General features: G+C 69.8%; 45 protein-coding genes and 1 tRNA gene. 25 read left to right on the top strand and 21 right to left on the bottom strand.

What is annotated here, in order from left to right; genetic code table 11:
* Positions 1 to 839 precede the first annotated feature (839 nt).
* Positions 840 to 2171, bottom strand: a complete 1332-nt coding sequence (bioA, locus tag FL344_RS24560; protein ID WP_141620227.1) for an adenosylmethionine--8-amino-7-oxononanoate transaminase — start codon at positions 2169 to 2171, stop codon at positions 840 to 842.
* A 224-nt stretch (positions 2172 to 2395) separates the two neighbouring features.
* On the opposite strand from bioA, the gene FL344_RS24555 reads away from it, so the two are divergent.
* From FL344_RS24555 to FL344_RS24545, 3 genes are all read left to right on the top strand, one after another.
* Complete coding sequence (locus FL344_RS24555) at positions 2396 to 3190, top strand: acyl-CoA desaturase (protein WP_090495913.1); 795 nt, start codon at positions 2396 to 2398, stop codon at positions 3188 to 3190.
* Positions 3191 to 3245: 55 nt separating this feature from the next.
* On the top strand, positions 3246 to 4445 hold the full coding sequence (locus tag FL344_RS24550; protein WP_141620226.1) for a GNAT family N-acetyltransferase: 1200 nt from the start codon (positions 3246 to 3248) through the stop codon (positions 4443 to 4445).
* Between the two features lie 84 nt (positions 4446 to 4529).
* Complete coding sequence (locus FL344_RS24545) at positions 4530 to 5216, top strand: suppressor of fused domain protein (RefSeq protein ID WP_011550459.1); 687 nt, start codon at positions 4530 to 4532, stop codon at positions 5214 to 5216.
* Positions 5217 to 5252: 36 nt separating this feature from the next.
* Here the strand turns inward: FL344_RS24545 and FL344_RS24540 are convergent, their stop codons facing one another.
* The gene (locus tag FL344_RS24540) at positions 5253 to 7217 is read right to left on the bottom strand and encodes an ATP-binding protein (protein WP_228565338.1); all 1965 of its coding nucleotides are present in this window, start codon (positions 7215 to 7217) and stop codon (positions 5253 to 5255) included.
* 189 nt (positions 7218 to 7406) lie between these two features.
* Here FL344_RS24540 and FL344_RS24535 point away from each other — a divergent pair, with 189 nt between their 5' ends.
* On the top strand, positions 7407 to 8483 hold the full coding sequence (locus FL344_RS24535) for a dipeptide epimerase (RefSeq protein ID WP_141620224.1): 1077 nt from the start codon (positions 7407 to 7409) through the stop codon (positions 8481 to 8483).
* A gap of 147 nt (positions 8484 to 8630) precedes the next feature.
* Positions 8631 to 11459: a sigma 54-interacting transcriptional regulator gene (locus tag FL344_RS24530; RefSeq protein WP_141620223.1), complete on the top strand. Its 2829-nt coding sequence runs from the start codon at positions 8631 to 8633 to the stop codon at positions 11457 to 11459.
* A 12-nt stretch (positions 11460 to 11471) separates the two neighbouring features.
* Here the strand turns inward: FL344_RS24530 and FL344_RS24525 are convergent, their stop codons facing one another.
* On the bottom strand, positions 11472 to 12170 hold the full coding sequence (locus FL344_RS24525; protein ID WP_141620222.1) for a hypothetical protein: 699 nt from the start codon (positions 12168 to 12170) through the stop codon (positions 11472 to 11474).
* Positions 12171 to 12204: 34 nt separating this feature from the next.
* On the bottom strand, positions 12205 to 12954 hold the full coding sequence (locus tag FL344_RS24520) for a hypothetical protein (RefSeq protein ID WP_141592835.1): 750 nt from the start codon (positions 12952 to 12954) through the stop codon (positions 12205 to 12207).
* A gap of 237 nt (positions 12955 to 13191) precedes the next feature.
* On the opposite strand from FL344_RS24520, the gene FL344_RS24515 reads away from it, so the two are divergent.
* From FL344_RS24515 to FL344_RS24470, 10 genes are all read left to right on the top strand, one after another.
* Positions 13192 to 14226: an SH3 domain-containing protein gene (locus FL344_RS24515; protein WP_141620221.1), complete on the top strand. Its 1035-nt coding sequence runs from the start codon at positions 13192 to 13194 to the stop codon at positions 14224 to 14226.
* A gap of 72 nt (positions 14227 to 14298) precedes the next feature.
* Positions 14299 to 14667 (top strand): hypothetical protein, encoded by a 369-nt coding sequence (locus FL344_RS24510; protein ID WP_141620220.1) that lies wholly within the window; start codon positions 14299 to 14301, stop codon positions 14665 to 14667.
* 49 nt (positions 14668 to 14716) lie between these two features.
* Positions 14717 to 15346: a response regulator transcription factor gene (locus tag FL344_RS24505; protein ID WP_141592832.1), complete on the top strand. Its 630-nt coding sequence runs from the start codon at positions 14717 to 14719 to the stop codon at positions 15344 to 15346.
* Positions 15347 to 15409: 63 nt separating this feature from the next.
* Positions 15410 to 16945 (top strand): AAA family ATPase, encoded by a 1536-nt coding sequence (locus FL344_RS24500; protein WP_011550453.1) that lies wholly within the window; start codon positions 15410 to 15412, stop codon positions 16943 to 16945.
* Positions 16942 to 17769 (top strand): hypothetical protein, encoded by an 828-nt coding sequence (locus tag FL344_RS24495; protein WP_194863235.1) that lies wholly within the window; start codon positions 16942 to 16944, stop codon positions 17767 to 17769. The genes FL344_RS24500 and FL344_RS24495 overlap by 4 nt, the downstream gene beginning before the upstream one ends.
* Positions 17766 to 19433: a VWA domain-containing protein gene (locus FL344_RS24490; protein WP_141620218.1), complete on the top strand. Its 1668-nt coding sequence runs from the start codon at positions 17766 to 17768 to the stop codon at positions 19431 to 19433. The genes FL344_RS24495 and FL344_RS24490 overlap by 4 nt, the downstream gene beginning before the upstream one ends.
* A 5-nt stretch (positions 19434 to 19438) precedes the next feature.
* Positions 19439 to 20002, top strand: coding sequence for a hypothetical protein (locus FL344_RS24485; RefSeq protein WP_194863234.1), 564 nt, complete (start codon positions 19439 to 19441; stop codon positions 20000 to 20002).
* Complete coding sequence (locus tag FL344_RS24480) at positions 19990 to 21309, top strand: phenylacetate--CoA ligase family protein (protein ID WP_141620216.1); 1320 nt, start codon at positions 19990 to 19992, stop codon at positions 21307 to 21309. The genes FL344_RS24485 and FL344_RS24480 overlap by 13 nt, the downstream gene beginning before the upstream one ends.
* Positions 21310 to 21431: 122 nt before the next feature.
* Positions 21432 to 23519 carry an ATP-binding protein gene (locus tag FL344_RS24475; RefSeq protein ID WP_228565337.1) on the top strand — a complete coding sequence of 696 codons (2088 nt, stop codon included), beginning with the start codon at positions 21432 to 21434 and terminating at the stop codon, positions 23517 to 23519.
* An 82-nt stretch (positions 23520 to 23601) separates the two neighbouring features.
* Positions 23602 to 24612: an aldo/keto reductase gene (locus FL344_RS24470; RefSeq protein ID WP_141620214.1), complete on the top strand. Its 1011-nt coding sequence runs from the start codon at positions 23602 to 23604 to the stop codon at positions 24610 to 24612.
* A gap of 28 nt (positions 24613 to 24640) precedes the next feature.
* Here FL344_RS24470 and FL344_RS24465 read toward each other — a convergent pair whose 3' ends face one another.
* On the bottom strand, positions 24641 to 25429 hold the full coding sequence (locus tag FL344_RS24465; RefSeq protein ID WP_141620213.1) for a radical SAM protein: 789 nt from the start codon (positions 25427 to 25429) through the stop codon (positions 24641 to 24643).
* Between the two features lie 74 nt (positions 25430 to 25503).
* Here FL344_RS24465 and FL344_RS24460 point away from each other — a divergent pair, with 74 nt between their 5' ends.
* The 3 genes from FL344_RS24460 to FL344_RS24450 are packed head-to-tail and all read left to right on the top strand — an operon-like array spanning position 25504 to position 28822.
* Entirely contained in the window at positions 25504 to 26790 is a 1287-nt protein-coding gene (locus tag FL344_RS24460; protein ID WP_228565336.1) for an asparagine synthase C-terminal domain-containing protein, read from the top strand.
* Positions 26775 to 27968, top strand: coding sequence for a glycosyltransferase (locus FL344_RS24455; protein ID WP_141620211.1), 1194 nt, complete (start codon positions 26775 to 26777; stop codon positions 27966 to 27968). The genes FL344_RS24460 and FL344_RS24455 overlap by 16 nt, the downstream gene beginning before the upstream one ends.
* Before the next feature lie 8 nt (positions 27969 to 27976).
* The gene (locus tag FL344_RS24450) at positions 27977 to 28822 is read left to right on the top strand and encodes an ROK family protein (protein ID WP_228565335.1); all 846 of its coding nucleotides are present in this window, start codon (positions 27977 to 27979) and stop codon (positions 28820 to 28822) included.
* Between the two features lie 18 nt (positions 28823 to 28840).
* On the opposite strand, the gene FL344_RS24445 is transcribed toward FL344_RS24450, so the two are convergent.
* On the bottom strand, positions 28841 to 29377 hold the full coding sequence (locus FL344_RS24445; RefSeq protein ID WP_141620209.1) for a pyridoxamine 5'-phosphate oxidase family protein: 537 nt from the start codon (positions 29375 to 29377) through the stop codon (positions 28841 to 28843).
* 324 nt (positions 29378 to 29701) lie between these two features.
* Here FL344_RS24445 and FL344_RS39300 point away from each other — a divergent pair, with 324 nt between their 5' ends.
* From FL344_RS39300 to FL344_RS24430, 4 genes are all read left to right on the top strand, one after another.
* On the top strand, positions 29702 to 29839 hold the full coding sequence (locus FL344_RS39300; RefSeq protein WP_228565334.1) for a hypothetical protein: 138 nt from the start codon (positions 29702 to 29704) through the stop codon (positions 29837 to 29839).
* Complete coding sequence (locus tag FL344_RS24440) at positions 29836 to 30264, top strand: HNH endonuclease (RefSeq protein WP_228565333.1); 429 nt, start codon at positions 29836 to 29838, stop codon at positions 30262 to 30264. The genes FL344_RS39300 and FL344_RS24440 overlap by 4 nt, the downstream gene beginning before the upstream one ends.
* Positions 30265 to 30371: 107 nt before the next feature.
* Entirely contained in the window at positions 30372 to 31265 is an 894-nt protein-coding gene (locus FL344_RS24435) for a S1C family serine protease (protein ID WP_194863233.1), read from the top strand.
* 12 nt (positions 31266 to 31277) lie between these two features.
* Positions 31278 to 32195, top strand: coding sequence for a S1C family serine protease (locus FL344_RS24430; protein ID WP_141620207.1), 918 nt, complete (start codon positions 31278 to 31280; stop codon positions 32193 to 32195).
* 1 nt (position 32196) lies between these two features.
* On the opposite strand, the gene FL344_RS24425 is transcribed toward FL344_RS24430, so the two are convergent.
* Positions 32197 to 32496 (bottom strand): hypothetical protein, encoded by a 300-nt coding sequence (locus FL344_RS24425; protein WP_090490894.1) that lies wholly within the window; start codon positions 32494 to 32496, stop codon positions 32197 to 32199.
* Between the two features lie 71 nt (positions 32497 to 32567).
* Positions 32568 to 32861 (bottom strand): UBP-type zinc finger domain-containing protein, encoded by a 294-nt coding sequence (locus tag FL344_RS24420; RefSeq protein ID WP_141592817.1) that lies wholly within the window; start codon positions 32859 to 32861, stop codon positions 32568 to 32570.
* A 165-nt stretch (positions 32862 to 33026) separates the two neighbouring features.
* On the opposite strand from FL344_RS24420, the gene FL344_RS24415 reads away from it, so the two are divergent.
* Positions 33027 to 34490, top strand: a complete 1464-nt coding sequence (locus FL344_RS24415; protein ID WP_141620206.1) for an MFS transporter — start codon at positions 33027 to 33029, stop codon at positions 34488 to 34490.
* Positions 34491 to 34572: 82 nt separating this feature from the next.
* Here FL344_RS24415 and FL344_RS24410 read toward each other — a convergent pair whose 3' ends face one another.
* The 6 genes from FL344_RS24410 to FL344_RS38640 form a co-directional block, all read right to left on the bottom strand.
* On the bottom strand, positions 34573 to 34809 hold the full coding sequence (locus FL344_RS24410; RefSeq protein WP_090490897.1) for a hypothetical protein: 237 nt from the start codon (positions 34807 to 34809) through the stop codon (positions 34573 to 34575).
* 148 nt (positions 34810 to 34957) lie between these two features.
* Positions 34958 to 35539 carry a thioredoxin family protein gene (locus FL344_RS24405; RefSeq protein WP_141592815.1) on the bottom strand — a complete coding sequence of 194 codons (582 nt, stop codon included), beginning with the start codon at positions 35537 to 35539 and terminating at the stop codon, positions 34958 to 34960.
* 46 nt (positions 35540 to 35585) lie between these two features.
* Positions 35586 to 37910: a protein-disulfide reductase DsbD gene (locus tag FL344_RS24400; protein WP_141620205.1), complete on the bottom strand. Its 2325-nt coding sequence runs from the start codon at positions 37908 to 37910 to the stop codon at positions 35586 to 35588.
* Between the two features lie 199 nt (positions 37911 to 38109).
* On the bottom strand, positions 38110 to 39357 hold the full coding sequence (locus FL344_RS24395; RefSeq protein ID WP_026114289.1) for a VWA domain-containing protein: 1248 nt from the start codon (positions 39355 to 39357) through the stop codon (positions 38110 to 38112).
* Between the two features lie 205 nt (positions 39358 to 39562).
* Positions 39563 to 39883 carry a hypothetical protein gene (locus FL344_RS24390; RefSeq protein WP_141620204.1) on the bottom strand — a complete coding sequence of 107 codons (321 nt, stop codon included), beginning with the start codon at positions 39881 to 39883 and terminating at the stop codon, positions 39563 to 39565.
* 218 nt (positions 39884 to 40101) lie between these two features.
* Positions 40102 to 40263, bottom strand: a complete 162-nt coding sequence (locus FL344_RS38640) for a hypothetical protein (RefSeq protein WP_167371115.1) — start codon at positions 40261 to 40263, stop codon at positions 40102 to 40104.
* Between the two features lie 544 nt (positions 40264 to 40807).
* On the opposite strand from FL344_RS38640, the gene FL344_RS24385 reads away from it, so the two are divergent.
* The gene (locus tag FL344_RS24385; protein ID WP_141620203.1) at positions 40808 to 43015 is read left to right on the top strand and encodes a (Fe-S)-binding protein; all 2208 of its coding nucleotides are present in this window, start codon (positions 40808 to 40810) and stop codon (positions 43013 to 43015) included.
* 98 nt (positions 43016 to 43113) lie between these two features.
* Here the strand turns inward: FL344_RS24385 and FL344_RS24380 are convergent, their stop codons facing one another.
* From FL344_RS24380 to FL344_RS24350, 7 genes are all read right to left on the bottom strand, one after another.
* Complete coding sequence (locus tag FL344_RS24380; RefSeq protein ID WP_186817950.1) at positions 43114 to 43584, bottom strand: ankyrin repeat domain-containing protein; 471 nt, start codon at positions 43582 to 43584, stop codon at positions 43114 to 43116.
* A 182-nt stretch (positions 43585 to 43766) separates the two neighbouring features.
* Positions 43767 to 44291 carry a DUF6484 domain-containing protein gene (locus tag FL344_RS24375; RefSeq protein ID WP_141620202.1) on the bottom strand — a complete coding sequence of 175 codons (525 nt, stop codon included), beginning with the start codon at positions 44289 to 44291 and terminating at the stop codon, positions 43767 to 43769.
* A gap of 130 nt (positions 44292 to 44421) precedes the next feature.
* A complete protein-coding gene (locus FL344_RS24370; RefSeq protein WP_141620201.1) occupies positions 44422 to 45384 on the bottom strand; it encodes a PD40 domain-containing protein in 963 nt (320 codons plus the stop codon).
* Positions 45385 to 45474: 90 nt separating this feature from the next.
* Entirely contained in the window at positions 45475 to 46002 is a 528-nt protein-coding gene (locus tag FL344_RS24365) for a non-proteolytic archaemetzincin-like protein (RefSeq protein ID WP_090490906.1), read from the bottom strand.
* A gap of 61 nt (positions 46003 to 46063) precedes the next feature.
* Positions 46064 to 46137, bottom strand: a tRNA-Gln gene (locus tag FL344_RS24360).
* 212 nt (positions 46138 to 46349) lie between these two features.
* Positions 46350 to 47507 carry an RtcB family protein gene (locus FL344_RS24355; RefSeq protein WP_141620200.1) on the bottom strand — a complete coding sequence of 386 codons (1158 nt, stop codon included), beginning with the start codon at positions 47505 to 47507 and terminating at the stop codon, positions 46350 to 46352.
* On the bottom strand, positions 47504 to 47866 hold the full coding sequence (locus tag FL344_RS24350; protein WP_141620199.1) for a ribosome-binding factor A: 363 nt from the start codon (positions 47864 to 47866) through the stop codon (positions 47504 to 47506). Before FL344_RS24350 ends, FL344_RS24355 begins: the two co-directional genes overlap by 4 nt.
* A gap of 501 nt (positions 47867 to 48367) precedes the next feature.
* On the opposite strand from FL344_RS24350, the gene FL344_RS24345 reads away from it, so the two are divergent.
* On the top strand, positions 48368 to 49759 hold the full coding sequence (locus tag FL344_RS24345; RefSeq protein ID WP_141620198.1) for an NAD(P)/FAD-dependent oxidoreductase: 1392 nt from the start codon (positions 48368 to 48370) through the stop codon (positions 49757 to 49759).
* Positions 49760 to 49829: the final 70 nt, after the last annotated feature.

Below are 49829 nucleotides of genomic sequence, written 5' to 3'. Positions count from 1 at the left end.
TAAGGAACCTGAAACTCGCTGATTCGTTACAGTGCTGCCGGCTGCGCTTCGCAGCGCGACCTGGCTGGCACCGTCTTAAGAAATTGACTGCGGTTTCCGCAATCTAGCTTCTTCTTGGGCTTGCTATTTGGTTTTCAAAGACCGAGCCGCTTGTCTTGCCAGCGACTTCCTGCTACCGTTTTCTTCGTTGCCGCCTCGCCGTCTTTTTCTGCCCGGCGGGGTGTCAGCTTCTATTTCAGTTCGGCGTCTTCTGTCAAGCTGCTGTTTTCGCCGTCCTGCTGGCTTCCGGAGTCTTCAGCGCCGCCCAGTGGCTTCCGCTGATTTCCTCCAGAGGGGCGCGGCTTCTACCGCTTCGCCGCCTTCCCTGTCAACCACTGCTTCGTTGACTCCCTCGACTTGCCCGCCCTTGCATCCGGGCTTCTTCGTCGGGGCGCGGCTTCTACCACCACCGCGTCTCCTGTCAACTCGCTGCGTTGACTGCCGTATTCCGTATTTTCTTACCGACCCACTCAAAGCGGATCCGCGCCAGTGCGCGGGCTTCTTCGTGAGATTCAGGGCTTCTACCACCACCGCCCCTGGGATCAACTTTCCGAGTTGAGCCCTCTATTTCCTGCTGCTGCTCCGTCGAGGCGCTTGGATCAGCCACCCGTCCGGAGGGGCGCAGCTTGTACCACCGCCGCGTCCAGGGTCAACAATCCTCATCGACCCTTTTATTCTGCTGTCAGCTCCCCGCCCGGATCTGCGTCGGGCGGGGCGCGGCTTCTATCCCCGTGACGCGCGACCTGTCAACCACCCTTCCGTTCGCTCCCACACATTCGTAGGCAGCGGATCCATCAGGCTCAGCCGCCAGCGACTTCTTGGAGGGACGCCTCCACTCCGGACAGCAGCTCCTCGAGCGCCTCGTCAGAGATAGTCAGCGCTGGCGCGATGTACACGGTGTCTCCTATGGGCCGCAGGTAGAGCCCTCGGCGACGCGCGGCCTCGTACACTCGCCACCCTCCTCGAGCGAGGTAGCCACCACCGCCCAGGTCCACCGCGCCTACCATTCCCACGGCGCGGGGGCGCACCAAGCCTGGAATCGAGGCGGCCATCCGCTCGAAGGCGGCTTTCACGCGGGGGGCCTTTCGCGCCACCTGCCCCATCACATCTTCGTCCCGATAGACGGCCAGCACTTCCCGAGCGATGGCGGCGCCCAGCGGGTTCCCACAGTACGAGTGCCCGTAATACAGCGCCCGGTTCGACGCCCCGAGGAAGCCGGAGAAGACGCGCTCCGAGGCCAGCGTCGCACCGAACGGCAGGACTCCTCCCGAGAGGGCCTTCGCCAGACACAACATGTCCGGCACCACGCCCGCCAGGTCCACCGCGAAGCGTGCGCCCGTGCGCCCCAGCCCCGTGAAGACTTCATCGGCGATGAGGAAGGTGTCCACCTCACGCGTGGCCTCGCGCACCGCCCGGACGAAGTCCGGCGAGTACATCACCATGCCCGCCGCGCCCTGCAGCACCGGCTCCAGGATGACGCCCGCAATCTCCTCCGGGCGCGTACGCAAGGTGGACTGGACCTGTTCGAAGGCGCGCGCCCAGCCCCCCTCCTCCGCCGGAGAGGGGACGTGCACCACGTCGAAGAGCAGCGGGCCAAAGACTTCCCGGAACAGAGGAACGCCCCCCACGCTGGTGGCGCCCATCGTCTCGCCGTGGAACGCCCCCGACAGCGTGATGAAGCGGGTGCGGCGCGGTTGGCCATTCTGCGCCCAATACTGGGCCGCCATCTTGATGGCCACCTCCACCGCCGTGCTGCCGTTGTCGGAATAGAAGACGCGGGACAGCCGCTCGGATGAGGGGAGGCCGGGGCGGTCCGAACCGGGAGCGATGGCCGCCAGCTCCGACGCCAGCAAGGCCGCCGGCTCGTGGGTGATGCCCGCCAGGGAGACGTGTGGGAGCGCGGCGGCCTGCTCGGCGAGTGCGCGCATCAGCCGCGGGTGACGGTGGCCCAGCGTGGACACCCACCAGGAGCCATTGGCATCCAGATAGCGCGTGCCGTCCGCGTCATAGAGGTATGCGCCTTCCGAGCGCACCACCACCAGCGGATCCGTCTCCGCGATGTAGGCCTCCATCGCCGTGTAGGGATGCCAGACGTGCGCCTTGTCCAATCCGACGATGTCGGCCCGCTTCACGCGTGTACTCCTCTCCTGGAGCTTCGTGCCCCCTCCGTACCGGAAGAGTGGGCCGCGCCGCCGCGCGTCATGTCATGCCACGGCGCGTTCTACTGATGGCCCCCTGAAGCGGAGCGAGCGGGCGTGTCGCCCCGTGGGGCAGGGCCGCCGCTCTTCCGCCCCGCGTGACGCTGCCATGACATGCCCGGTGTTACGCCGGTTCAGTCACTGACCCGGGAACTCGAATGGCCGTCCTCATCTTCTTCGTCTCGCACTGGCTGCTCTGCGTGTTCTTCCAGAGCTTCTTCCAGCACCGGTACGCGGCCCACCGCATGTACACCATGGGGCCGAAGACGGAGCGGGTGATGCACCTGCTCACCTACTTGGTGCAGGGCTCGTCCTACCTGTCCCCCAAGGCGTACGCCATCCTCCACCGGGAGCACCATGCCTTCTCCGACACCGAGAAGGACCCGCACTCGCCCCACTTCTTCAAGGATGTGGCGCGGATGATGTGGCACACCAAGGCGCGCTACGACGACTACGCGGCCGGCCGCGGCCAGCCCGAGGCCCGCTTCCTGGGCGGCTATCCGGAGTGGCCGCTCGTGGACACCACGCTGCGCACCTCCTGGTTCGCCACGCTGGGCTGGGTGGCCTTCTACTCCGCCTTCTATGTGATGTTCGCCACCTCGCCCTGGCAGTTCCTGCTGCTGCCCCTGCACTTCCTCATGGGCCCGGTGCATGGCGCCATCGTCAACTGGTGCGGCCACAAGTACGGCTACCGGAACTTCGACAGCACCGACAAGTCGCGCAACTCCCTGCCCATGGACTTCCTCTGCATGGGGGAGCTCTTCCAGAACAACCACCACAAGTACGGCAGCAGCCCCAACTTCGCGGCGCGGAAGTTCGAGCTGGACCCCACGTGGCAGGTGATGCGCGTGCTGGCCCTGCTGCGCATCATCCGCATCGCCACCCCGCAGCGTGCCGTCTGGCCGGAGACCCGCGAGGCCGCACGCACCGGGAGCGCTGCTCCGGCCGCCTGACGGGCAGGCCAGCAACACACGGCGGGCACGTGCGGGGCGCGTTAAGAGTGCCCCCGTGCCCGCCGATACCCCGCTCCGTCTCCGCATCCTCGAAGCAGTGACTGATGCCCCGGCCGAAGGCTGGGACGCGCTCCTGGGCCCTGACGCCCCGCCCTTCGTCCGACATGCCTGGCTGGCGGCCATGGAGGAGAGCGGGAGCGCCACCGAGGAGACGGGCTGGGCGCCGCATCACCTCACGCTGTGGCGTGGTCCCAAGCTGGTGGCCGCCGCGCCCGCGTACCTCAAGTTCCACAGCATGGGCGAGTACATCTACGACTTCGGCTGGGCGGACGCCGCCGCCCGCCTCGGAGTCGAGTACTACCCGAAGCTCGTCGTGGGCGGGCCGCTGTCCCCCGCCACCGTCCCCCGCTTCCTCATCGCCCCGGGCGAGGACGTCCCCGCGCTGCGCCGGGCCCTGCTTGCCGCCGCCGCCGGGAGCGCCCAGGAGGCGGGCTGCTCCTCCGTTCACGTCCTGTATCCCACGGGGGACGAGACGGACTTCCTGGAGGCCGAGGGGCTCGCCCGGCGCATCACCCTTCAGTTCCACTGGAAGAACCCGGGCTACGGCAGCTACGACGACTACCTAGCGCGCTTTGACTCCAAGCGCCGCAACCAGCTCAAGCGCGAGCGCGGGGCCGCGGCCACCCAGGGCATCTCCCTGCGTACGGTGCGCGGCGCCGAGCTCTCCCAGGCGCACGCCCGGCGTGCCTACGGCTTCTACACCTCCACCTGCGAGCGCCACGCCTGGGGGCAGATTCAGCTCACCCCCGACTTCTTCGCGCGGGTCTTCCGCACGATGCCGGGCTCGGTGGAGTTGGTGGAGGCGGTGCGCGGCCAGCAGGTCATCGCCGGCGCCTTCAACCTGGCCACCCCGGAGCGCCTCTATGGCCGCTACTGGGGCGCCTTCGAGGAGCACCCCTTCCTCCACTTCCACGTCTGCCTGTATCACTCCGTGGAGGACTGCATCCGGACCGGCCGCAAGGTGTTCGAGCCCGGCGCTGGGGGTGAACACAAGGTGTCTCGGGGCTTCGAGCCCACCGCCGTGCACAGCGCCCACCTCATCTTCGACAAGACACTGGACGGAGCGGTACGGGGCTTCCTCCGCCGGGAGCACGCCCGGCTGGCACCCGCCGTGGCGGAGGCCGAGCGCATCTGCGGGCTGAAACCCTGGCCCCTGGCCGCCTCCCCGGGCACCCAAGGGGCCACCGGCACCTGAACGCCCCCCGGACTGTCAGCCTGAAGAGGCCTCTCCGCGACTTGAAGTTGTGAAACCGGGGTGAGCCTCTAGAGTGTCATCGCCATGAAAGCCCCGGAGACGGACGAAGACTTCATCCAGTGGTACGAGGACTGCTGGGCGGACCGCGACGAAGTCGAGTATCCGAAGATGTTCGGCGCCATTGACGAAGGCGTCTTCACGCTCGACCAGACAGATGCCATCCAAGCGTGGATGGAGAGTGAGCTGGCCCAGGTCCAGGAAGCAGACCCCAACTGGGGTCCCATGGGCGTGCGCGTCTCCCCGCCCAGCGAGAGCTACCCCTACTGGACCTATGTCACCAGCGGACTGTCCAACCCCTTCACCGTGGCGCCCGGCGAGGACATCCCCGACGGCGCGCCCAGCGGGCTGGGCTACGAGATGGTCATCCACTCGCCCGAAGAGGCGAAGTGGCCGGTGTTCCGGCTGCTGGACATGATGGCCTACAACCTCGTGTCCCTGCGCGCCTTCGCCATGGGCCACCGCTACCCGGTGGAAGGCTCCCTGGACGGTGGCGAGTCCAAGCTGAGCGGCTTCGTGTTCGTCCGGGACCCGTCCCGGCCCGACCACTTCGTGCTCCCCAGCGGCAAGGTGCAACTGCTCACCCTGGTGGGCGCCACCCGCAACGAGATGGCCTTCGCCCGCTCCAACGGCATGGACAAGCTGATGGCCAAGCTGGTGGCCGCGGGCTCCGGCTACATCACCCAGCCCGACCGGGAAGAAGTGAAGTTGTAATCACACCGCTTCCGAGTCGCGCGCCGGCCGCCCTTCTCAGGGACCGGCGCGCGGCGGGGCGTCCTCCACCAGCGCGTGCAGGACGCCCAGCTCGAACGGCTTTTCGATGCGCGGCACCGGCACCGACTGGAGGAAGGTCCGTGCTCGCTCGGAGAAGCCTCCGCCCGTCATGAAGACGAAGCGCGCGAGCAACTCCGGCTGACGCGAGGACAGCGCGTCGTACACGTCCATCCCCGTCAGGTCCCCCATCATCAAGTCACAGAAGATGCGGTCGAAGTCCGCGTCGCGCGCCAGCGTATCCAACGCCTCGCGCCCGCTGTGGACCACCACCACCTCGTGACGCACGCCGAGGATGCGGCCCAGCACCGAGGCGAGCAGCGGCTCGTCATCCACCACCAGCACCCGCTTCCGCCCGGGAAGGTCCTTGTCCTCCGCCACCCGCACGGCTGGCGCGTCCGCGTCGGTGGTGGGCAGCCGCACCTGGAAGACACTGCCCAGCCCCGGCGCGCTCGAGGCCGACAGCTCGCCTCCCATGCCTCGCACCAGGCCCAGGCTGGTGGACAGGCCGAGTCCAGCGCCCTCCCCCAAGGGACGGGTGGTGAAGAAGGGCTCGAAGGCGCGCTCCAGGACCTCGGGCGCCATGCCGTGGCCGTTGTCCGCCACCTCCACCACCACCGTCGCGCCGTCCCTCCAGGTGGAGAGCGTCACCTGGTAGCGCGCCACGTCCCCTTCCGGGATGGCCTGCGCGGCGTTGACGAGCAGTTGGAGGAACACCTGCCCCAGCCGCGTCTCGTGCGCCATCACCGTGGGCACCGGGCCCAGGCGCTTCTCGACGCGGGCCCGGTGGCGCAGGTGCGGCATCGCCATGGAGAGGCCGAACTCCAGCGCCGCGTGCACGTCCACGGGCGACAGTTGCGGCTCCTCCGCTCGAGCGAAGGTCTGCAAGTCACGGACGGTGGTGCGGATGCGCTCGGCGCCTTCCTTCGCCTCGCGCAGGGCCTCCATCGCCTCGCCCAGCGCGCGGGCCAATGTTTCACGCACGGCGCCCTGCGCCGCGAGGGGCTCGAGCTGCTCCAGCGCGAACTGCAGGTTGCCCACGACATAGGAAAGCGGGTTGTTGATTTCGTGCCCCACGCCCGCCGCGAGCTGCCCCGCCATGGCCAGCTTCTCCGACTGCACCAGTCGCTCACGCGCGGCCATGAGCTCGCGGGTGCGCTCGTGGACCAGGGCCTCGGCTTCCAGGCGACCCGAGTGCTCGCGCGACAGGAGCACGTCCCGCTCCGCCTCCGCCTGCTTCCTGGCGGTGACGTCCCGTCCGAAGATGGACACGTTGCCGTTGGCGCCCCAGGCGTGCACCTCATGCCAGCGTCCAGGCGTGGCGCGCCATTCGAAGATGGTGTGGCCCGCGCCGCTCGCGACCCGGCGCAGCTCCCGCTCCATCCGCGTGCCCAGCAACTCCGGGCACGCCTGCCACAGAATCTGCCGGAAGAGCTGCTCCTGCGAACGCCCGCTGAGGGCCGCGGCCTCGTGGTTCACGTAGGTGATTCGCCAGTCCGCATCCAGCGTGAAGAACGCGTCGGGTGTGGCCTCCAGCATGCTCCGCACCCAGTCCAGGGTTTCGCGGACGCCCTCCTCCAACCGCAGGGCGCTGGTGATGTCACGCAGGCGCAGCAGCACACCGTCCCGGAGCGGCACCGCCGTTCCCTGGAGCCACACCTCCCCTTCCTGGAAGCTGTCCGCGGCCGGCCGGCCCGCCTCCACCACGTCCCGGAGCAGGTCCACCCGGGCGGCCAATCCCGAGCCCGGCATCAGCTCGCGCAGCCGCCGGCCTCTCAGTGACTCCGGGGAGGCGTGCCCCAGCGCGCGCGCACCCGCGGGATTCGCCCAGGCCCACTGGAAGTCGACGAGCGCTCCCGCCGCGTCCCTCACGGCGTGCAACACCATGCAGCCCTCAGGCTGGTGCCGCTCCGCTTCCTCGAGCGCCACCAGCAGCACATCCATGTCGGGCGCCGGAGCCGCCTGGAATCGGTCGTTCAGAATGGCTCCATGTCGACATGAATACGTGGCCGTCACAAGTACACGCGGCAGACATGTATCAGTATCAGTTCCCCTGTGTCTGTCGGCCAACCGCCGTTTGACCTGGCTCGCGCGCGCAGGGGAGGCCCGGGCGGCTAGGCTCCTCGGCCGCCCATGACGCCCACCCTCATCACCGCCGTCCGCTTCGAGCCGCTGCACCTCCCCCTCACCGAGCCCTTCGCCATCGCCACCGGCGCGCAGTACGCCGCGGAGAACGTCCTGGTGCGGCTCACCCTGGCGGACGGCTCCGAGGGGCTGGGCGAGGCCGCCCCCTTCCCCGCCGTGAGTGGAGAAACACAGGCCAGTACGCTGGCCGCCCTGGAACAGGTGCGCGCGGGGCTGGTGGGACGAGACGCTCGCGCGTGGCGGCCCGCGTCCGAGACGCTGGGGGATTCACTCGCGCTGGCGCCCTCCGCCCGGTGCGCCGTGGAGACGGCGCTGCTCGATGCGCTGGCTCGGCACTACCGCGTTCCGTTGTACGTGATGCTGGGCGGCGCGCAGTCCGCGCTGGACATCGACATGACGGTCACCGCGGGAGACGTGGCCCATGCGCGAACGTCCGCGCAGGCCATCCTGGCGCGGGGAATCACCACGCTGAAGGTGAAGGTCGGGGCGCTGCCGCCCGTTGAGGACGCGGCACGGCTGGTGGCCATTCATGAAGTGGCCCCTCAGGCCCGGCTCTTCGCGGATGCCAACGGCGGCTATGACGTGGCCGAGGCGCTCGCCTTCCTGAAGGAACTGGCGCGCGCGGACGTCCCCCTGGCCCTCTTCGAACAACCCGTGCCCGCGCATGACGTGGCCGGTATGGCGGAGCTCACGCGCCGCTCGCGCGTGCCGGTGTGCGCGGATGAGTCGGCGCGCTCGGCGAAGGACGTGCTGCGACTCATCCGGGAAGGCGCCGCGCATGCCATCAACATCAAGACGATGAAGTGTGGCGTCGTCGAGGCACTGACGATGTGGAGCCTCGCTCGCGCAGCGGGCCTGGAGCTCATGGTGGGCGGCATGGTGGAGAGCGTGCTGGCCATGTCCGCCTCGGCGCACCTGGCCGCCGGCTTGGGGGGCTTCACCTACGCCGACCTGGATACGCCGCTGTTCATCGCGAGCCACCCCTTCCAAGGCGGCGCCCGGTACGCGGGCGCACGGCTGGAGTTGCCAACGGATGCGCCCGGGCACGGCGTCACGCTGGCCTGAGCCGCGCTCCGCCGCACGGACTGCGAACAGGCAACCGCCTCCCTTGAAACCGCTTTGCTGAAGCATTCCAGCGGCGCTGCGCTCGTGTCCGCTGTCTCGGCGAGGGCCCCTTGATGGCTTGTCGGAGCGGCATCAGGCTTTCCGACTGTGCCTGTCTCTCCTGATGACACCATCGCCTCCCTGCTGCACCCCGCACGTCGCGAGCCCGCGCGCCTGCGCCGCCTCGCCGTGCTGGCCGCATGTGCGGCGCCTCGGCCACTGCCCGTGAATACGCTCGCCGAGGCGCTGGGCACATCGCTCCATGAGGGCGCCCGGCTCGCGTGTGAGGCTGGCCTGTGCACGATGCTTCCGGGCCACCGGCTGGCGCCCGCCAGGGCCGCGACGCTCGACATGGCGGTGAACCTGCTGGAGGTGGCCGAGGTCCGCGAGACCTGCGCCCGTTTGGCTCCGCTGGCCGAGGCCTCCGACGAAGCCCTGCTGTTGATGCTGGCGGCGGACCCGCTGGGTCAGGGACGTGAGCAACTGCAGCAGGCGACGGGACGCGCCGCGGACATGGTGGAGGGCATCCTGTGGGCACTGGAGCCCACGCCCTCGCGCAGCGTGATGCCCGCGCCCTGGAACTTCGCCCATTGGGGTGAGCAGGCTCGGTGGGCCAGTGCCTTGCTCGCCACGGCCGCGCACGTCCTCGTGAGAGGGGGACAGGTGGCGTCCGGCCACGCGCTGGTGGCCTGGGCCCTGGGCACCGAAGGACTCGCGGGCCGCATCGCGGAGGCACATGGCTTCCTGGCGCCCACGCATCTGCAGTTCCTTCTCGACGCCGGGCAGCGGGAGGCGGGCATCGCCTTCGCGCGCGAGGCGCATCCGGCGCTCGCGGGCCCGGAGAACACTTTCTCTCGGCTGATGATGACGGTGCTCGAGGGACGTGTGGCAATGGATGCCGGCGACGACACGCTGGCACGGCGCCTGTTCACCACCGTAGAGGGACAGGCTCGCGCCGCCGGACTGGACGACCTGGTGGGACTGGCCAAGGTCGCCTTCGCCACGCTGGCCCGGCGCGCGGAGCAGAACACCGCCGCCATCCAGTTGGGGCTCGCCGCCCTGTCCCTGCTGTGCGGCGAGGTCCCCTTCGAGGCCGTTGCCCTGCTGGGCCTGGGGCTCGCCTACTCCCGGGAGGGCCGCCACCTGGAGGCCCAGTCCGCGCTCACGCTCGCCCTGCCGGGCCTGGACATCCCCTTTCAGCAGCTCTCCGCCTACCCACAGGCCATCGCCACCGATTGCTTCCTGGGCGATACCGCCGAGGCGGAGCGCAAGCTGGCAGCGCTCGCGGCGCGCGCACCCGATTCGCCCCAGGCCCGGCTGGCCGTGGGTCTGAGCCGCGCCCATCTCCACTGCGCCCGCGGCGAATGGGAGGCGGCCCTCACCACGCTGGACGGATTGAGCGGCGACGAGGAGACGGCGCAGCCCCACCTCTATGCCATCCCCACCGGATGGCTGCGCGTGGAAGCCCTGCTCTCGCTGGAACGGGCGGAGGAGGCTTCTTCCGTTCTGGATGCCCTGGCCCAGCGGCTCTACCTGCGCAACAGCGCCACCCAGCCCGCCCGGCTCCATCTGCTCGATGCCCGCGTTGCCTTCGCCAATGGCGATATGGCGCGTGCGCGCCGGGCCCTGCGCCGCGCGAGCGCACGTCCCGACCGACTGAGCGCCCAGGACTTCACGCTGCGGGTCCGCGTCCTCACGCTGCAACTGGCGGAGGCGGGCGGCACCGAGGCGCAGCGGCTGAGCGCTCGGCAAGCGGCGCTCGCGGAGTGGCGACGGCTCATCGACGCGCTGCCACCCGAGGCCCAGCAGCGCTTCCGCCGCGCCTATGACAGACCTCGGCTGCGGACCCTGCTGGGTGAGTCCCCCACGGAAGACGGCTTCGCGCCGCCGTACCTGCGCGGCAGCTCTGCGGTGTTCCGCTCGGCCGTGGCGCAGCTGCGCAAGGTGGCTTCTTCCGACGCCAGCGTGCTGCTGTTCGGTGAAACCGGCGTGGGCAAGGAGCTGGCCGCGCGCGCCATCCATGACCTGTCCCGGCGCGCCTCCGGTCCCTTCGTCGCCGTCAACTGCGCGGCCATCAACGATGAGTTGCTGCTGTCGGACCTGTTTGGCCACGAGCGCGGCGCGTTCACCGGGGCCATGGCCCGCCAGCGAGGCCGCTTCGAGCAGGCCCACGGCGGCACCCTGTTCCTGGACGAGGTGGCCGACATCAGCCCTCGGGGACAGGCCGCGTTGCTGCGGGCCCTGCAGGAGCGTTCGTTCCAACGCGTGGGCGGCGCGGAGACGGTCCAGGTGGACGTGCGCGTCGTCGCCGCTTCCAATCGGAACCTGGCGAAGGCGGTCCGCGCGGGCGACTTCCGGCAGGACCTCTTCTTCCGGCTCAATGGCATCCAGGTGGAGCTGCCGCCCCTTCGCGAGCGCGATGAAGACGTGCTCCTGCTGGCCACGTACTTCCTGGAGCAGGCGGCACAGGAGCGCGGGGGCGCGCCGAAGTCGTTCACTCCCGAAGCCACGCGGTTGATGCGCGCCCACCCGTGGCCCGGCAATGTTCGCGAGCTTCACAACCTGGTTCGCGCGGCGGACGTTTTGTCGGATGCGCCCGCCATTGGTGGCGCGGTGCTCGCGCCGCTCTTGCAGCGGGCACTGGAGTGCGCCGAGCCCCGGCCCACGCCCGCGGCGATGACGGACCTCCCCATGCTCTTCCGGCAGCATGGGGGCTCCCTCCGCGACTTCCTCGCGGAGGTGCAGCGGCAGTGCATCGCCCAGAGCCTCGTGGAGAATGGCGGCAACGTCGTCGCCACCGCGTCGGCGCTGCGCATCTCCCGCTCCCGGCTGACGCAGGTCGTCCTGGGCAATGCCGAGCTGCGCCGGATGTCCGGGCGGGAGCTGGAGACGCCTCCCGCCCGGCCCACCCGCGCGCCGCGCGCTCGCAGGGCCTGAGCCCCCGACGTGTCAGTGCGTCGGGTCGAGCGCGGGCTTCGCCAGCGACGAGATATCCGTGACGGGCTTGTCGAACACGTCACCCAGCACGCCGGGCAGGCCCGCCTCCATCGCCTGGAGTCCCACCGCGCCCGTCAGCCAGCGCGCGGCGAACTCGGGGTGGTCCAGGTACGACTCACGCACGACGAGCGCCGTGGAGACCTCCGCGAGCACATGGTCGTCCACGCGCAGGAACTCCGCCGGCGCGCGGTCCACCTGCCGCTCCCCCAGCACCACGTCCGCCGTCTTCTCATCCAGCACGTGGATGAAGGTGCGGTAGCGGCTGGGCTTCAACGCGACGCCCGGGCCGATGATGGACTCCTTGGGCTCCAGCCGCTCCAGCGCGAGCGCCGGCCCAGGGCAGCCCTGCTCGATGATGGGCGACTTGCTACCGAAACGCGCGGCCTCCCAGTCGGGATGGCCGGACACGGTCCGCAGGCTGGCGCCGAGCCGCTCGGTGATGCGGGCGGCGCTGCCACGCAGCGACGTGGACTCCTGCACGCACAGGCGCAAGGCGTCGCGGTTGCTCGTCAGCAGGGCGCTGTGCACGTTGAACTGGGAGGCGTCATCGTGCGCGTGGGGGTCCTCGGGATGGCCACAGCGCACCGCCGCCAGGACGACACCGGACATCGCGACCACATGGGCCAACTCACGCAGAGGGAATCGCTTCATGGAAAAGTTCCTCATGTCGAAGGGATGACGGCGTTCAGTTGGCGCGGTTCGCGATGTTGCGCACGGACACGAAGTCGGACGGCGTGGGGTGCCACACCGGGTCGGTGCAGCCCAGGCTGGCGTACAGGTTGTTGTGCATCACGCTGTGCATGCAGTCCCCGTAGTAGCTGGGGTCTCGCAGGCCCACGAGGTGCCCCGTCTCGTGGTTGATGAACTTGCGCGCGCGCTCGCCCATGGCGGCCATCTGCTCCCGCTTCAGGTGCGCGTTCATGTACATGTAGTGCTGGTGCCGCCCGCTGGAGTCCGTCACCGGATTCACGGCCGTGACACAGGCGTACTGCTCGCCGCCGCACAGCGCGGCCCAGGACTCGCGGATGCGGAACTCCAGCTCGATGCGGTTGCGGTCCGCCGTCGCGTACTGGTTGCAGAATTTCTGCGTGCGCCACAGGTCCACGCGCCAGTCCGCCGCGCCATCCCAGACGACGCTGAAGTCCAGCTTCGCCAGCGTCTGCTCGATGAAGGGCGCAATCGTCGTGGCCGGGAGCGCGGTGGTCTCCGACATCACGCAGTACTCTTCATCCTGCGAACCCGGCCCGCTGCCTCCACCCGCCGGGCCGTCGTTGCCATGAATGGTGGCGATGTGAATCTGGTTCCAGCCCGTATGCGAATGTGACGCGTTGGCCGCGGGCACATAGCGGAAACCAACGAAGGCGGCGGTGGCCATCCAACCAGCCAGCATCCAACGCGGAAAGCGCTGGCGGGGGGCGAGCGACTGTTCATCCATGGGGCGTCTCCTGAGGGGTGCGCTGCGGGTGTCCCGGATGGGACGCGGCGAGGCATTGCAGCGGCTGTGCCGCGTGCCTCCGCCCCGGAGCGCCACGCCACCGCGCGGCCGGAACCGGTCACCTGACGCATGAAATGACCACAAAGTGGTCACCGGCCGCGCGCGCCGCCCAGGAGCAAGGCGGGGCACAGGCCGTGCACAAGGCTCCGGCGCTGTTTCCCCCTCCTGGAGAACCCCATGTCCGTCACGACGCGCCGTGCCCCTCGCGCCTTCCTGGCGTCATCCATCCTGCTGTTCAGCCTCGCGTGTGGCGAAGGCCTTCCTCCCGAAGAGGCCGGCCTGGCGCCGGGCGAGGTCGAGGAGACCGGCACCACCGAGTCCTCGCTGCTCTTCGGCATCCTCGCTGGCGCGCGCATCCGCGCCGTGGAGAACGTCTACCTGCGCACCGGCCCCTCCACGTCCAACGCCAGCATCCGGCTGGTCTCCATTGGCGAGCAGGCCACGGTGGTGAGCGAGACGCCCAGCAACGGCTTCTACCGCGTCAACGTCAATGGCCAGGTGGGCTGGTCCCATGGTGACTACTGGGACCAGGTGCCCAGCCTGTCTGTGAATGGCTACGCGCTCAGCAAGGACCAGGAGAAGTGGCTGCGCTGGGTGGCCGCGAAGACGGTACCCCGGCTCTCAGGGACGCGGGCACAGCGGCTGGACCAGGCGGCGCTCGTGTCGTGGTGGGCGATGAAGGAAGGCATCTGGGATTTGGGTCCCAACCGCCCGAACCCCAGCTCCAACCCGCAGTCCTTCTCCATCTGCAACACGTCCACGGGAGACCGGGTCATCTGGCCTCTGGAGTCCTGCAACAACAACGGCGGCCCGTGGCAGGTGGGCCTGTCCGGCGTGCAGGTCCACTACCACTCGCAGGCGACCGTCGAGAACACGGCGCGGCAGCTCTACACGCGCGAGGGCTGGAGCATCGCCCAGATTCTGGACCACACCGCGCGCACCGCGGGCTTCGCGGCGGGGAGCGTGGAGCACTCCACCATCGTCAACACGACGAACCTGGCGCTGCGCAAGTCGTGGCTGCTGCGCAACCACGGCGTGGGCTTCGCCATCCAGTACCCGCAGGTCCATCAGCAGTGCGTCGTCCAGGGGCTGAGCTGGTGCTACGGCAGCGGCCACACCTGGAACCCGGCGTACAAGTTCGCGTCCAGCCGGGCCGCGATGACCACGTCCGTGGCGCACATCCGGCAGCACCTGAGCAACCTGGCCCCCTGACGTGACGCCCGCGAGCGGCCCGCGAGGCATGGCGGGCCGCTCCTCGTGGGGCATTCGCGCTAGGGTAGGCGCATGACCCTGGCTGTCTGCGTGCGGTGTGGCAACTCGAAGGTGGGCGCGTTCACCCCCTGCACGGGTTGCGGACTGGACCCCGCCGCCCACGGCACCGAACGCGAACTCCAGGCGCGCAGCCTGCTGCTCACGGAGCGCTACCTGCCTGGGGGCGAGCTGGAGGCGATAGGCCGGAAGATTCGCAAGGGCGAGCCCGTGTCCTACGACGCAGGGCTGCTCGCGCAGATTACCGAGGACCTCCGGACACAGAAGCTGCCCATCGTCTCGAAGTCATCCCCTGGGTGCTCCGTCGCCTTGTGGGCCGTGGTGGGCGTGCTCCTCGTGCTCGCCGTGGGCTTCCTGCTCATGTCGCGGCTGCGAGGCCCCTGAGCGCACTGGGACAGCGTCGGCCGCAGGGGCCGGTTAGTGAAGCAGTTCCGTGCTGGCCGCATCCACCTCACCGCTCCGGCTGTTCCTCGTCTCGGAGGACCCGCTCGCCCGGGGGGCGCTCTCCCGGGCGCTGAGCGACCAGACAGGCGTGCTCTTCGAGGTGGCGGCCGGGACGCAGGTGGACCTGGAGTCCCAACCCGGCGAGCCACCCGACGCGGTGCTGTGGGACACCGGCCTGCGCCCGTCCCACATGGAGGGCCCCGACCTGGGCGCACCGGTGCTCGCGCTGGTGGTGGATGAAGCCGCGGGCGAGGCCGCCCTGGGCGCTGGCGCGCGGGGCCTGCTGTTCCGGGACGCGGAGCCCTCCGCCCTGGCCGCCGCGCTGCTCTCCGTGGCACGGGGACTGGCCGTGTTCGACCCCGCGCTCGCGGAGCTGCGCGCCACGCCGCGTGCCTCGCTACCGGCCCAGGCCACCGCGCCGGACGCGCTCACGCCGCGGGAGCGCGAGGTGCTCGGGTTGCTCGCGGAGGGGCTGTCCAACAAGGCCATCGCGGACCGGCTGGACATCAGCGAGCACACCGCCAAGTTCCATGTGAATGCCGTGCTCGCCAAGCTGGGCGTCCAGCGGCGCACGGAGGCCGTGGTCCGCGCGGCGAAGCTGGGCCTGGTCACCCTGTAGGCATCGGGCCGCCACGCGACGGTGCTACGTCGCGTTTCCCCTGGGTGATAGGCTCCGGCGCGCATGGCCAACCAGGACTGGGTGACGCGCCTGCTCACCGGGCGCGCGACGGCGGACAAGCAGCTCAATGTCCACCTCTCCGAGCGCGACGGCGGCAGCCTCCACGACAAGATGCGGCAGGCGTATTGGTGGATCACCAACAACGCCGTCATCTGTCCCTACTACGACCTGGAGTTCGGCTCGTCCGCGTCCCTCAAGACGCCCGCGGGTGACGAGCTCCACCTCCCCGAGGACACCAGCTACAGCTCGTTCGTCCTCATCCCCCTGCTCACCCTCTTCACCTGCCGGCGCGCGCTGCTGGTGGGCGGACCGGGACGAGGGAAGACGACGTCCGCCATCCTCATGGCCCTGCTGTCCGGCATGGGCCGCGACGAGGTCCACCGCGGCATCCAGCGCGGCCATCCGCAGCTCTCCATCGCGGACCTGCTGGGCGCGCCGCTGCCCTCCGACATGCTCAAGGCGGAGGACCTGTCCGCGGTGAAGGTGAGCTGGCGCAAGTGGATTGGCCAGCGCGTCAAAATCATCGACGAGTACAACCGCATCCCCACCAAGACGCAGTCCGCGCTCCTGTCCCTCATGGCGGAGGGCTACGCGGAGATGATGGACCAGTACGTCTACGCGGGCCGCTCGTCCTGGTTCCTCACCGCCAACGACGACCAGGGCGGCGGCACCTTCCAGGTCATCGAGGCGCTGAAGGACCGCATCGACGTGGTGGTGCGCGCGGTGCCCTTCAACTCAGGGTTCATGGACCAGCTCCTCCAGCGCCTGGAGGCCGACAAGTCCCCCGAGGAGCTGCTGCCCAAGGAAATCGTCTTCACGCCCGGCGAGCTGGAGCGCGCCTACGCCGCCATCCTGGAAGTGGAGGTGCCCAAGGACGTGCTGGAGCGCATCGCCTTCTTCCTGGGGCAACTGGACTTCTGCCGCATGGCCTCGCCGCGCTTCGAGTTCAAGCACAAGGACACGCTCAAGCTGGCCGGGCAGACGGTGGCCGCGGTGTGCAACGAGCAGTGCCCGCTGGACAAGAAGGTCCACCTCTGCACGCAGACGGAGAACGGCGTCAGCGTGCGCGCGTACCAGACCATCCTCCACTTCGCGAAGGCCATGGCCTTCTTCCGCGGCCACAGCGCCGTGGAGCTGGAGGACTTCCGGCAGATTGCCCCCTGGGTGCTGCACGAGAAGCTGGTGCCCAACCCGCGCAGCGCCTTCTTCGAGGTGAAGGGCCACCGCATGCTCCTCCAGGACCGCGTGGCCTGGCTGCGGAACATGTTCGACATGGCCATGGGCCACTACGACACGCACGCGCCCATCCGGCGCAAGGTGACGACGCTGCGCCATGAGCTGGACAAGGGCCTGTCCGGCGTGGACCTGCGCACCACCGAGAAGCGCATGAACCAGGTGACGGTGCTCATGAAGGAGCTGCTCACACGGCACGAGCTGTCCGGCCCCGTCTACGAGGACGTCATCCACCTCAAGTCCCTGTACAGCCGCTACCGGAACTACGCGACGTGGCTGAAGGAGAACCCGGGCGGTCGCCCATGAGCACCTTCACCGACGAGCTGGAAGCCAATGCCCGCGCCCGGTTCGTGCGCTGGGACTCCGCCCTGTGGCGCGAGCTCACCGGCGGCGCAGCGCAGCGGCTGGGACAAGCCCTGTTCGAGGCGGGGACACCGGCGGCGCAGGGCGAGGAGCTCTTGCGCGCCTACCTCCAGTTGGGCGCGGAGGCCATCGGCCTGGGCTACCTGTACCCCACGAGCGCGGGCCGGCAGAACTTCTTCACCCTCGCCTGGTCGGACCTGATTCCCCGCCTGCTGGCCGCCGTGCCCTCGGCGGAGCGCTCGCAGGTGTTCGCCCAACTGTGGAACCTGGGGGAGAACCTGGAGTCCGCGCCGCCCTGGGTGCAGCGCATCTTCTGGCGCGTGGGCCGGGAGCTGACGTCGCTCCAGGACATCGAGGCGCGGCTGCGTGAGACCTCCTCCGTGGCCCTGGAGCCGCCCGACGCGCCGCTGGCCGCGCGGGCTCAGGCGCACTGGGTGGACCTGTCGAAGGAGGACAGCCGCTTCCTCCCCGGCCCGATGCACTTCCTGTCCCCCACCGTGGTGTGCGTGCATGACCGGCACCGGCAGGCCGTGGCGGGACGCGACGCGGCCACGCAGGGCATCTGGCTGGCGGAGACGCCCGTCCGCCTGGGCGCCATGGGCTGCCGCGAGGTGCCGGAGCAGACCCACGTGGAGAGTCCCCACCTGGACGAGGCGCTGCGGGAGGACCCGCGCGCGGACGCGTGGTTCGCCACCCTGTCCAATGACTGGCGGGTGGCGGCCACGCTGCACACCTCCCAGCACGTGCTGGTGTTCGTCCCGGAATGAGTCCGTCTCAGCGGCACATCACCCCTGAGGACGTGGCCACGGGCTGGCGCGACGCGCTGGCCCTGTGGGACGTGCGCGTGCAGCTCAGCCCACCCGAGCCGCACGTGGGCTTCCACCCCGACGCCAGCCACGCCCAGGAGCCGCTCGCATACATCGACCTGGTGAAGCGCCAGGTCTTCGTCAACTTCAAGCTCCTGGAGGCCATGGAGGCCACTGGCAGCCTCACGGCGGTGCTGGCGCATGAAATCGGCCACCACGCGCGCTTCCCACACACCCTGGGCTGGGACGCAGAGCTGCGCGTGCAGGAACAGCGGCTGGTTCCCGGCCTGAAGCAATCCCTCACCAACCTCTTCTATGACTTGCAGGTGAACGAGGTGGTAGGCCGCACGTACGCGGAGGCGCTGTGCGCGGTGTACCGGGGCTTCCAGCGCGTGCAGGGCGGCGAGATGTCGCCGCTGTTCTTCTTCTACCTGGCCATCTACGAGGAGCTGTGGGGCCTGTCCCCTGGGAATCTGGTTCCCGCCGCGCAGCTCGAGCCGATGGAGCAGCGCTACCCCGGTGTTCGCGCCGAGGCGCGCATGTTCGCGCAGACCTTCTACGCGCTGCCCAGCAGCAAGCTCCAGTTCCTCTACTTCTGCGCCACCTTCATCCGCTACATCGAGAAGCCCGCGGACCTGGAGTTCAGCCTGCCGCTGGGCGGGGACGTCTCCGTACCGGACGTGGACGACCTGGATGCCGCCATCCACGGCAGCAGTCGCTGGGACGACGCTCTGGACGAAGCGGAGGAGCGGGGCTGGCTGGCCCCCTTGAGCACCCGCTCGAAGGAGAAGGACGAGCTGGACTCCATCCACCGCGTCACCGAACACCTGCCCGGCAAGCAGGGCGGAAGGCTGCGGCAGGCCCTGGTGGCGAAGCACTATCGGCGGCTGGTGGACCAGCACATCCTGAAGCTCCCCACGACGCCGTCCCAGCCGGAGCCCTACCTGCGCACCACGCCCCTGGCGTGGGAGTACGGCGATGACCCGTCCAGCATCGACTGGACGTTGACGGTGCTGTCCCAGGGCCACCTGGCCGCGGTGTCACCACTGCGCCGCGAGCTGGAGGCGGACCTGCCTCCCCCGTCCGAGCTGGGCGCGCCGTCCGTGGAAATCTACCTGGACACCAGCGGCTCCATGCCCAATCCGGAACTGAGCCTCAACGCGATGACGCTCGCGGCCCAGGTGCTGTCCGCCTCCGCGCTGCGGAAGAAGGCCACGGTGCGCGGCATCGTGTACTCGCACGGCAACCCGCAGGTGTCACCGTGGATGTACGACGAGGAGAAGGCGCGCGACTTCCTGCTGAGCTACATCGGCGGAGGCACGCAGTTCCCCTTCGACGTGATGGACGCGCTGTCACGCGAGCGGCCCGATGCGCTGCGCATCATCATCTCCGACAGCGACTTCCTCGCGAACGTCACCGCGGAGAGGCCCCTGGCGCCGGTGCTGGAGTCCATCCGGCGCTCGCGCCTCGTGGTGGCCATCCTCGCTCTTCCCGACGAACTACGCGCCCGGCAGGCGCTGGCGCCGCTGCTGCGCGAGCGCCGTTTCCGGCTGGTGGTGGTGCGCTGGCCCTCCGACTTCGCGAAGGCGGCCGCCGACCTCGCCCAGGCATTGCTGGAGAATTGAGTCCCATGGCTTTCGACATCCGCGAGATTCAGACGCAGCTCGAGGCGGCCCCCATCGTGTCGCCGTATTCGCATGACCTGGCTCTCGCCATCATCTGCGACACCTTCCGGCTCGCGAAGGTCCGCCCCCCGTCCCGCGCGGACTGGGGCGCCCTGGAGGACCAGGCCCGCTCCCCGCTGTGGCGGGAGCAGGTGGTGATGCTCGCGCACGTGTTGGTGTCCTCGGCGCTGCGGCAGGAGTCGGTGCAGACACTGAACAAGAACGACGACGCGACGACGCTCCTGCAGCGCTTCTTCCAGGACGTGGCCCCGCTGACGGCGGAGATGATTCGCTCCAACACCTTCCGCCGCGAGGAGTTCATTCGCAAGTGGGTGCGCGTCGTGGGCGGCGAGTGCAAGGGCGAGTCCCCGAAGGGCTCCGTCGCGCGAATCGAGCAACTGGACTACCGCAAGGCGGAAGCGGAGATGCGGCGCGCGGAGGAGGCCCGGAAGAAGGAGGCGGACAAACGCCAGCAGGCCCTCCGCGAGGCGGAGCAGCGCGCCACGGAGGCGCGTGGGTGGCGGGAGTGACGGAAGTCCTGTCCGCGGACCTGCGCGTCGCGCCTCGCGCGAACATCCGCCGGGACACCTCCTCGCAGCGCCCCCACATCCCCTGGGCCGAGTCCATCGCCCAGGGACTGGCCCGCTTCGCGTCCCTGGCTGACGAGGACGCGGCCCGCGCGGACCTGGACGCCCGGTTGTCCTTCCTGCGCGGTGCGCTGCGGGACTCGCCGTACCACGCCCGGAGGCTCCACGCGGCGGGCATCCACCCGGGTGACCTCCAGACGCTGGACGACCTGCGCCACCTGCCCTTCCTGGACCGTGAGGCCCTGGCCGCGAACTGGAACGCGGTGCCCACGCTGCCAGCGGACGCCGATGATTGCGTGGTGGTGAAGAGCTCCGGGTCCACCGGAGCGCCGGTGAATGTGGTGAGGGACCGGCGCGACTGCCTGCACATGTGGGCCGTGCTGCGGTTCCTCGTGGCGCGCGCGGGAGCCGCGCTGCCCTCGCATCCCCGGGTGGTGCTGCTGGACGCGCTGCCGGGCGGACTGGAGTACTCGGTGCGCCTGCCCATCCTCCACGATGGCGCGCTGCACCGAATCTCCGTCCTTCGCGAGGACGCGCTCCAACGCCTGCGCCGCGTGCGTCCCGCCGTGCTCTTCTCCGACCCGGAAGGACTGCGGTGGCTGGCAGCCCAGCGCGACGTGCCCTCGCCCGAGCTGGTGCTCACCTCCGCGCAGCACCTGCCCGCCGGCCTGCGCGCAGAGCTGGCGAACGCGGTGCCCGCGCCTGTCCTCAACTACTACGCGACGACTGAGACGGGCCCGCTGGCCTGGGAGTGCCTGCGGCCCGAGGCTCCTGGCCGGTTCCACGTCCTGGCTCCGGATGTCTGGTTGGAGCCCGAACAGGACGAGGTGGTGGTGACGCGGCTGCGTCCCAGCGTGCTGCCGCTCCTGCGCTACCTCCCGGGTGACGCGGGCAGCGTGCGGCGTGACGCCTGCGCTTGTGGGTTTCATGGATGGACGCTGGAGCACTTCGGCGGGCGCGGGGCCTGCCACTTCGCCACGCCTTCGGGCCGGGAGGTGGACGCCTGGGCGCTGGCCTGGGTGTTCAAGCACCATGCGCTTCGTGGCTTCCGCCTGACACAAGTGGACGTCTCGCACTTCCAACTGAAGCTGGCGGGCGCGAGCCATGCGGACGTGGCGCCACTGCGCGAGCGGCTCACCGGCGCCTTGCGGAACCTGGGTTGGACGCAGCCGAGCCTGGACGTGTGTCACGTGGAGGTATCGGCGCTGGCCGTGGGCACCAAGCCACAGCCGTTCCGCCGGCTGCGCTGAGCAGCCTTGCATGCCAGCGCGGCGAGCAAGATGTCATGCAGTGGGCTCCGGTGCTTACCTGAGAAGTGCGTGGTTCCTCCCCGGCGGGATGCATGCAGCCGGCCGGGCGCCCGCCCCTGACCATGCACGCTCGTCCGGAACGACATCACCCACTCTGGGCTTCACGCGCCGGACGTTATGGCGTCGCGCTCCTCGCCTTCGTCGCGGCGTGGCTCATCCAGACGTGCGTGGCGTCGTTCATCCCAGCCACCCCGTTCCTGTTCTTCTTCGGCGCGGTGATGGTGTCCGGCTGGTGGGGCGGCTGGGGCCCCGCCCTGGCGACGACGCTCCTGTCGGTGGTGGTGGTGGACTTCTACTTCCTGGAGCCACTGCTCAACCTGATGCCGGGCCCGGGAGGGGCTGTCTCGCTGGCGGTCTTCGTCGTGCTCGCGCTGCTGATGACGAAGCTGAACGTCATGCTGCGCAAGGCCAACGCGGAGCGGGCGTGGCTGCTGGAGCGGGAGCGGGCAGCCCGAAGCGAGGCGGAGGCCGGGCAGGCACGGCTCCACGCGCTCTTCCGGGACGCGCCCGCCGCCATCATCCTCATGCATGGCCCCCGGCACATCTATTCCTTCTCCAACACGATGAACAACACACTGATGGGGACGGACACGCTGGTGGGCCAGGAGGCGAGCAAGGCCCTGCCGTGGGCGGAGTCGCGAGGCTTCATCACCCTGCTGGACGAGGTCTACCGCACCGGCGTCCCTTTCACGGGCAATGCGGTGCCGTTCCCTCGCAAGCCCCCCAATGACGAGATACAGGAGACGTATCTCAACATCGTGTATCAGCCCACGCGGAACGAGCAGGGTGAGGTCGACGGCATCGCCGGCTTCGGTTTCGACGTGACGGACCTGGTCCGGGCCCGACAGCGCGCCGAGGCCCTGACGCACGAGCTCCAGCTCGCCGAGGCACGTGACTGGCTCCTCGCGGAGTCGGGCGCGGTGCTGGCGTCATCGCTCGACGACGAGACGACGCTGCGGAACATGGCGAAGCTGGTGGTGCCCACGTTCGCGGACTGGTGCCTCGTCGACGTGGCGGAGCCGGATGGGACGTTCCGGCGGCTGGAGGCGGCGCACTTCCGGCTCGAGGACGACGCGCTGGCCGAGGACATCCTCCGCTTCGGAATGCAGCCCAGCGGCAATCCGGGGCATCCCCCCACGGGCGCCCTGCTGAAGGCGGAGACGGTTCACGTCGAGCGGTTGACCCGGGAACGGATTCACGAGCTCGCACACGACACGGAACACGCCCGGGTGCTGGAAGCGATAGGGCCCGTCTCCTTCATCGCCGTGCCCTTGATTGCACGCGGACAGGTGTTGGGGGTGCTCAGCTTCATCCACGCCCACTCCGGCCGGCATTACTCGACGTCAGACCTGGCGTTCGCCAAGGAACTGGCACACCGGGCCGCGCTCTCCCTGGAGAATGCCCGGCTCTATGCGGAGGCTCGGGAGGCCATCCGCCTGCGCGATGAGTTCATGTCCATTGCCAGCCACGAACTGAAGACGCCGCTCACCCCGCTGAGCCTGAAGCTCCAGGCGCTCTCGCGGGAGCTGGCCCGCCACCCGGGCCCGGTTCCTCGCAACCTGGTGGAGAGCTACGTGGCGGTGGGCGCACGGCAGGTGCAGAAGCTGGCGGAGCTGGTGGGCGACCTGCTCGACGTGTCGCGCATCTCCGCGGGGCGGCTCTCGCTGGAGTTGGAGGAGCTCGAGCTGGGGTCGCTCGTCCGGGACGTCGTCACCCGGTATGAACCCCAGGCCGCGCGCACCGGCTCCCCCTTGCAGTTGGAGGCGGGAGAGTTCGACATCGTGGGCCGGTGGGACCGGCTGCGTCTGGAACAGGTCATCACCAACCTGGTGGACAACGCCGTGAAGTACGGCAACGGCAGGCCCATCCACGTGCGCCTGGAGCCGCATGACGGCGGAGCGCGGCTGACGGTGCGGGACGAGGGCATCGGCATCGAGCCCCAGCATCTGCCCCGCCTCTTCGGCCGCTTCGAACGCGCCGTGTCCGAGCGCAACTACGGGGGCCTGGGCCTGGGCCTGTACATCACCCGCACACTGGTGGAGGCCATGGGCGGCCGGGTCCACGTGGAGAGCAGGCTGGGGCGAGGCTCCACCTTCACCGTGGAGTTGCCCAGCCACCTGGGCGCGGAGCAGGCCCGTCAGGCCCCCTGACTGTCGTTTCCAGACTCGAAGGTCATGCGAAGCCGGGAGTCTCCAGTTAGAGGGGCGTCACCACGAGGAAGGAGCGAGGGACATGGAGACTCGGAAGCTGGGAAGGCAGGGCCCCACCGTTTCGGCGCTGGGCCTGGGCTGCATGGGGATGTCCGACTTCTACGCGGGCAGGGATGACGCGGAGTCGGAGGCCACGCTGCTGCACGCGCTGGAGCGGGGCATCACCTTCTTCGACACCGCCGACATGTACGGGTCGGGCGCCAACGAGACATTGGTGGGCCGGGTGCTCAAGCCGCACCGGGCGAACATCGTGCTGGCGACGAAGTTCGGCATCGTCCGCGACCCCACGGACCCGCAGAAACGCGGCATCAACGGGCGGCCGGAGTACGTGAGGCAAGCTTGCGAGGCCAGCCTGCGCCGGCTGGGCGTGGATGTCATCGACCTGTACTACCTGCACCGGCTGGACGTGCAGACGCCCATCGAGGACACGGTGGGCGCCATGGCGGAGCTGGTGCGCGAGGGCAAGGTGCGCTTCCTCGGCCTGTCGGAGGTGGACGCGGACACACTGCGCCGGGCCTCGAAGGTGCATCCCATCACCGCGCTCCAGAGCGAGTACTCCCTGTGGAGCCGTGAGCCGGAAGACGGCGTGCTCCAGGCGTGCCGCGAGCTGGGCGTGGGCTTCGTTCCCTACAGCCCGCTGGGACGCGGCTTCCTCACGGGGCAAATCAAGCGCTTCGAGGACCTGGCGCAGGACGACTACCGCCGCTTCTCGCCCCGCTTCCAGGGGGAGAACTTCACGCGCAACCTGGAGCTCGTCGGCCACATCGAGCGGCTGGCGAAGGAGAAGGGATGCACTCCGGCGCAGCTCGCGCTCGCGTGGGTGCTGGCACAGGGGAAGGACCTGGTGCCCATCCCCGGCACCAAGCGCCGCAAGTACCTGGACGAGAACCTCGGCGCGCTGGAGGTGACGCTCACGGACCAGGACGTGGCCGCCATCAACGCCGTCGCGCCTCCGGGCGTCGCCGCGGGTGGGCGCTATCCGCCGTCCATGCAGTCCTCGCTGCCCAAGGCGGCCCAGCCGCGCGGCCAGTGAGATGAAGCGAGGCTGGGTGGGTGCCCCTTCAGCTTCGAATACGAGGGAGCTGGGCGTGCGGCTGCCATGCGCCGTCGCCGCCCAGGCAGTAACGGCAGGTGGCCAGCGGCGTCTCCCGTTCGAGGTAGCCGAGCATCTGGCCCAGCAGGTCCGGCGTGTCGAGCGGCACGCCGTCGACTTCGCCCAGCGCGGGCATCTCCGGGTAAGTGCCCCCGAGCACCGTCGCCACGTGCGGTGGACGCGTGCAGGCGTAGAAGCGGCCCGCGTGGACCAGGTGACAGCGGACCTTCAACCAGCAACGCGCGTGGATGCCTCGCACGGCGTCTTCGGAGTCATGCGGCGCCTCCGGCGTGAGTCGCTGGAAGGCGTCGATTCGCTTCACCGTGAGGAAGACGCCGTGCTGCTCGCAGCGCTCGGTGATGCGGGCGATGGAGCGCTCCGGCAGCGGCGCGGAGGCGTAGACGGACAGGGTCATCCGGTCCAGGCGCTCGTAGACCGCATCGGGGGCGCTCTGCGCGAGGAAGCCGTTGGTGGTGACGGACACCTGCGGGGAGATGCCCGAGGCGCGCACGGCGTCCAGCACCGCTGGCAGGTCGGGGTGGAGAAAGGGCTCGCCGCCAGTGAGCTTGAAGACGTTGGGCCGGAGGGCCCGGGCCAGTTGGCGCAAGTCCTTGTCCAGGGCAGCGGGGTCCACGGACCAGGCGGGCAGGTGCGGCGACAGCGGGCAGCACTGCACGCAGCGCAGGTTGCAGTGCGTGGCGACATGCGTCTCCAGGGACCAGGTGAGGATGCGTCCGTCTTGGAGCTCGTAGCGCACGGCGGGACTATACGAGGTTGCCCGGGGCCCCTGGCGCTTGTCACAGTACCCGCGTGTCTCACGCTTCCGGCGGAATGCTCGCCACCCTGCCCCGCTACCAGTCATTGGCGCGCCTGGCGCCGTCTGTGTGGCGGCTGAATCCCTCGGGGCTGGCACCGGAGGCCGTCGCTGCATTCCTGCGCCATGCGCTGCCCCCCGACGGAAGCGTGTTCCAGGGCGTGCGCCGGGTTCCGGGCGCATTGCCTCGCGTGCGTCGGAGCGAGGGGACTCCGGAGACTCGTGAGGATGAAGACAGTCTGGCGGAACGGCTCGTAGCCGCGCTGGCGGACAGCGTGGGCAAACACCTGGCGGCGGGCGCGGTGGACGTCAGCCTGAGCGGCGGCGTGGACAGCGCCGCGTTGTGCGCCCTGGCCGCGCGGCAGGCGCCCGGACGCGTGCGCGCCTGGACCATGGATGTCCACTTCGCGGATGCCACGGAGCGACGGAATGCCCGGGCGGTGGCGAACACGGCCGGAGTCGAGTTGGTCGACGTGTCCATTCCGGACGCGGTGCTGCCAGAGCTGTTCGAGCCCGCCGTCCTGAGCCAGGAGACGGCCATCCTCAACGCCCGCGCAGTGGCCAGCCATGCCTTCTACGCGGAGGCCCGGAGGCAGGGCGCCTCCACGTTGCTGAGCGGCGCGGGCGCGGATGAGGTGCTCATGGGCAACCCAGCGGCGCTCGCGGGTGCGGCGGCCCGTGTGACGGAGGACCGGCGCCTCGTTCACGAGGTGCTGCACCCGGGGCCTGTGGACAACTTGGGGGTGGATCAGCGGGCACTTCGCCTTCCCTGGGACGCGGAGCTGGCTTCCGGTGACGAGGATCACCCCGAAGAGGTCCGCTACGCGGCCTGGGTGCTGTGGGAGCTGGTGCTGCCTCCCGAGCTCCGGAGCGCGGGCGCACATGGCGTGAACGTGTGCACGCCCTACCTGGACGCGGACTTCGCGGACGTGGCGCTGGGACTCCCCTTGGGCGTGCTCGCGCGGCACGGGGCCGGCAAGTGGCTCTTCCGACATGCGGTGCGCACGCTGGTGCCGGATGTGGTCCGGTTGGCCCGGAAGACACCGCGCTATGCGCACACCGCGCTCTCCAGCCCCGTCCGCGCGCGTTGGCTGGAGCTGTACCGGGAATGGCTCACACCGGCCCGGCTGGCGCCGTTGGAGCGCGTCGACGCGGGGGCGACCCGGGCGCTGCTGGAGCGCTACGCACGTCTGGCCGCCGACGCTCCCGAGGCGAGCGCCATGGACCGGCTGTTGATGCGGTTGTGCTCCCTCGCCATGCTCCACGCCCACGCCAGCGCCCGCCCCCCATGTCCCGAATCCTGATTGCCACCTCCCCCGAGAAGGGCCACCTCAACCCCATGGCCGGTGTCGCGCAGTGGCTGCGCCGCATGGGCCACCACGTGGGCTGGCTGTGCATCCCCGAGCCCGCGCCGCAGCTCGAACGGCTGGGCGTGGAGGTGCTGACGTTGCCCCACGCCGAGGTGCCCGTGCCCGCCATCGAGACGGGAGGCGAGGCGCTCGCGCGGTTGGTGCTCGATGAAGCGGCGCTGGGGCAGTGGATTCGCGGCCTGCTGATTGACGCCGTGCCCTCGCTGCTGGCGCCGGTGCGAGAGGCCGTCGAGCGCTTCCGTCCGGATGTCATGGCCCTGGATGGCATGCAGTACGCCGCCGTGCTGGCCGCCCATGCGTTGCGAATCCCCTGGGCGGGCGTGTCCTCCGCGCTGTCATTGCTGGAACCGCCCATCGATTACGGCCTGCGCCGCAACGTGCGCGCGCTGGCCGATGAGCGACAGGCGCTGTTTGCCCGCCACGGCTTCGACGCCCGCTTCCGCAACTGTGAGTGCCTGTCGCCGGACCTCAACGTCATCTTCGCCACCGAGGCCTTCCTGGGCTCCGACGCAGGACTCCCTCCCGCCACACACCTGGTCGGGCCGTCACAGCCTCCGGAGGCGCGCGGTGACGAGGTGGACTTCCCGTGGGAGCGGCTGGGCTCCAAGCCCGTGGTGTACGTGTCTTTCGGCAGCCAGATTTCGTGGCAACCCGATTTGTTTCAGACGATGACCGAGGCCGCCGCGCCCCTGGGCGTCACCGTGGTGCTCAGCGCGGGTGAGTTGGCTGATACAGATTTTGTTCACAGCCTTCCCGGGGACGTGGTCGCCGTGCCATACACACCTCAGCGACAACTGTTATCACGAGTCTCCGTGCTCATGTCTCACGGCGGCGCCAACTCCGTCATGGAGGCGCTGACCGAAGGCGTTCCGATGCTGCTCCTGCCTGTCTGCAACGACCAGCCCATCCAGGCGCACTTCCTGGCGAAGTCGGGCGCGGGGCTCGTGCGGGCGCCGCGCTCGCTCTCCGTGGAGGACTGCCGCGAAGCGCTGCGACAACTGCTGGAGCCGGGCACGGTGCTGCGACAGCGGGTGGCCGGCATCGCCGCGTCCTACCAGGCGCGTGACGGCGCGAAGGACGCCGCTGAACGCATCCTCCGACTCGTGGCGTGAGTGATTGCATGCGTGATTGGGACGTGTGGCGTCTGGTGCTACCGGGTGTGTCGCCGCTGGAGGTGTGGAACCTGCCCGTGATGGGTCGCGAGCTGTGGGAGTTGCTCGGGGCGCCTCGCGTGGATGCGGACCGTCGCGCGGGGGTTCCCGAGCCGGCGCTCGCGGGCCGACTGGGCCCGGCGCTCGCGGTGGCGCTGTCCACGCTGGTGAAGCGGCACGCGGTGGATGCCGTGTGGCTCAGTGGCGGATTGGTGTGCCTGGAGGGCTTCGGTGCCATGCTCTCGAGTGTGTCGACCGCGCTCCCCTGCCCTGTGTACGTGGCGGAGCATCCACTCTTCGCTCCGGCCCTGGCGGGACTGCGTCTGCTGGCGCCGCTCGCGCCCGCGCATCCGGTGGCGCTCGACGTGGGGCAGACGGGCATCAAGTGCGTGAGCCCCACAGCGGACCCGCGCATCTTCGAGCGCGACGCCGCGCTGTTGCCCCGGTACTTCATCGGCATGGCGCGGCCACCGGACAGGCGACATGTGAAGGCGGCGGTGGCGTTCATCTCCAGTGCCCTGCGCGTGTTCTCGGCACGGCTGCCCGATGCCTTGTGCCTCGCGCTGCCGTGTCCACTGGACGCATCGCTGGTCCCCGGAGGCTGCACTTACGGCTGGGAAGGCCACGAGTCGCTGGTGGCGGACATCCTCCAGGCGGCCATGGGGAACGAGGGCCGCGGGACCGCGCTGGTGCTCAATGACGCGGAGCTGGCCACGGAGGCCGCGCGGGGTGATTCGCGGCTGGCGAACCACTCGCGCGTGTTGTGTCTCACATTGGGCTTCGGGCCGGGTGGCGCGTTGCTGGAACGGCGGTAACCGGGCGCTCGCCCAAGCTCAGTGCAGGTCCAACTCCTTCTTGGGCGCGATGTCGGGGCGCTGCTTCGTCACCAACGCCTTCGCGGTGCTGAAGAGCACCTTGAGCTTTCCGCCTGCCGGGTGGACGTATTCGGCGTGCTCGGGCGTGAAGCGCAGCAGGGCGATGTCACCCTCATCCGGGCCCTGTGGGAACCAGGGCTTCCAGCCGGGCTCCCACAAGTCATGGATGGCCCTCCGGTCGCGGACGACTTCCGCCACACCCGACACGGAGAGATACGTGGCGCTGTCCTCCGACGCGTGGAAGGCGAGCGAGCAGTGCGGGTCCGACTCCAGGTCCTGCACTTTCTGCGTGTCCGTCCAGGTGGCGAACCAGAGCACGGTGCCGGACTTGTGCTTCTTCGCCACCGCCATGGGCCGCGTGTGGAAGTGTCCGTCCGCACCCCGGGTGGTGAGGAGGGCGGTGTCATAGTCCTTCAGCAGTTCCTCGAACTCCCGGCGGTCTCCCTGGATGACACCCTGCGGCTGTCCTATCGTGCGCTCGCCTGTCTCTTCCATGAGGCTGACCTTTCGTTCGCCATCGTGAAGTTCCTGGAGAACGTAGGGACGCGCGGGCCGGGGGGAAGCAGCGGGGCTGGAGTCGCGTGGACCGCTCCCTTGGTGGGCCGGTTCCAGGCACAAGACGAGCGAATCAGGCCTTCCGCCCTGCCCCTCCCGGCGCGGCCTTGCACCTCGCTGTTCGGAAATGTCGGGACATTTGGCGCCACAAAACCCCCGACATTTCCGAACAGCGAGCTCCCAGCTGGGGTCCGGCACCCCGAGGGCAACGTGGAGCGGCCCCAACGGCCTCGCCTCCTGCCTGGACCTGGTAGCCTGGCGGGGTTGACGAACCAGGACCTCGACTGGCCCATCCGGGTCGCCGCCACGAACGCGCTGCAACATCTGGTGCGCCGGCATGGCGAGGTGCTGTCCTGGGACGTCATCGCCCGAGGCTTCACGCGGCGGACCCGAAGCTCTTGAGCCTGGAGCGTCGCTACGCCACGGTCCAGATGAAGAAGCGGCTGCATCAAGCAGCGTTCCGTCAGCACGTGCTGCGGGCCTATTCGCAGCGGTGCGCGGTATGCCGGTTCCCCCGGCCGGAGTTGCTGGACGCGGCGCACATCCTCCCGGACCGGGACGAGCGCGGCAGGCCGGAAGTCTCCAACGGCCTCTCGCTCTGCAAACTCCACCACGGGGCCTTCGACACGGACCTGCTGGGCATCCGTCCTGACGGCATCATCGAAATCGCGCCCCGGCTGCTCGCCGAGCGCGACGGCCCCACGCTGGAGTACGGGCTCAAGGGCTTCGCCGGACAGGCGCTGAGCATCCTGCCGGAGGCGCCTGCCCACCGGCCGCGCCGTGAGTACCTGGAGGCGCGCTACGAGCGTTTCCGCGAGGCAGGCTGAACCAAAGACGAGGTGACCTCCCCGAATGGGCAGGTTCCCGACCTGACCGGTCCGCCGATGTGGCGCCTTTTCGAGGCCTTTACCTTCTGCCTCGAAAGGAACACACCATGCCCACCGGCTTCCTCCAGTCGCTGTCCCAGTCCCTCGCCTCCGTCGTCGAGCGCACCGCGCCTGGCATCGTCCGCGTGGAGACGCGGCGCAGGCGCGGCGCCACCGGCATCGTCTGGGATGCCGAGGGCCACATCCTCACCACCAGCCAGGCCGCGGAGCACGAGGGCCCGCTCCCCATCGGCTTGCCGGATGGCCGCACCGTCTCCGCCGAGTTCGTCGGCCGCGACGCCAGCACCGACCTGGCCCTGCTCAAGGCCGAAGCCACCGGCCTCGCGCCGCTGACCTCCGCGCCGTTGGAGGACGTGAAGGTCGGTCACCTCGTCATCGCCGTGGGCCGCCCTGGCCGCACGGCTCGCGCGACGCTCGGCATGGTCAGCACCCACGGCGAGGGCTGGCGCACCCATGCCGGAGGCCGCGTGGAGCGTTACCTGGAGACGGATGCCGACCTCCCGCCCGGCTTCTCCGGCGGCGCGCTGGTGGACACCGAGGGACGCCTTGTCGGTCTGCTCAGCGCCGCCTTCTCTCGCACCGCCGCCGTCGTCATCGCCACGGACACGCTCACGCGCGTGATTGCTTCACTGAAGGAATACGGGGGCATCCGGCGTGGCTACCTGGGCGTGGGCGCCTGCCCCGTGCGTCTGCCCCCACACCTGGGCACGGGGAACGAGCACGGCCTCATCTGCCTCTCCGTGGACCCGAACGGCCCGGCGCATGACGCGGGCCTGCTGCTCGGAGACGTCCTGGTGAGTCTGGGAGGTCAGCCCCTCCACGGCGTGGAGGACCTGCTCGGCGCCCTGAGCGATGAGAAGGTGGGCACCACCCTCCAGGTCCGCGTGCTGCGCGCCGGAGAGGTTCGCGAAGTCCCCATCACCGTGGGCAAGCGCGCGTGAAGGGAGGCCACCATGAAACTGCTGCAACACTTCTCGGATGACTTGGAGTCGCTGGTGGCGCGTGCCTCACCCGCCGTCGTGGGTGTGGAGCACGCACGCGGCCACGGCACCGGCCTCTTCCTCACACCGGACGGATACGTCCTCACCAACCGCCACGTGGTGGTGCGCGGCTCACGCAAGCTCACCGTCCAGCTCTCCAACGGAGAGGAGCTGCGCGGCACCCTGGTGGGCAGCGATGCCCCCACCGACCTGGCGGTGGTCCGCGCGGAGGGCGGTGACTTCCCCACCCTGCCGCTCGCCGAGCCCGAGTCGGTGCGCGTGGGCCAGCTCGTCATGGCCATTGGCAACCCGTTCCACCTGGAGCAGTCCGTGTCGCTGGGCGTGGTGAGCGCCATCAACCGCAGCATCAGCCTGCCCGACGGCGTCATGCTGGAGGGCATGCTCCAGACGGATGCCGCCATCAATCCGGGCAACTCCGGAGGGCCGCTGCTCAACATGCGAGGACAGGTGGTGGGCCTCAACACGCTGGTGTTGCCCTACGCGCAAGGTATCGGCTTCGCGGTGAGCGCCACCACGGCGGCGTGGATTGCCAGCCTGCTCATCCAACGTGGCAAGGTGGACCGACGCTTCCTGGGCATCGCCGCGACGGCGGTGAGCCTGGACGCACGACTCACCCGGGAGAACGGCCAGTCCCGCGCGGTGAAGGTGCTCCGCGTGCAGGACGGGACACCTGCCCATGAGGCCGGACTCCAGGTGGATGACTTGCTGCTGGCCATCAATCAGCGGCCGGTGAACAGCGTGGACGACCTCCAGCGGCTCATGGCGCTGGCCACGGAGGACGAGGTGACGCTGGACCTGCTGCGCAAGGGCCGTGGCCGCAAGACGGCCCGGGCACGGACGCGACCGCGCATCGAGCCCGTGGCCGCCTGACTCAGGCCACGCCGCCCGGCGTCCGCCCCTGCGCGTCCGGCATCTTCCCCTGGAGCAGCAGGTTGTCGCCCCGACAGAGGCTCTTGTAGGACCACACGCAGAACGAGTCTCCAGGACGTGACTCCTGGAGATACTCGTCCAGCACGTCGGCATCGTCACAGATGAAGCGGTGCGGGGCGCGCGTCTCCCGGTAGAAGCGGTGCTCGATGATGAGCGGGCTTTTGTTCGCCAGCATCTCGCGCAGGCGGCTCAACGTGTCCGGGTCGGTGATGCGCGAGCCTTCGAGAGTCCACGCGTCCATGGTGCGGTGCCGCGCCTTTCTTCCCACGAGCTGAAACGGGCCCGGAGGATGATAGCGGATGACGGCCCACGTCATAGCCGCGCGTCGTGCGATGGCGCCGGACGGTGCTCGGTGAAGAGTTCATCCTCGTAGCACCAGGCCCACTCCTCCCCCGGCTCGAAGGACTGGACGACGGGATGCGCCGACTGCTGGAAGTGCTTCGTCGCATGCCGGTTGGGCGAGGAATCACAACATCCCACATGGCCACAGCTCAGGCAGCGACGCAGGTGCACCCAGCTTGCTCCCATGGCCAGGCATTCCTCGCAGCCTCGCGAGTGCGGAGGCGGGTCTCCGGCCTGTTGGATGTGCTCGCAAATCGGCTCCATGTGACACCTCTCTGTGACTGGGGCGACCAGTGCCCTCTACAGCGTAGGCACTGGGTACGAGGACCTTCAGCGATCACCAGCCAGGATGGCGAGCCACTGGAGGCACGTCCCCACCCCGCAGCGGCGGATGGCACGCGCGGCGCCCCAGGCGCACGGTAGAGCCACATGGCCACCAACGCCCCCGACACCACCGTCGCCTATGACAGTCCTCGCGGCCGGGGTGTGCTGCTCGCCAGCGTGCTGGGCAGCGGCATGGCGTTCCTCGACTCCACCGCCGTCAACGTCGCCCTGCCCGCCATGGGCCGCGAGCTGCACACGGGCCTGTCCGGCCTCCAATGGGCCGTGGACGCGTACCTGCTCACGCTCGGCTCCCTGGTGCTCACCGGGGGCGCGCTCGGCGACGTGAAGGGCCAGCGACGCGTCTTCCTGCTGGGCATGCTCGCCTTCACCGTCACGTCGGTGCTGTGCGGCTTGGCGCCCAACGCCTGGACGCTGGCCGCCTTCCGCGCGGCGCAGGGTGTGGGAGCCGCGCTGCTGGTGCCCGCGAGCCTCGCCTTGCTGCGCACGTCATTCCCGCCTCAGGACCGGCAGCGCGCCGTGTCCGCCTGGGCCGGACTGTCCGGCGTCACCACGGCCGTGGGGCCGCTGCTGGGTGGGTGGCTCGTGGACGCGGGCTCATGGCGCTTCGTCTTCTTCCTCAACGTGCCCCTGGCCGCGCTCACCGCGTGGGCGGCGCTGCGCCACGTGCCAGACATCGCGCCGAAAACAGGGGCGCGCGGGTTGGACGTCGCGGGCTCCGTGACGGCGGCGCTTGGGCTGGGTGGCCTCATCTACGCGCTCATCGAAGGCCCCGCCCACGGCTGGCCCCTGGCGGCCATTGTCGCCGCGGCCGGAGGCGCCGTCCTGCTGGCCGCGTTCTTCGTCCTGGAGGCACGGCAGCGGGAGCCAATGCTTCCGCTCACCCTCTTCCACTCGCGCACCTTCTCCGGCGCGAACCTCACCACGCTCGTCGTGTACTTCGCGCTCGGAGGCGCCACCTTCCTGGTGGTGCTCGCCCTGCAGCAGCAGCTCGGCTATTCGGCGCTCGGCGCGGGAGCAGCGCTGCTCCCCATCACGCTGATGCTGCTTCTGTTCTCACCTTCCGTGGGACGGCTCGCGGGGCACATCGGCGCACGTCCGTTGATGACGGCGGGGCCGCTGCTCGCGGGCCTGGGGCTGGCGCTCCTGACGCGCATCCAGCGTGGAGGTGACTACGTCAGCACCGTGCTGCCCGGCATCCTGGTGCTGGGACTGGGGCTGGCGCTCACCGTAGGCCCGCTCACGGCGGTGGTGCTCGGCGCCGTCGAGGACCGCTACGCGGGCATCGCCTCCGGCGTGAACAACGCCGTGGCCCGCATCGCCGGCCTGCTCGCGGTGGCGCTGCTGCCGCTGCTGGGCGGCCTCGCTGGCGACACCGGCATGGACTTCCTGGTGGGCACACGGCGCGCGCTCTGGGTGTCCGCCGGCCTGTGCGCCGTGGGAGCGCTGTGCTCGCTGCTCACGATTCCACGCGAGGCCGGGCGCACGACCTCCGTGCAACAGGAGCACGGGATACCTGGCGCATCGCGCGGGTCCAACAAGCGCCCATGACGTCGTCGCGGGATGGCGCCTCAGCCCCCGTCTGGCTTCTTCGCGGCCTTGCCTGCGGGCGGGCTGTCCCCAGGCCCGTACCTCAATGACGTCCGTGGTCGTCACTCAGCGGAGGTGCCTCGCGCGCCGGCTCGGTGCCCTTCTGAGCGCCGTAGCCGCCAATCCCCTTCTGGAGGATGCGGTCTTCGCCCACGTCTTCGTCCGTCACGTCGCCTCGCACCGGGCCTTTCTGGTGCCGCGCCTCGCGCTCCAGTTCTTCCGGGCGCGTCGTGTCCATCCGCTCGTCGCCCCGTACCGGACTGCCCTTGTTGTCGGCCATGGTCGTTTCCCCTTTCAGAGGGAAAGGTCCGAACCGCCCTCGCACCGGACAAGGCACCTGCCATGGCGCCGTTGCCTGCCGCCCAAGCAGAAGGCCCCCGCCCCAGCAGGGACGAGGGCCTTCGGGAATCAACACAACCGAGCCAGCGCTAGCTCTTGTACTTCACCGAGCAGCCGTAGGGCGTGGTGGTGCTCGCCGGGACCTGCTGGCCACCCACCACCGCATCCACCGCCGTCTTCACATGGTTGGCCGGCTTGGCGTTCTTGCCGCGCGGGTCATCGTCGATGGCGCCCGCGTAGCGGACAACACCCGCCTCGTCGATGACGTACATGTGCGGCGTCGTCTTCGCGCCATAGGACTTGCCTACCGTGCCGCTCGCGTCCTGGAGAACCGGGTAGGGGAAGCCCTCTTCCTTCTTCCACGCCGCGGACTTCTCCGGGGTGTTGTGCGCGGTGGAGTCCACCGCCAGCCACACCACCTTCTTCGCGTCGAAGCCCTTCAGCGTGGTGACCATCGTGTCGTTCTTGTAGTGCCGCTGAACGAAGGGGCACTCGGGGTTGGTCCACTCCAGGACCACGACCTTGCCCTTGTACTGCGCCAGCGTGTGCTCCTTGCCGGACTCGTCCTTCAGCGTGAAGGTCGGCGCGGGCTTGCCAACTTCCGCGTCGGCGAGGGCGGGCGCCCCCACGAACAACGTGCCCAGCGCGAGTGCGGTGAAGACCTGCTTCATGGCGTTCCTCCAGCGTTTTGGGGACTGCGGGGAAGACAGCGCGACTTCAGTGACTTGGGAAACCCGCAGCGCAGAGGACGTTCGCGCCGTCGCCCAGCTTCGAGGGCGCACACGCCGCCGCGCGCTTCACGGCGTCCGTCACCACGCCCGGCGTGAGCAGCTCCGGCAGCACCTCCGGCTTGTCGGGTGCACCCGGGCTCATCACCAGGTACATGGGCACACCGGCCCGGCCGTGCTCGGCCAGCTTGGTGGTGATGCTCGCGTCCCGGCGCGTCCAGTCCGCGATGAAGAAGGCCACCTGGTGCTTCTTGAAGGCGTCACGCACCTCATCGGTGGACAGCACGGTGCGCTCGTTGAACTTGCAGGTGAGGCACCAGTCCGCCGTGAAGTCGATGAACACCGGCTGGCCCGCCGCCAGCGCCGCGTTCACCGCGTCCGCGCTCCACGGCTGCGCCTGCGCCACCGTGGACCCGCCCCGAGGCGCCTCCACGGGGCCCTGGTCATCGAAACGCAACGTCACCAGCCCTGACGCCACCAGCACGCCCGCGGCCACCGCCACGGTGGCCAGCTTGCGCATGCCGTCCTGCGCCTGCCCCTGGCCGTACAGCCACGTGACGAGTCCCACCGCGACCAGGAACGCCAGCAGCCGCGCCATGCCGTCCACGCCGGCCAGCCCGCCCATCACCCACACCAGCCAGACGGTGGTGGCCAGCAGCGCGAAGCCCAGCACCTGCTTGAAGCGCTCCATCCACGCGCCCGGCTTGGGCAGCTTCTTCGCCAACCCGGGCACCAGCACCAGCACGCAGAAGGGCAGCGCGAGCCCCAGGCCCAGCGCGGTGAAGACGGCCAGCACCGTCACGGGGCCCGCCGCGAAGGCGAAGCCCACCGCGGTGCCCAGCAGCGGCGCCGAGCACGGCGTGGCCAGCACCACGGCCAGCACGCCCTCGCCAGCGCTGTGCATCAGGCCATGGCTCTGGTCCACCTTGCCCGCCAGCGCCGTGCCGTCCAGGCCCACGTTGAAGACACCGAAGAGGTTGAGCGCGAAGGCGACCAACACCGCGCACACACCCGCGACGAAGAGCGGCTCCTGGAACTGGAAGCCCCAGCCCACGCTCGCGCCACCCGCGCGCACCGCCAGCACGACGCTGGCCAGCAGCAGCATGGTGCCGATGATGCCCGCCGCGTAGGCCGCCGCATGCGCGCCGACGCGGCCCTTCTCCTGCTGCACCATGCGCGTGAAGCCGTAGGCCTTGAGCGCCAGCACGGGGAACACGCACGGCATCAGGTTGAGCAGCGCGCCGCCGAAGAAGGCGAACACCAGCGCCAGCCCCAGGCCCATGGACGACTCGGCCGCGGGCGGCGTGGCGATGGCGGCGCCCACCGGCTTCACCGCCGCGATGCTGTCCTTCACCGACGGCGGCCTCACCGCAGCCGGCGTCCCAGCCGCGCCACCGGCCGCCACCATGGGGGCCAGCGGCGCCGCCACCTCGAGGTACTGGTAGCCCGTGGCCGCCGTGCCCAGGCGCATCACGCCCGTCAGGCCCGGCGCCGACGCCTGCACGTCCGGCTCCGCCTTGCCCTTGAGCTTGAAGCGGCCCGGACCGTCCGAGGCCAACCCCACGCGCACGACGCCGGGGATGCGGTCGGCGACGAAGAAGTCACCTTCCACCGCGGGCACCACCGCGCCGCCCGAGGCCGTCAGGGTGAGCGTGCCGGTGAAATCCTGGCCCGCGGTGAGCTGCGGCGCATCCAGCGCCACCGTCGCCGCGTGGCCGCTGTCCTTCGCGGGACGGGGTACCTTGGCCAGCTCGGTGTCGAAGGCAGCCGCCGTCTCCGCGTCGCGCACCGTCTGGGGACCCAGGGGAATGGAGCGCGTCAGCATCAGCTCCGCGGGAATGCAGTGCACCTCGCACACCAGCGCTTCCACGGCGGCGGACACCGTCAGCAGGCCCGTGGAGGGCCCTTCCACCGCCTTCGCGTCGGCGATGAGGATGGCCTCACCGTCATAGCCATGGGTGGTGATGAAGCCGTCGGGCGTGCGGAACGTCTGCGGGAAGGGCCACTGCAGCGGCCCCACGGTGACGCCGGGCGTGTCCCACGCCACTTCCGTCTCCAGGCCGGAGTCGCCCGGGTTCTTCCAGTAGACGTGCCAGCCCGGATCCAACCGGAAACGCACGCCCACGCGGAAGGTGTCTCCCGGCTTCACCTGGGTGGCGTCCACCAGGAGGGCACCCTCGATGCGAGGGTCGCCTTCGTCCGGCGCGCTCGATGCCACCGCCGACGCAGGCAGGTCCGCCCACGCGACCGCCGCCACCAGCAGCAGTCCGATTCCACCAACAACGCCGAGCCTCTTGGACTGCTGATGCGTCATGCGACTCCCGTTAACCCAGAGGAGGCCGGCCCGCCAGCGGCAGACACGTGCCTCCGAGCACAGTGAACCATCCGGGCAGGCGGGCATTCCCCTCGCATGACGCGCCACGCCCACTCCCAGGCGGACAGTCCGAGCAGGAGGGGTTACAGCGTCACAGAGGTGACGTCATGAACCCACAAGGGCAGCCGAGCGACGGGCGTCAGTCCTCGGTCTTCCAGGGCAGCAGCGCGGGCGCCGCGGGGCCCACGCGGCTCATGGTGATGCGGGAGACCTCGGAGTGCGCGCGGCGCATCACCAGCGCGGGGAGCTTGTTTGCCCGGCGCTCTATCACCCGGCGCAGGTCCGCCAGCCGCTCCACGTGGCGTTGCGCGGGCACCTCCGCCGAGCCGAGCCGAGCGAGCTTGTAGAGGGCGACATCCGCGGCCTCCAGCGCCCGCTCCGCAGCGTCCTGGTGACGGCGGCCCAGGGCCTTCCACGCGGCGGCTTCACCGGCGACCAGGTCCAGCTCGGCGGACACGGCGCGCACGAAGCGGCCCGCGTCACTGTCGGGCAGCACACGCGTCACGGGCACGCTGATGCGCCGCGTATCGCCGCGCTCGGAGTAGGACGTGGACACGCCCAGGTTCCACTCCGCGTCCCCCAACATGCCCGAGAAGAGGACGCGGCGCGGGAAGGCCTGGGAGATGGCGCCCAGGGTGGCGCTCATGGCGTCGCCTTCCACGCGCGAGGGATAGCGGTGACGGCAGCGGACGTCGGCGAAGCCCGTGGGCAGCACGTGCACGCGCGCGTCGGCGACGACTTCACCGAAGAGCTCGGCGCCCAGTTGGCCCACGGCCATGGGCAAACCTTCCGGGTCATCCACGTGCACGAAGCCGGTACCGGAGGGGCTGGTGAGTGCCTCCAGGATGTCGGGCAGGTAGTGGCGGCCCAGCCCCAGCGCGTGGAGCATGACGCCAGACTCGGCGATGCGGGCGCCCTGGGTCTTGAACTCGGCGAGCTGCGACGGCCCCACCGAGGGCTCACCATCGGTAAGCATCAGCACCTGAGGCCGGGCGCCGGGCACGAGCACGCGGCGGGCGGACTCCGAGGCGCGCTCCACGGCCTCATGCAAGGCGGTCCCCTCGCCGGACTCCAGGCGCGCGAGCACCTTGAGGAGCTGCGCGCGGGCGTTGGGGTCCATGGCCCGCATGGGGAGGACCTGCTCGGGCTCGGCGTCGAAGGTGAGCAGGCCCAGGTAGTCGCGTGGGCTGGCGCGCTCCACGAGCGCCTGGGCGGCCTGCACCGCGGCGAGCAGCGGCACGCCCCGCATGGAGGCGCTGCGATCCAAAGCGAGGTTGATGGCCACGGGCGCGCGGGGGGCGTCAGCGTCGGCTTCCAGGGTGACGAGGAGGAGCACCTCGCGGCCATGTTCGGCGTCACGCTCCACTGCCCAGGCCGTCTGCTTCATACGTACTCCCCCGTGGTCGCACGAGGCATTGTGCCGCGAATCAATCTGCGGGAGCGGACCGCCCCCGATGCCGGAAGTCTCATGGGCCACAACGCACGGGAGAGGGGGACGCTCTCGGGCAGGCTGCGGGGTCTGAGAATGTCGGGAGTCGTGCTTTGGAGCAAGGGGGCCAGCCAGGATGCGGCACACCCACACGGGCAGCCCCTCAGGAAGGTGCTGGCCGCCGCGACGCGCCGCAGGCCGCACAGTACCGGGCCTGGGGGGTCCTCAGCGGCTTGCCGCAGGCGGTGCACGGCGGGCCGAAGAGAATCAGCCGGTGGTGCAAGACCGCGTTGATGTTCGTCTCGTGGAAGCCGGTCAGCCGCTCGTACTCCCGGAGAGCAGGCGTGAAGGCGTGCTTGAGGGACGAGATGCCTGCCTCGTTCCGGAGTTGCTTGCGCTGGAGCAGGAGGTTGATCCGCGCGAACTCCTCCTCGTCGAGCATGGGCAGGTCCATCCGGCACCGCCAGCACCACAGCACCTTCATGACGTCGCTCCTCACCCTCGAACCACGGCCGTTCGTGGCCGCCGGAGAGGTTGACGCAGAAATGAGGGAAAGGTGACGGGCAGGCAGGCCGCCCATTCTGACGTGGGGCCGCGAACCCTGGGCCCGGGGGCTCACCCTGAGGGAGCCACCACGCGGGTATCCATTGCCCCGGTTACCGCTAATGCCCCCGCGCATCCACCGGCCGCGGGGGCCGCGAATTACTCGGCCGCAGTCCAGCCGCCCCACGACTCTTCGGAGTAGCCCCAACGGCGGCCGGGCGCGCCCTCATCGGCCTCAGAAGACTCCGCGCCACCGTCCTGCCGCGGATCCACATAAGGCAAACCTTCATCGTCCATGTACGTGGTGTCGTCGTGAACCATCGCCGGCTCCTCTGGAGACCACCCAGGTGAAGGGGGGCATCCCGCTTCGGTCGACCCGGGCCCGCCCCATGCGAGGCCCGCTCCATTAATCGTTGACCGATTTACCGACCATGTTGGTGATGTCGCCTCGCGTTGTAAAGCCCTTGGGGTCTCAAAGTTCCGGGGGCCATGTCGCCCGCTTGCCTACCTGCCTGCCCTCCAGTGAGGAGTATTCGTATTTACAGGCAGTTACGAACAGTCAGACGTCAGACAGTGCCCGTGGCAATCGCACAAGGTAAGCCCTGAGCCCGAGAAAGGAACCCCCACAGCGATTTACGCCCGAGTATTTTCAAAGGGTGCCTGGCTGCCGTCCGCCACTGGTAAATCCGTGCGATGGCCGCTCACTCCCCAGAGGACCCGGGCCGCGTTCTCCAGTGAAGGACACCTGGGGCAGCAGGGTGCTTGATTCGAGAATCACCCCTGTTAGGGTTGAAGTGCACTCAAGAATTGCCGCGACGCGGCAGCCCGGGCCTGTCTGCCGCGCCCGAGAGGTCCTCAGAGTCCCATGAGTCCCATCATCACCGGCCTGTTGCTAGCCCTCGCCATTCCCATCTTCGTCATGACCATGTCCGGTCGCGTGGGCGTCCTGCTCGCGATGAAGAAGGAGAACCGGCTCGACAACATCCCCTTCCGCGTGGCGCAGCTGGTGCGCTTTGGCCTTGGCCAGAAGCGACTGGTGGACCCGGAGGAGTTCACGCCGGGCCTGTTCCACGTCCTCATCTACGCGGCCTTCATGGTGCTGGCCCTGCGCACCGTCATGCTCTTCGCCATGGGGTTTTCGACCACGGCGCTGGACGTGCTGACCGACCTGGGCCACCCGTTCTGGGCGGATCAATCCGCGCTGCTCTTCGTCTACAAGCTCTACCTGCTGGCCAAGGACGTGGTCGCCGCGCTGGCCCTGCTGGGCGTGGCCTACTACATCTGGGTCCGCTGGAAGGTGAAGCCGGACCGCATGACGCCGTCGTGGGAGGCGTACCTCATCCTGTGCTTCATCGGCGGGCTGATGGTCTCCGAGTTCCTGTTCGGTGGCAGCCACATGGTGGCCGCGCACGCCGCGCAGGCGCAGGTGGGCGCCTCGCAGGTGCCTCAGTCCCCCGCCGCGCTGGTGTGGTGGGAGCCGTTCACCAGCCTGACGGGCCTGGCGATGATGCCGCTGGGCGCCACCGCCGCGCACGTGGTGGGCACGGCCGGCTTCTGGGTTCACCTGGTCATCATCCTGGCGTTCCTGAACTTCCTGCCCATCGGCAAGCACTTCCACATCATCACCGGCCTGCCCACCGTCTTCTTCCAGCGCACCCACTCCACCGGCAAGCTGCCCACGCCGGACCTGGAGAAGGAGGACTTCGGCACCGCCACGGTGAAGGACCTGACGTGGAAGCAGGGCATGGACCTCTACTCCTGTACGGAGTGTGGCCGCTGCCAGACGCACTGTCCGACGTACATCACCGGCAAGCCGCTCACCCACAAGGGCGTCAACCAGGACCTGAAGCATTGGATCTGGGACAACGAGCAGTGGGTGGAGGAAGGCTACGGCCCCAATGGCATCAAGGAGCCGCTGCCCGAAATCGTCGGCAGCGCGCTGTCGGCGGAGACGGTGTGGGCGTGCACGAGCTGCGGCTGGTGCGAGCAGGCCTGCCCGGTGTTCATCGAGAACGTTCCGCGCCTCATCGACATGCGCCGCTACCAGGTGCAGGTGAAGGCGGAGTTCCCCCCCGAAATCCAGCGCGTGTTCGAGGGCATCGAGCGCCAGGGCAACCCCTGGGGCCTGGGCCAGGACCGGCGCGACGAGTGGGCGGAGGACCTGGCGCTCCCCACGTGGGGTGACGACGGAGGCCCCTACGAGTACCTCTTCTTCGTGGGCTGCGCGGGCAGCTACGACGACAAGCAGAAGAAGGTCAGCCGCGCGCTGGTGAAGATTCTGCGCGAGGCGGGCGTGAGCTTCGCCACGCTGTCGAAGCAGGAGATGTGCAACGGCGACTCCGCGCGCCGCATGGGCAACGAGTACCTGTTCCAGACGATGGCGAAGACGAACGTCGAGACGTGGAACTCGATGGGCGTGAAGGCCGTCATCACCCAGTGCCCGCACTGCTTCAACACCATCAAGAACGAGTACCCGGAGTTCGGCGGCGAGTACCGCGTCATCAACCACACGCAGCTCATCAACGAGCTGCTGAAGGAGAAGCGCATCAAGCTCTCCGCGGTGATGAACAGCAAGCTCACCTACCACGACCCCTGCTACCTGGGCCGCCACAACGGCGTCTATGACGCCCCCCGCGAGGTGCTCAACAGCATCCCCGGGCTCGAGGTGGTGGAGATGCAGCGCAGCAAGCGCGAGGGCTTCTGCTGCGGCGCCGGCGGCGGCCGCATGTGGATGGAGGAGCACATTGGCACGCGCATCAACCACAACCGGTTGAACGAGGCCGCGCTCACGCTGAAGCACGCCGAGGACCCGAACACGCCCTACCCCAACGCCGCGGACAAGAAGAAGCCGGGCCAGGTGGGCGACTACAAGGAGAAGGGCGGCAGCGGCATCGTCGCGGTGGCGTGCCCGTTCTGCTCCACGATGCTCTCTGACGCGGTGAACGACACCGGCCGTGAGGAGAACATCAAGATCAAGGACATCACCGAGCTGGTCGCCGACGCGCTGGAGACCAAGAGCGGCGCGGTGGGCACCGTGGCCCCCAGCGCCACGGTGAGCGCCAAGCCGGAGTAGCGCCAGTGGTGCGGCGGGCCCGCTGAAGGGCCCGCCCGCTGCTTCGCTTCACGCAAGGGCCCGGAGGCTTCCACCTGAAGCCCCGGGCCTTCGCTGTTTCAGGGCTTGCGCTGCTTCTCCGAGCGCAGGACGCGCTCCAGCCGCTTGGTGGCGCCGTCGTCCCCCAGCTTGCCGGAGACATACGCCCCCGCGGAGGCGAGCTTGCGGCGGAAGCTGTTGTCCGGCGGAGGCGGCGCGTCCAAGCGCAGGTCGGTGATGCCCAGGCCGGAGAGCAGCGTGCGGGCCAGGTCCTGGTCATCCGCGCGCGCGTGAGGCATCAGCCACTGGCAGACCTCGGTGTGCCCGTGCGCCGCGGCCATGATGAGCGCGGACTCGCCGATGCTGTCCGTCAGCTCGGGGTCCGCTCCCGCCTCCAGGAGGCGTTGCACCAGGTCCGCTCGCCCCGCGCGGGCCGCGGCCATCAGCGGCGTGCGCCCCTCCTCGTCGAAGGGGTTCGGGTCCGCTCCAGCGGACAGGTGGGACTCCACGGCGTCACGGTCGCCCGCCAGCACGGCATCGAAGAGGGACATCGTCAGACCTCCGCGCGGCAGCATCGCGCCTCGCGCCCTGGGACGCCAGTTGCCCCCGGGCGCTCGGCGCCCTGGCTCACAGCACGCCGCTCGGCAGGGAGGCTGCGCCCCCCGCCCGTCGGCGGCCCGTGCCGCGTCGTGTTGGACGTGGCGTCCACGCAGGTCGCCTTACGTCCAGAGCGTCAGTTGATTTCGACCGTGCCGCCCTTGATTCGGTGGGTGCCGGAGGCGCGCGACTCCAGGTAGGTGCCTTTCACGATGACCTTGCCGTTGCGGCGCAAGGTGATGCTGGCCTCACCGCACTTGAGGACGACTTCGTCCTGGCCCTCGATGACGACGCGCTTGCCGTCGACATGGGCCTCTGTCGGGCGCAGCGCGGCTTCTGGAGGGGGTGATTCCAGCAACGCGTCCAACAGCGGCGTCGCGCTGGGCTCCTGGATGAGCCCCATGACGAAGGGCAGCCGGGCGTCTCCGTTCTCGAAGAGGAGCACCGCCTTCTGGCGCTGGGCGACGGCGGCCTGGAGCGACTTCGGCTCCACGACGACGGCGAGCCGCGCGGCCACCGGGCCCGAGGCGTTCCCCGGAAAATCCACGAGCACCGCGCCACTGGCATCGAAGCCCACCAGATGGCCGGCCCGGCTCCCCAGGATCGGTTCCTGGGATTGCGCGCCAGAGGCGAGGGACTTGCTGTCAGGTGACTCGCTCATGCCGGCATCTCCATGCGTCAGGCTACCGCAGGCGCCCCCCACGGCGCGAATCCGGCCCGAACCGCCTCCCCTCAGATGCCCGACGGGCGGCGCTGGCGCCACCCCACCGGGTCCGAGGTGCGGCTCCAGGTCAAATCGGCCCGTAGGACGGCTCCGTGGCGCTGGGCACCGCCAGCGACACCGAGCCCGTGCTCAGGTTCGCGCGGTAGATGCCCGTGTCACTCCCGCCAGCGCTGATGAGGAAGCCCATCTGGCCGGCTCCCGTCCAGCTCGGCCACGACTCCTCGCCCGTCCCGCCGCTGGTGACGCGCTGGAGCGCCCCCACGTTCGAGCCCGACAACTGCCCCACGAAGATGCGCGTGCCACCGGAGGACAGGCGCCCATCCAGCGCCACCTGGGAGCCGTTCGGAGACACCGCCACGCGGTTCTCCACGAACTGCACGCCCGCGCTCAGGGAGGAGTAGGTGATGGTGCCTCCGTTGAGCGGCACGTGCGCAAGCTGGTCGAGCTGGTTCAACCCGCTGCCCGCCCCCGCCAGCACCGCGCTCCCGTTGGGCAGGAAGGACGGCGCGCCGTAGGCGATGACGTTGTTGGGCGTGAGCTCCTGGAAGCCGCTGCCGTCCGTGTTGATGCGCGCCAGCGCCGTCTGGGAGCTGTTGCCCGGCGAGAAGACGAAGACGACGCTGCGCCCGTCCGGACTGAAGGTGGGCGTGCGGAAGTTGGAGCAGCCGCGCGCGCACGTCGAATCATTCGCCCGGAACAGCGTGGAGGGCGTGCCGCCCGAGGTGGGCACCGTCAGCAACGAGGTGGTACCGCCGCTGCGCTGGACGAACACCACGCTGCGGCCGTCTCGCGACACGGAAGGCCAGTAGGCGCCGCCCACGTTGGTCAGCCGCTGCGGGCTGTTGGCGTCGCCGTTGTCGTCCACCACGAAGACGTTGCGGTCGTCCTCGCGCACGAAGGCGAAGCCGCGGGTGAAGAGGACGTCCCCGATGCCGCCACCGCCACCGTCGTCCAGGGGCTCGCAGCCCCCCAACATCCCCACCGCCAAGACCGCTCCGAGGAACCTCCGCTTGCCCGTCATCGTCGTCACTCCGCTTCCCGGCCGATAGAGAGCCCCGTACTACAGAGCGCACCGGGACTGACGTCAACGCGCCACGGGTGATTCAACGCACGGTCAATGTCAGCGGTTGAGCTTCTGGAGCTCGTTGCGGCAGAGGTTGCAGAGCGACAGTTGCTTGCGGTCGCAGTCCTGCGGCGTCTGCGCGAAGAACATCACGCACCGAGGGTCCTCGCAGTAGGACAACCCGAGCAGGTGTCCCGCCTGGTGCACCACCTCCACCTGCGCGCGGCGCCGCAACATGTCGCTGGCGGCGCCCTGGGCCAGGCGATGGAGGCTCATCACCGCCGTCTTCGACTCGCGGTCCGCTTCCCCGAAGACGAAAGGCGAGTCCGGGACGAAGAGGTCCACGTCAGAGATGCCCAACACGGCGAACTGGCCGGGCTCCAGCATGGGCGTCAGCCGCCGCATGATGGCGTTGCAGTGGTACTGGCCACGGTCCTTGTTGAAGGCGTAGGCGGGCGTCGGCAATACCGTCTTCGACACCACGGCCGCGACACCCATTTGCGCCGCCAGCGGGTCCTGCAAGTCCCTCAAGAGAGAGGCTGGCGGGCTACCCACGGAGACCAGAAGGAGTGTCTTCTGCGGCATCGGCCCACCGTCCTTCATGCACGGGACGGACGCATGGCTACCGCGTCCCCCCGGAGCGGAGTGGCTGGGGCGCAAGGATTCGAACCTTGATACTCAGAGTCAAAGTCTGATGTCCTGCCATTAGACGACGCCCCAGCAGGTTCTCTCGTGTACTTCTGGTGTCCGAGTGTACGGCATCCCGACGGGTGCGGGGAACTCCCCTGACGCGGTTCTCTGCAATGTCAGCCACTGGACCCCTCGCCCGGGCCCCGGTGACGGCCGAAGCCGGGCGCATTGTCGCTCTCCCATTACACCTGGAGTAAAGCCGCCCCCGGATTCTCGCCAGGAGCGGCCTCCCCCCTTCCCGGTCAGCCCTTGAGGACGGCGAGCGGTGTCAGGCGCAGGAGCGGCCGGACGAGGTCGGCCTCGTCCTCCAGCACCTCGGTGATGTCGCGGTAGGCGGCGGGTGCCTCCTCCACCAGGGCGGCGGCGCGCCCCTTGTCGTACACCACGCGGCGCAGCACGTGCTCCAGCGCCGCCGGGCGGATGCGCGCCCGTGCCTCCGCACGGGTGAGGACGCGGCCCGCCCCGTGTGAGCAGGAGCGGAAGGCACGCGGCTCGCCCCGGCCCTCCACGACGTAGGACGCCGTCCCCATGGAACCCGGGATGAGCCCGCGTTGGCCGGCCTGGAGCCCCACCGCACCCTTGCGGTGGACCCACAGCATGCGACCCCCGTGCTCCTCCTGGGCGACGTGGTTGTGGTGCACGTCCACGGCCGACGTGGGGTCGGCGGCCACGCCCAGGGCTTCCTCCAGGACATCCAGCGCGCGAGCGGCGATGGCCTCCCGATTGGCGAGCGCGAAGCGGCAGGCCCACTGCGTGTCGGCGAGGCAGGCGGCGCCCTCGGCGGTGTGGATGTCCAGGGCCGGCAAGCCGCCCTCCCCGAGCGCCCGGGCCACCCGCACGTGGTGGTCCGCGATGGCCGCGCCGACGCCCCGCGAGCCGGTGTGCAGCAGCAGCCAGAGGGCCCCGTCCGCATCCCGGTCCAGTTCGAGGAAGTGGTTACCGCCCCCGAGCGTCGCCAGGTGTCTGGGCGCCAGCCGCTCCCAGGCATGGCACAGCTTCTGGGTGGACAGGGGCGGTGACTCCAGCGCCGGGGGCAAGGGCAGCCCCCGGCCCCGGTGGGCGGCGTCACCCACGGGGATGCGCTCGGCCAGTTGAGACAGCACGCGCTCCAGCAGGTCCCGTCCGGGAAGGCCCGAGGTGAGTGGGAAACGCCAGGCGCTCACGCCGCAGCCCAGGTCTCCGCCCAGGGCCCCCGGTACGACGTGGTGCTCGGTGGCGAAGACGGTGCCCACTGCGATGCCGGATGCGACATGGAGGTCCGGCATGGCGGCCACGTGCTCCACGACATAGGGCTGGGAGGCGATGTGACGCAGTTGCTTCTCCGCGCCGGGAGGCAGCGCTCGGGCCCAGACGAGGATGGGCCTGCAGCCCGGCGCAGGCGGAAGGAGACGGGGCATCATGACTCGCCCTCCTCCGCCGCTCCGGGCGTGTGCTCCGAGACGCCGATGTAGATGAAGCGAAGCTGCGGCACGCGCTTGAGGTCGAGGTGCTCCGCGAGCTGCGAGCGCAGGTAGCCGCTGGCGCCTTCGAGCGCCGCCTGCAGGGGACGAAGGCCGCCAGCCGCGGCTTCGGGCGTGACGGTGTAGCCGATGCGAACGAGGCGGCCGTCCGGCGACAGCTCGAAGGACGTCAGCGCGACGCCTTCGAGCCTCGGGTCGGACAGCTCACCCCGGAAGGTGCGGGAGACTTCTTGGGACAGATGAGACTGCACGCGCAGATGGCGCGATGACGAGGTACGGCGATTCCTGGAAGAGGACATGAGAGGACGAACGGTTCCCAGAAGGCCGCGCGTGCCCCTCGTGCGCTCCCGGCTTCAAGCCGTCAGCGACGCACGAGACACACGCCGGCCCATTGCACGGAGGCAAAGGCTCCGCGCACATGCCGAATCCAAGACCCTGGAAGCGCGCTCCGTCCCGCTCAGCGAGGGAGGCGGCCCACCCGGTTCAGCACGTTCAGCGCGGAGCGACCCGAGACTCCATTCAAGACACGTCCCATGGCACACCTCCCGCCGCGTGCGTGACTCCCGCGCGGACCGTGATGCTGCGCAGACAAGATGTGACCGCCACCCTGCCCGCGTCAAGCGACAGCCCCGGACGACAGGACGCGGGCAGACCTGACAGCCAACCACCCCTCGGGCCCGTGCCCTGTGTCCGGTGTCGGCGGGTGACCACCCTCACTTTCCAGCAGCGGACGTGCGTCTCACCGCGGCCGTGGGCATGGCCCGCCGCCGCGCTACGCAGCGGGCACGAGGTGAAGGCACATGGCGGAAGCGTTCGACGTGGTGGTGATAGGGGCAGGCCCCGCGGGTGAGGTCTCCGGTGCGCGCGCCGCGGAGGCCGGGCTGTCGGTGGCGTTGGTGGAGCATGAGCTGCTCGGCGGCGAGTGCTCGTACTGGGCCTGCATTCCCAGCAAGGCCTTGCTGCGCCCGAGCGAAGCGCGGTGGCTGGCGGAGCATGCCGCCGGCGTGCGCGAGAAGCTCCAGGAGGGCATCGACGCGCGCGCGGTGCTGGCCCACCGGGATTCGATGGTCAACGACTACCAGGACGACTCCCAGGTGAAGTGGGCCGAGGGCGCGAAGCTGAAGGTGGTGCGGGGCACCGGCAAGCTCACCGGCCCGCGCAAGGTGCGCGTGGAGAACAAGGACGGAACCGTGCGGGAGCTGGAGGCCCGAAAAGCCGTGGTGCTGGCCACCGGCAGCCATCCGCGCATCCCGGACATCCCGGGGCTGAAGGACGCCCAGCCCTGGGACAACCGCCAGGGCACCGGCGCCAGACAGGTGCCCAAGCGGCTGGTGGTGCTGGGCGGCGGCGCGGTCGGTGTGGAGCTGGCCCAGGCGTGGCGCTCGCTGGGCTCCGAGGTGACGCTGGTGCAGCGCGGAAAGAGATTGCTCTCCCGCGCGGAGCCCTTCGCCGGAGAGCAGGTGGCCCAGGCGCTGCGAGATGCCGGCGCGCGCGTGCTGCTGGGAATGAACGTGACGCGCGTCCAGCGGCCCGGCGGCAAGGGCGAGGTGACGGTGACGCTGTCCAATGGCGAGCAGGTCGTCGCGGACGAAATCCTGGTGGCCATGGGCCGCGTGCCCCGCACGGAAGGAATCGGGCTGGAGACGGTGGGGCTCGAGGGCGGCAAGCCCGTGGAGGTGGATGACCAGCTCCGCGCGAAGGGCGTGGACGGCGGCTGGCTCTACGCGTGCGGCGACACCAATGGCCGCAACCTCCTCACCCATATGGGCAAGTACCAGGCCCGCATGGTGGGCGACGTCATCGCGGGCAAACAGGCAAGGGCCTGGGCGGACGCGAAGGCCACCCCACAAGTCGTCTTCACCCACCCGCAGGTGGCCAGCGTGGGCCTCACCGAGGCCAAGGCACGCGAAGCCGGGCTGCCGGTGCGCACGGTGGAGCAACAGCTCCAGGACGTGCCCGGCACGTCGCTGGTGGGCAAGGGCCTCACGGGCACCGTGAAGTGGGTGGTGGACGAGAAGCGCCGGGTGCTCGTGGGCGCCACGTTCACCGGGCCGGAGGTGGGAGAGATGCTCCATGCGGCCACCATCGCCGTGGCGGGAGAGGTGCCGCTCGACACGTTATGGCACGCGGTGCCGTCGTTCCCCACCATGAGCGAGGTGTGGTTGAAGCTGCTGGAGACGTACGGCCTCTAGCGCGCCGCCCCCCCTCCGTTGCGTGCGCGGGGGTGGGCGGCGGCACCCTTCCCCGCCCACCCCCGCCCAC

This window comes from Myxococcus sp. AB036A, assembly GCF_006547355.1.
GTDB lineage: Bacteria > Myxococcota > Myxococcia > Myxococcales > Myxococcaceae > Myxococcus > Myxococcus virescens.
The sequence above is the reverse complement of the archived record's forward strand: the minus strand, read 5'-3'. Positions and strand labels throughout refer to the sequence as shown.

Excerpts from the sequence above, each read along its gene's own strand:
- FL344_RS24350 (WP_141620199.1), bottom strand. The coding sequence starts at position 47,866 with ATGTCCTCTTCCAGGAATCGCCGTACCTCGTCATCGCGCCATCTGCGC.
- FL344_RS24545 (WP_011550459.1), top strand. The coding sequence starts at position 4,530 with ATGAAAGCCCCGGAGACGGACGAAGACTTCATCCAGTGGTACGAGGAC.
- FL344_RS24425 (WP_090490894.1), bottom strand. The coding sequence starts at position 32,496 with ATGGACGCGTGGACTCTCGAAGGCTCGCGCATCACCGACCCGGACACG.
- FL344_RS24375 (WP_141620202.1), bottom strand. The coding sequence starts at position 44,291 with ATGAGCGAGTCACCTGACAGCAAGTCCCTCGCCTCTGGCGCGCAATCC.
- FL344_RS24345 (WP_141620198.1), top strand. The coding sequence starts at position 48,368 with ATGGCGGAAGCGTTCGACGTGGTGGTGATAGGGGCAGGCCCCGCGGGT.
- FL344_RS24400 (WP_141620205.1), bottom strand. The coding sequence starts at position 37,910 with ATGACGCATCAGCAGTCCAAGAGGCTCGGCGTTGTTGGTGGAATCGGA.
- FL344_RS24455 (WP_141620211.1), top strand. The coding sequence starts at position 26,775 with ATGTCCCGAATCCTGATTGCCACCTCCCCCGAGAAGGGCCACCTCAAC.
- FL344_RS24450 (WP_228565335.1), top strand. The coding sequence starts at position 27,977 with ATGCGTGATTGGGACGTGTGGCGTCTGGTGCTACCGGGTGTGTCGCCG.
- FL344_RS24535 (WP_141620224.1), top strand. The coding sequence starts at position 7,407 with ATGACGCCCACCCTCATCACCGCCGTCCGCTTCGAGCCGCTGCACCTC.
- FL344_RS24475 (WP_228565337.1), top strand. The coding sequence starts at position 21,432 with ATGCACGCTCGTCCGGAACGACATCACCCACTCTGGGCTTCACGCGCC.
- FL344_RS24385 (WP_141620203.1), top strand. The coding sequence starts at position 40,808 with ATGAGTCCCATCATCACCGGCCTGTTGCTAGCCCTCGCCATTCCCATC.
- FL344_RS24435 (WP_194863233.1), top strand. The coding sequence starts at position 30,372 with ATGCCCACCGGCTTCCTCCAGTCGCTGTCCCAGTCCCTCGCCTCCGTC.
- FL344_RS24365 (WP_090490906.1), bottom strand. The coding sequence starts at position 46,002 with ATGCCGCAGAAGACACTCCTTCTGGTCTCCGTGGGTAGCCCGCCAGCC.
- FL344_RS24395 (WP_026114289.1), bottom strand. The coding sequence starts at position 39,357 with ATGAAGCAGACGGCCTGGGCAGTGGAGCGTGACGCCGAACATGGCCGC.
- FL344_RS24500 (WP_011550453.1), top strand. The coding sequence starts at position 15,410 with ATGGCCAACCAGGACTGGGTGACGCGCCTGCTCACCGGGCGCGCGACG.
- FL344_RS38640 (WP_167371115.1), bottom strand. The coding sequence starts at position 40,263 with ATGGTTCACGACGACACCACGTACATGGACGATGAAGGTTTGCCTTAT.
- FL344_RS24380 (WP_186817950.1), bottom strand. The coding sequence starts at position 43,584 with ATGTCCCTCTTCGATGCCGTGCTGGCGGGCGACCGTGACGCCGTGGAG.
- FL344_RS24355 (WP_141620200.1), bottom strand. The coding sequence starts at position 47,507 with ATGATGCCCCGTCTCCTTCCGCCTGCGCCGGGCTGCAGGCCCATCCTC.
- FL344_RS24555 (WP_090495913.1), top strand. The coding sequence starts at position 2,396 with ATGGCCGTCCTCATCTTCTTCGTCTCGCACTGGCTGCTCTGCGTGTTC.
- FL344_RS24520 (WP_141592835.1), bottom strand. The coding sequence starts at position 12,954 with ATGGATGAACAGTCGCTCGCCCCCCGCCAGCGCTTTCCGCGTTGGATG.
- FL344_RS24515 (WP_141620221.1), top strand. The coding sequence starts at position 13,192 with ATGTCCGTCACGACGCGCCGTGCCCCTCGCGCCTTCCTGGCGTCATCC.
- FL344_RS24410 (WP_090490897.1), bottom strand. The coding sequence starts at position 34,809 with ATGGCCGACAACAAGGGCAGTCCGGTACGGGGCGACGAGCGGATGGAC.
- FL344_RS24540 (WP_228565338.1), bottom strand. The coding sequence starts at position 7,217 with ATGGATGTGCTGCTGGTGGCGCTCGAGGAAGCGGAGCGGCACCAGCCT.
- FL344_RS24430 (WP_141620207.1), top strand. The coding sequence starts at position 31,278 with ATGAAACTGCTGCAACACTTCTCGGATGACTTGGAGTCGCTGGTGGCG.
- FL344_RS24470 (WP_141620214.1), top strand. The coding sequence starts at position 23,602 with ATGGAGACTCGGAAGCTGGGAAGGCAGGGCCCCACCGTTTCGGCGCTG.
- FL344_RS24485 (WP_194863234.1), top strand. The coding sequence starts at position 19,439 with ATGGCTTTCGACATCCGCGAGATTCAGACGCAGCTCGAGGCGGCCCCC.
- FL344_RS24490 (WP_141620218.1), top strand. The coding sequence starts at position 17,766 with ATGAGTCCGTCTCAGCGGCACATCACCCCTGAGGACGTGGCCACGGGC.
- FL344_RS24390 (WP_141620204.1), bottom strand. The coding sequence starts at position 39,883 with ATGAAGGTGCTGTGGTGCTGGCGGTGCCGGATGGACCTGCCCATGCTC.
- FL344_RS24525 (WP_141620222.1), bottom strand. The coding sequence starts at position 12,170 with ATGAAGCGATTCCCTCTGCGTGAGTTGGCCCATGTGGTCGCGATGTCC.
- FL344_RS24445 (WP_141620209.1), bottom strand. The coding sequence starts at position 29,377 with ATGGAAGAGACAGGCGAGCGCACGATAGGACAGCCGCAGGGTGTCATC.
- FL344_RS24415 (WP_141620206.1), top strand. The coding sequence starts at position 33,027 with ATGGCCACCAACGCCCCCGACACCACCGTCGCCTATGACAGTCCTCGC.
- FL344_RS24405 (WP_141592815.1), bottom strand. The coding sequence starts at position 35,539 with ATGAAGCAGGTCTTCACCGCACTCGCGCTGGGCACGTTGTTCGTGGGG.
- FL344_RS24420 (WP_141592817.1), bottom strand. The coding sequence starts at position 32,861 with ATGGAGCCGATTTGCGAGCACATCCAACAGGCCGGAGACCCGCCTCCG.
- FL344_RS24495 (WP_194863235.1), top strand. The coding sequence starts at position 16,942 with ATGAGCACCTTCACCGACGAGCTGGAAGCCAATGCCCGCGCCCGGTTC.
- FL344_RS24460 (WP_228565336.1), top strand. The coding sequence starts at position 25,504 with ATGCTCGCCACCCTGCCCCGCTACCAGTCATTGGCGCGCCTGGCGCCG.
- FL344_RS24510 (WP_141620220.1), top strand. The coding sequence starts at position 14,299 with ATGACCCTGGCTGTCTGCGTGCGGTGTGGCAACTCGAAGGTGGGCGCG.